The organism is Streptomyces colonosanans, assembly GCF_001866645.1.
In the GTDB taxonomy this organism is placed as follows: Bacteria; Actinomycetota; Actinomycetes; order Streptomycetales; family Streptomycetaceae; genus Streptomyces; species Streptomyces colonosanans.
In genome coordinates this window covers 172,006-223,090 of record NZ_MLYP01000006.1, presented here as the reverse complement: position 1 = coordinate 223,090, position 51,085 = coordinate 172,006, and the positions used below count along the sequence as shown (strand labels likewise).

At 70.5% G+C, this 51,085-nt stretch carries 55 protein-coding genes and 1 pseudogene (1 of these 56 cut by a window edge); 37 read left to right on the top strand and 19 right to left on the bottom strand.

Going from position 1 to position 51,085, the window contains the following annotated elements; genetic code table 11:
* The 5 genes from BIV24_RS02945 to BIV24_RS02925 all read left to right on the top strand — a co-directional run.
* Positions 1–853: TrmH family RNA methyltransferase (locus BIV24_RS02945; RefSeq protein WP_071364524.1), on the top strand; the 853-nt coding region annotated here is incomplete at its 5' end.
* Positions 854–976: 123 nt separating this feature from the next.
* Positions 977–2,140, top strand: a complete 1,164-nt coding sequence (locus BIV24_RS02940; RefSeq protein ID WP_071364523.1) for a sensor histidine kinase — start codon at positions 977–979, stop codon at positions 2,138–2,140.
* Between the two features lie 148 nt (positions 2,141–2,288).
* On the top strand, positions 2,289–3,413 hold the full coding sequence (pheS, locus tag BIV24_RS02935) for a phenylalanine--tRNA ligase subunit alpha (RefSeq protein WP_071364522.1): 1,125 nt from the start codon (positions 2,289–2,291) through the stop codon (positions 3,411–3,413).
* Positions 3,413–5,923 (top strand): phenylalanine--tRNA ligase subunit beta, encoded by a 2,511-nt coding sequence (pheT, locus tag BIV24_RS02930; protein WP_071364521.1) that lies wholly within the window; start codon positions 3,413–3,415, stop codon positions 5,921–5,923. The genes pheS and pheT overlap by 1 nt, the downstream gene beginning before the upstream one ends.
* A 366-nt stretch (positions 5,924–6,289) precedes the next feature.
* A complete protein-coding gene (locus tag BIV24_RS02925) occupies positions 6,290–7,630 on the top strand; it encodes an NsdA family TPR-like regulatory protein (RefSeq protein WP_071364520.1) in 1,341 nt (446 codons plus the stop codon).
* 13 nt (positions 7,631–7,643) lie between these two features.
* Here the strand turns inward: BIV24_RS02925 and BIV24_RS02920 are convergent, their stop codons facing one another.
* Positions 7,644–8,891 carry an RNA-guided endonuclease InsQ/TnpB family protein gene (locus BIV24_RS02920; protein WP_071364519.1) on the bottom strand — a complete coding sequence of 416 codons (1,248 nt, stop codon included), beginning with the start codon at positions 8,889–8,891 and terminating at the stop codon, positions 7,644–7,646.
* A gap of 19 nt (positions 8,892–8,910) precedes the next feature.
* On the opposite strand from BIV24_RS02920, the gene tnpA reads away from it, so the two are divergent.
* Both tnpA and BIV24_RS02910 read left to right on the top strand, forming a co-directional pair.
* A complete protein-coding gene (tnpA, locus tag BIV24_RS02915) occupies positions 8,911–9,366 on the top strand; it encodes an IS200/IS605 family transposase (protein ID WP_281247678.1) in 456 nt (151 codons plus the stop codon).
* Positions 9,367–9,615: 249 nt separating this feature from the next.
* On the top strand, positions 9,616–10,161 hold the full coding sequence (locus BIV24_RS02910) for an NUDIX domain-containing protein (RefSeq protein WP_071364517.1): 546 nt from the start codon (positions 9,616–9,618) through the stop codon (positions 10,159–10,161).
* Positions 10,162–10,213: 52 nt separating this feature from the next.
* Here the strand turns inward: BIV24_RS02910 and BIV24_RS31175 are convergent, their stop codons facing one another.
* Both BIV24_RS31175 and BIV24_RS02905 read right to left on the bottom strand, forming a co-directional pair.
* Complete coding sequence (locus tag BIV24_RS31175; RefSeq protein WP_079167961.1) at positions 10,214–10,471, bottom strand: hypothetical protein; 258 nt, start codon at positions 10,469–10,471, stop codon at positions 10,214–10,216.
* Positions 10,472–10,689: 218 nt separating this feature from the next.
* Positions 10,690–11,097, bottom strand: a complete 408-nt coding sequence (locus BIV24_RS02905; RefSeq protein WP_071364516.1) for a hypothetical protein — start codon at positions 11,095–11,097, stop codon at positions 10,690–10,692.
* Between BIV24_RS02905 and BIV24_RS35935 the strand changes: the two genes are divergently transcribed.
* Positions 11,096–11,224 carry a hypothetical protein gene (locus BIV24_RS35935; RefSeq protein WP_281247677.1) on the top strand — a complete coding sequence of 43 codons (129 nt, stop codon included), beginning with the start codon at positions 11,096–11,098 and terminating at the stop codon, positions 11,222–11,224. The genes BIV24_RS02905 and BIV24_RS35935 overlap by 2 nt on opposite strands.
* Positions 11,225–11,281: 57 nt before the next feature.
* The gene (locus tag BIV24_RS02900; RefSeq protein WP_071364515.1) at positions 11,282–11,812 is read left to right on the top strand and encodes a hypothetical protein; all 531 of its coding nucleotides are present in this window, start codon (positions 11,282–11,284) and stop codon (positions 11,810–11,812) included.
* On the opposite strand, the gene BIV24_RS02895 is transcribed toward BIV24_RS02900, so the two are convergent.
* Genes BIV24_RS02895 through BIV24_RS02885 form a run of 3 tightly spaced genes read right to left on the bottom strand, consistent with a single transcriptional unit; the run spans position 11,793 to position 13,209 of the window.
* Positions 11,793–12,221 carry a hypothetical protein gene (locus BIV24_RS02895; RefSeq protein ID WP_071364514.1) on the bottom strand — a complete coding sequence of 143 codons (429 nt, stop codon included), beginning with the start codon at positions 12,219–12,221 and terminating at the stop codon, positions 11,793–11,795. The two genes, BIV24_RS02900 and BIV24_RS02895, sit on opposite strands and share 20 nt — an antisense overlap.
* Positions 12,218–12,928 (bottom strand): vWA domain-containing protein, encoded by a 711-nt coding sequence (locus tag BIV24_RS02890; protein WP_071364539.1) that lies wholly within the window; start codon positions 12,926–12,928, stop codon positions 12,218–12,220. Before BIV24_RS02890 ends, BIV24_RS02895 begins: the two co-directional genes overlap by 4 nt.
* A gap of 14 nt (positions 12,929–12,942) precedes the next feature.
* Entirely contained in the window at positions 12,943–13,209 is a 267-nt protein-coding gene (locus tag BIV24_RS02885) for a hypothetical protein (protein WP_071364513.1), read from the bottom strand.
* Between BIV24_RS02885 and BIV24_RS02880 the strand changes: the two genes are divergently transcribed.
* Positions 13,192–14,115 (top strand): hypothetical protein, encoded by a 924-nt coding sequence (locus tag BIV24_RS02880; RefSeq protein ID WP_071364512.1) that lies wholly within the window; start codon positions 13,192–13,194, stop codon positions 14,113–14,115. The two genes, BIV24_RS02885 and BIV24_RS02880, sit on opposite strands and share 18 nt — an antisense overlap.
* Complete coding sequence (locus BIV24_RS02875; protein WP_071364511.1) at positions 14,112–14,714, top strand: flavoprotein; 603 nt, start codon at positions 14,112–14,114, stop codon at positions 14,712–14,714. The genes BIV24_RS02880 and BIV24_RS02875 overlap by 4 nt, the downstream gene beginning before the upstream one ends.
* A gap of 62 nt (positions 14,715–14,776) precedes the next feature.
* Here the strand turns inward: BIV24_RS02875 and BIV24_RS02870 are convergent, their stop codons facing one another.
* The gene (locus tag BIV24_RS02870) at positions 14,777–15,637 is read right to left on the bottom strand and encodes a 3-hydroxybutyryl-CoA dehydrogenase (RefSeq protein ID WP_071364510.1); all 861 of its coding nucleotides are present in this window, start codon (positions 15,635–15,637) and stop codon (positions 14,777–14,779) included.
* Positions 15,638–15,808: 171 nt separating this feature from the next.
* On the opposite strand from BIV24_RS02870, the gene BIV24_RS02865 reads away from it, so the two are divergent.
* Positions 15,809–17,128, top strand: coding sequence for a glycoside hydrolase family 10-like protein (locus tag BIV24_RS02865; RefSeq protein ID WP_079167960.1), 1,320 nt, complete (start codon positions 15,809–15,811; stop codon positions 17,126–17,128).
* Here BIV24_RS02865 and BIV24_RS02860 read toward each other — a convergent pair.
* Entirely contained in the window at positions 17,069–17,275 is a 207-nt protein-coding gene (locus tag BIV24_RS02860; RefSeq protein ID WP_071364509.1) for a DUF1918 domain-containing protein, read from the bottom strand. The two genes, BIV24_RS02865 and BIV24_RS02860, sit on opposite strands and share 60 nt — an antisense overlap.
* Positions 17,276–17,371: 96 nt before the next feature.
* Positions 17,372–18,364 carry a DMT family transporter gene (locus BIV24_RS02855; protein WP_071364508.1) on the bottom strand — a complete coding sequence of 331 codons (993 nt, stop codon included), beginning with the start codon at positions 18,362–18,364 and terminating at the stop codon, positions 17,372–17,374.
* Between BIV24_RS02855 and BIV24_RS02850 the strand changes: the two genes are divergently transcribed.
* The 11 genes and pseudogenes from BIV24_RS02850 to BIV24_RS35925 all read left to right on the top strand — a co-directional run bounded on the left by BIV24_RS02850 (position 18,363) and on the right by BIV24_RS35925 (position 26,992).
* The gene (locus tag BIV24_RS02850; RefSeq protein ID WP_071364507.1) at positions 18,363–19,805 is read left to right on the top strand and encodes an aminotransferase-like domain-containing protein; all 1,443 of its coding nucleotides are present in this window, start codon (positions 18,363–18,365) and stop codon (positions 19,803–19,805) included. The two genes, BIV24_RS02855 and BIV24_RS02850, sit on opposite strands and share 2 nt — an antisense overlap.
* A gap of 73 nt (positions 19,806–19,878) precedes the next feature.
* Positions 19,879–20,337: a GNAT family N-acetyltransferase gene (locus BIV24_RS02845; RefSeq protein WP_071364506.1), complete on the top strand. Its 459-nt coding sequence runs from the start codon at positions 19,879–19,881 to the stop codon at positions 20,335–20,337.
* A gap of 39 nt (positions 20,338–20,376) precedes the next feature.
* Positions 20,377–20,529: pseudogene (locus tag BIV24_RS31170) on the top strand (histidine phosphatase family protein); the annotation flags it as partial.
* A gap of 241 nt (positions 20,530–20,770) precedes the next feature.
* Positions 20,771–21,799, top strand: coding sequence for an N-acetyl-gamma-glutamyl-phosphate reductase (argC, locus tag BIV24_RS02840; protein ID WP_071364505.1), 1,029 nt, complete (start codon positions 20,771–20,773; stop codon positions 21,797–21,799).
* Entirely contained in the window at positions 21,796–21,924 is a 129-nt protein-coding gene (locus tag BIV24_RS35930; protein WP_281247675.1) for a hypothetical protein, read from the top strand. The genes argC and BIV24_RS35930 overlap by 4 nt, the downstream gene beginning before the upstream one ends.
* Complete coding sequence (gene argJ, locus BIV24_RS02835) at positions 21,921–23,096, top strand: bifunctional glutamate N-acetyltransferase/amino-acid acetyltransferase ArgJ (RefSeq protein ID WP_071364504.1); 1,176 nt, start codon at positions 21,921–21,923, stop codon at positions 23,094–23,096. The genes BIV24_RS35930 and argJ overlap by 4 nt, the downstream gene beginning before the upstream one ends.
* Complete coding sequence (gene argB, locus BIV24_RS02830; protein ID WP_071364503.1) at positions 23,093–24,052, top strand: acetylglutamate kinase; 960 nt, start codon at positions 23,093–23,095, stop codon at positions 24,050–24,052. Before argJ ends, argB begins: the two co-directional genes overlap by 4 nt.
* Entirely contained in the window at positions 24,049–25,248 is a 1,200-nt protein-coding gene (locus tag BIV24_RS02825) for an acetylornithine transaminase (protein ID WP_071364502.1), read from the top strand. The genes argB and BIV24_RS02825 overlap by 4 nt, the downstream gene beginning before the upstream one ends.
* A 7-nt stretch (positions 25,249–25,255) precedes the next feature.
* Positions 25,256–25,792, top strand: a complete 537-nt coding sequence (locus tag BIV24_RS02820) for an arginine repressor (RefSeq protein WP_071364501.1) — start codon at positions 25,256–25,258, stop codon at positions 25,790–25,792.
* Positions 25,793–25,910: 118 nt separating this feature from the next.
* A complete protein-coding gene (locus BIV24_RS02815) occupies positions 25,911–26,459 on the top strand; it encodes an RNA polymerase sigma factor (RefSeq protein ID WP_245766648.1) in 549 nt (182 codons plus the stop codon).
* A gap of 407 nt (positions 26,460–26,866) precedes the next feature.
* Positions 26,867–26,992 (top strand): hypothetical protein, encoded by a 126-nt coding sequence (locus tag BIV24_RS35925; protein ID WP_281247674.1) that lies wholly within the window; start codon positions 26,867–26,869, stop codon positions 26,990–26,992.
* A 172-nt stretch (positions 26,993–27,164) separates the two neighbouring features.
* On the opposite strand, the gene BIV24_RS02810 is transcribed toward BIV24_RS35925, so the two are convergent.
* From BIV24_RS02810 to BIV24_RS02790, 5 genes are all read right to left on the bottom strand, one after another.
* On the bottom strand, positions 27,165–28,004 hold the full coding sequence (locus tag BIV24_RS02810) for a serine/threonine-protein kinase (RefSeq protein WP_071364500.1): 840 nt from the start codon (positions 28,002–28,004) through the stop codon (positions 27,165–27,167).
* Positions 28,001–29,392 (bottom strand): ABC transporter ATP-binding protein, encoded by a 1,392-nt coding sequence (locus BIV24_RS02805; RefSeq protein WP_245766647.1) that lies wholly within the window; start codon positions 29,390–29,392, stop codon positions 28,001–28,003. Before BIV24_RS02805 ends, BIV24_RS02810 begins: the two co-directional genes overlap by 4 nt.
* Positions 29,393–30,111: 719 nt before the next feature.
* Positions 30,112–30,912: an FAD:protein FMN transferase gene (locus tag BIV24_RS02800; protein WP_177198609.1), complete on the bottom strand. Its 801-nt coding sequence runs from the start codon at positions 30,910–30,912 to the stop codon at positions 30,112–30,114.
* Position 30,913: 1 nt separating this feature from the next.
* Complete coding sequence (locus tag BIV24_RS02795; protein ID WP_071364499.1) at positions 30,914–31,417, bottom strand: FMN-binding protein; 504 nt, start codon at positions 31,415–31,417, stop codon at positions 30,914–30,916.
* A gap of 7 nt (positions 31,418–31,424) precedes the next feature.
* A complete protein-coding gene (locus tag BIV24_RS02790) occupies positions 31,425–32,774 on the bottom strand; it encodes a ferredoxin reductase family protein (RefSeq protein ID WP_071364498.1) in 1,350 nt (449 codons plus the stop codon).
* 158 nt (positions 32,775–32,932) lie between these two features.
* On the opposite strand from BIV24_RS02790, the gene BIV24_RS02785 reads away from it, so the two are divergent.
* Positions 32,933–33,673 carry a response regulator transcription factor gene (locus BIV24_RS02785; protein WP_071364497.1) on the top strand — a complete coding sequence of 247 codons (741 nt, stop codon included), beginning with the start codon at positions 32,933–32,935 and terminating at the stop codon, positions 33,671–33,673.
* Positions 33,670–35,172, top strand: a complete 1,503-nt coding sequence (locus BIV24_RS02780; protein ID WP_245766646.1) for a sensor histidine kinase — start codon at positions 33,670–33,672, stop codon at positions 35,170–35,172. Before BIV24_RS02785 ends, BIV24_RS02780 begins: the two co-directional genes overlap by 4 nt.
* Here BIV24_RS02780 and BIV24_RS02775 read toward each other — a convergent pair.
* Both BIV24_RS02775 and BIV24_RS02770 read right to left on the bottom strand, forming a co-directional pair.
* Positions 35,159–35,860: a L,D-transpeptidase family protein gene (locus tag BIV24_RS02775; protein ID WP_071364496.1), complete on the bottom strand. Its 702-nt coding sequence runs from the start codon at positions 35,858–35,860 to the stop codon at positions 35,159–35,161. The two genes, BIV24_RS02780 and BIV24_RS02775, sit on opposite strands and share 14 nt — an antisense overlap.
* 3 nt (positions 35,861–35,863) lie before the next feature.
* Positions 35,864–36,451: a pyridoxamine 5'-phosphate oxidase family protein gene (locus BIV24_RS02770; RefSeq protein ID WP_071364495.1), complete on the bottom strand. Its 588-nt coding sequence runs from the start codon at positions 36,449–36,451 to the stop codon at positions 35,864–35,866.
* 131 nt (positions 36,452–36,582) lie between these two features.
* On the opposite strand from BIV24_RS02770, the gene BIV24_RS02765 reads away from it, so the two are divergent.
* From BIV24_RS02765 to BIV24_RS02745, 5 genes are all read left to right on the top strand, one after another.
* Positions 36,583–37,785, top strand: coding sequence for an argininosuccinate synthase (locus tag BIV24_RS02765; RefSeq protein ID WP_071364494.1), 1,203 nt, complete (start codon positions 36,583–36,585; stop codon positions 37,783–37,785).
* Positions 37,786–37,903: 118 nt separating this feature from the next.
* Positions 37,904–39,337, top strand: coding sequence for an argininosuccinate lyase (gene argH / locus BIV24_RS02760; RefSeq protein WP_071364493.1), 1,434 nt, complete (start codon positions 37,904–37,906; stop codon positions 39,335–39,337).
* A 351-nt stretch (positions 39,338–39,688) separates the two neighbouring features.
* A complete protein-coding gene (locus tag BIV24_RS02755; RefSeq protein WP_071364492.1) occupies positions 39,689–40,696 on the top strand; it encodes an aldo/keto reductase in 1,008 nt (335 codons plus the stop codon).
* 102 nt (positions 40,697–40,798) lie between these two features.
* Complete coding sequence (locus BIV24_RS02750) at positions 40,799–41,350, top strand: TetR/AcrR family transcriptional regulator (protein WP_071364491.1); 552 nt, start codon at positions 40,799–40,801, stop codon at positions 41,348–41,350.
* A complete protein-coding gene (locus tag BIV24_RS02745) occupies positions 41,347–42,909 on the top strand; it encodes an MFS transporter (RefSeq protein WP_071364490.1) in 1,563 nt (520 codons plus the stop codon). The genes BIV24_RS02750 and BIV24_RS02745 overlap by 4 nt, the downstream gene beginning before the upstream one ends.
* Positions 42,910–43,208: 299 nt before the next feature.
* Here BIV24_RS02745 and BIV24_RS02740 read toward each other — a convergent pair whose 3' ends face one another.
* Complete coding sequence (locus BIV24_RS02740; protein ID WP_079167963.1) at positions 43,209–43,898, bottom strand: lysophospholipid acyltransferase family protein; 690 nt, start codon at positions 43,896–43,898, stop codon at positions 43,209–43,211.
* Between the two features lie 329 nt (positions 43,899–44,227).
* On the opposite strand from BIV24_RS02740, the gene BIV24_RS02735 reads away from it, so the two are divergent.
* From BIV24_RS02735 to BIV24_RS02725, 3 genes are all read left to right on the top strand, one after another.
* Positions 44,228–45,391 (top strand): glycerophosphodiester phosphodiesterase, encoded by a 1,164-nt coding sequence (locus tag BIV24_RS02735; protein WP_071364488.1) that lies wholly within the window; start codon positions 44,228–44,230, stop codon positions 45,389–45,391.
* An 89-nt stretch (positions 45,392–45,480) separates the two neighbouring features.
* Positions 45,481–45,987 carry an RNA polymerase sigma factor gene (locus BIV24_RS31165; protein ID WP_079167959.1) on the top strand — a complete coding sequence of 169 codons (507 nt, stop codon included), beginning with the start codon at positions 45,481–45,483 and terminating at the stop codon, positions 45,985–45,987.
* Positions 45,988–46,032: 45 nt separating this feature from the next.
* Complete coding sequence (locus BIV24_RS02725; protein WP_071364486.1) at positions 46,033–46,542, top strand: GNAT family N-acetyltransferase; 510 nt, start codon at positions 46,033–46,035, stop codon at positions 46,540–46,542.
* Positions 46,543–46,609: 67 nt separating this feature from the next.
* Here BIV24_RS02725 and BIV24_RS02720 read toward each other — a convergent pair whose 3' ends face one another.
* Together BIV24_RS02720 and BIV24_RS02715 are read right to left on the bottom strand one after the other, a co-directional pair.
* Positions 46,610–47,038 (bottom strand): hypothetical protein, encoded by a 429-nt coding sequence (locus BIV24_RS02720; protein ID WP_071364485.1) that lies wholly within the window; start codon positions 47,036–47,038, stop codon positions 46,610–46,612.
* 1 nt (position 47,039) lies between these two features.
* Complete coding sequence (locus BIV24_RS02715; RefSeq protein ID WP_071364484.1) at positions 47,040–47,399, bottom strand: hypothetical protein; 360 nt, start codon at positions 47,397–47,399, stop codon at positions 47,040–47,042.
* Positions 47,400–48,029: 630 nt separating this feature from the next.
* On the opposite strand from BIV24_RS02715, the gene BIV24_RS02710 reads away from it, so the two are divergent.
* From BIV24_RS02710 to BIV24_RS02695, 4 genes are all read left to right on the top strand, one after another.
* On the top strand, positions 48,030–49,064 hold the full coding sequence (locus tag BIV24_RS02710) for a methionine ABC transporter ATP-binding protein (RefSeq protein WP_071364483.1): 1,035 nt from the start codon (positions 48,030–48,032) through the stop codon (positions 49,062–49,064).
* On the top strand, positions 49,061–49,795 hold the full coding sequence (locus BIV24_RS02705) for a methionine ABC transporter permease (RefSeq protein WP_071364482.1): 735 nt from the start codon (positions 49,061–49,063) through the stop codon (positions 49,793–49,795). Before BIV24_RS02710 ends, BIV24_RS02705 begins: the two co-directional genes overlap by 4 nt.
* Positions 49,796–49,871: 76 nt before the next feature.
* Complete coding sequence (locus BIV24_RS02700) at positions 49,872–50,708, top strand: MetQ/NlpA family ABC transporter substrate-binding protein (protein WP_071364481.1); 837 nt, start codon at positions 49,872–49,874, stop codon at positions 50,706–50,708.
* A 145-nt stretch (positions 50,709–50,853) separates the two neighbouring features.
* Positions 50,854–51,085, top strand: partial view of a GNAT family N-acetyltransferase gene (locus BIV24_RS02695; RefSeq protein WP_071364480.1) — the 5' end (the start) only. It continues 407 nt past the right edge of the window; the window shows 232 of its 639 coding nt (coding positions 1–232); the start codon lies at positions 50,854–50,856; its stop codon lies off the right edge, out of view.

The window sequence follows — 51,085 nt, the reverse complement described above, 5'->3', positions numbered from 1 at the left end:
CGCCACCCCCGAGCTGATCTCCCCCCGCTCCCCCCGCGTCCTGGCCGCGCGGCGGCTGGCCAAGCGGAACTTCCGGGGGAAGGAGCGGCTGTTCCTCGCGGAGGGGCCGCAGGCCGTACGGGAGGCCGCCGGGCACCGGGCCGGCGGCACGGCCACCCTCGTCGAGCTGTTCGCCACCCCCGACGCCGCTGAGCGGTACGCCGACATCGTGGCCGAGGCACGAAGCGCGGGCGCCCGCCTCCACCTCGCGGCCGAGGAGGTGATCGCCGACATCTCCACGACCGTCACCCCGCAGGGCCTCGTCGGAATCTGCCGGTTCCTCGACACGCCCTTCGACGAGATCCTCGCGGCACGCCCCAAGCTCGTCGCCGTCCTCGCACACGTCCGCGACCCCGGGAACGCCGGGACCGTGCTGCGCTGTGCCGACGCCGCCGGGGCCGAAGCAGTCGTCCTCACCGACGCCTCGGTCGACCTCTACAACCCCAAGGCCGTCCGCGCCTCCGTCGGCTCCCTCTTCCACCTTCCCGTCGCCGTCGGCGTCCCTGTCGAGCGTGCCGTGGCCGGGCTCAAGGACGCCGGCGTCCGGATCCTGGCCGCCGACGGCGCGGGCGAGCACGACCTCGACGCCGAGCTCGACAAGGGCACCATGGGCGGGCCCACGGCCTGGGTGTTCGGCAACGAGGCCTGGGGTCTGCCGGAGGAGACGCGCGCGCTGGCCGACGCCGTCGTACGCGTGCCCATCCACGGGATGGCGGAGAGCCTGAACCTCGCGACCGCCGCCGCCGTATGCCTCTACGCGTCCGCCCGTGCACAGCGTGCCTCCGGTGGGTGCCGCTTCGTCACCCCCGGCTAGTAGGGTGGCGGGCTCGGGGGCCCTCCCACGCTCAGAGCTTTCCCCCACCTCTCGGCTCCGCTTCGGCGGGGGACCCTCATGAGCAGGGAGGCACCCACGCCGGACGAGAGGTGGGGTACGGGGATGAGGGTCGGCACGAGCAGGGCACCGGGAGCACGGGACGCGCGCCCCGCGCCCGCGTTCCGGCGCGGTGATCTCGCCGAACCCGGCATCGACCCGGACGAACTGCCCGACGGACTCGTGATCGCCGATGAGCACGGCCGGGTGATCTGCTTCAACGCCGAGGCCGAACGCATCACCGCCGTGCGCGCAGCCGACGCGCTCGGACAGTGGCTGGAGGAAGCCCTGCCGTTGGAGGATCTGGAGGGGCGGCGCTGGTGGCAGCTCACCGATCCGTACGGCGGGCTCACCATCCGTGTGCGGCAGCCCGAGCGCAATCTGCTGCTGCCCGGCGGGCGAGAGGTCCTCGTCTCGGCCCGATACCTCCGCACCTGGCCCACCGGGCCCATCCGCCGCGTCGTCGTCTGTCTTCGCGACACCGAGGCGCGGCGCCGCACCGAGCGCAGCCACGCCGAGCTGATCGCCACCGTGGCCCATGAGCTGCGCTCGCCCCTCACGTCCGTCAAGGGCTTCACGGCCACCCTGCTCGCCAAGTGGGAGCGCTTCACCGACGACCAGAAGCGGCTGATGCTGGAGACCGTCGACGCCGACGCCGACCGGGTCACACGGCTGATCGCCGAACTGCTGGACATCTCACGGATCGACTCCGGGCGGCTGGAGGTGCGCCGCCAGCCCGTCGACATCGGCGCGGCCGTCGGACGGCACATCCACGCGCACGTCACCGCGGGCCAGCCCGCCGACCGGTTCCTGCTGCGCATCGAACAGCCCCTGCCCTCGCTCTGGGCCGATCCCGACAAGATCGACCAGGTGCTCGGCAACCTCCTCGAAAATGCCGTGCGGCACGGCGGGGGAACCGTCACGATTGACGTCATGCCCTCGCCTTCCCCACGCGAAGGGGCGGACGGGGGGAACGAGGGGCACGAGGAGAACACCGCCACGTCGGTCACGGTGAGCGACGAGGGTCCCGGCATCCCGGAGGAATCCATGAACCGCGTCTTCACCCGCTTCTGGCGGGGCAGCAAACGCGGCGGCACGGGCCTCGGGCTCTATATCGTCAAGGGCATCGTCGAGGCCCACGGCGGCACCATCACGGTCGGACGCGCCCGCGGCGGCGGCGCCGAGTTCCGATTTACCCTGCCCGTGGGCACCCCGGCGCACCTGCAGTAAGAGCCGGTCGAGGACCCACGGGCGCGTTCCCTTAGCTCAGCCCCGTTAGACTCGGCCTTTGGCACCTTTGCGTCCCGAAGTCGGCGACGATATGTCATCGGACGAGTGACGGGGACCTTCAGCCAGCCAATCGGAAGCACGGGAAGAGATGTCGGCACCGAATAAGTCGTACGACCCTGTCGAGGTCGAGGCCTTGAAACCGGAAGAGATCGAGCGCATGCGGGACGAGGCGCTCGCCGCCTTCGCCGCCGCGGACTCTCTCGAAACCCTTCACGAGGCCAAGGTCGCGCACACCGGCCCGGCCTCGCCGCTGGCCCTCGCCAACCGCGAGATCGGCGCCCTGCCCCCGCACGCCAAGGCCGAGGCCGGCAAGCGCGTCGGCATGGCCCGCGGCGCCGTGAACAAGGCCCTCGCCGCCCGCCAGGCCGAGCTGGAGGCCGAGCGGGACGCCCGCGTGCTGGTCGAGGAGTCGGTGGATGTCACCCTGCCCTTCGACCGCGTGCCCGCCGGAGCCCGGCACCCGCTGACCACGTTCATGGAGCGGGTTGCGGACGTGTTCGTGTCCATGGGGTACGAGATCGCCGAGGGCCCCGAGGTCGAGGCGGAGTGGTTCAACTTCGACGCCCTGAACTTCACGCCCGACCACCCGGCCCGGCAGATGCAGGACACCTTCTTCGTCGAGGGCCCCAAGGGCGACCACGGCGAGTCCGGTGTGGTGCTGCGCACCCACACCTCGCCCGTGCAGGCCCGCTCCCTGCTCGACCGCGAGCCGCCCGTCTACGTCGTCTGCCCCGGCCGGGTGTACCGCACCGACGAGCTGGACGCCACGCACACCCCGGTCTTCCACCAGATCGAGCTGCTCGCCATCGACGAGGGCCTGACCATGGCGAACCTCAAGGGCACCTTGGACCACATGGTCCAGTCGCTCTTCGGCCCGGAGATGACGACCCGGCTGCGGCCGAACTACTTCCCCTTCACCGAGCCGTCCGCCGAGATGGACATGCTCTGCTACGTCTGCAAGGGCGAGTCCGTCGGCAACCCCGACCGGCCCTGCCGCACCTGCTCCAGCGAGGGCTGGATCGAGCTGGGCGGCTGCGGCATGGTCAACCCGCGGGTGCTGGTCGCCTGCGGTGTGGACCCGGAGAAGTACAGCGGATTCGCCTTCGGGTTCGGTATCGAGCGGATGCTGATGTTCCGCCACAACGTCGAAGACATGCGAGACATGGTCGAGGGTGACGTTCGGTTCACCCGGCCGTTCGGGATGGAGATCTGATGCGGGTCCCGCTTTCTTGGCTGCGGGAGTACGTCGACCTGCCGGCGACGGAGACCGGGCGCGACGTCCAGGCCAAGCTCATTTCGGTTGGTCTCGAGGTCGAGACGGTCGAGCAGCTCGGCGCCGACCTCAAGGGTCCGCTGGCCGTCGGCCAGGTGCTCACCATCGAGGAGCTGGACGGCTTCAAGAAGCCGATCCGCTTCTGCACGGTCGACGTCGGCCAGGCCAACGGCACGGGCGAGCCCCAGGAGATCGTCTGCGGCGCCCGTAACTTCTCCGTCGGCGACAAGGTCGTCGTGGTCCTGCCGGGCGCCGTGCTGCCCGGCGGCTTCGCGATCTCCGCCCGCAAGACGTACGGCAAGAAGTCGCACGGCATGATCTGCTCCAGCGACGAGCTGGGCATGGGCGACGACGGCAGCAAGGGCATCATCGTCCTGCCGCCGGAGTACGAGGTCGGCACCGACGCGATCGAGCTGCTGGAGCTGGTCGACGAGGTCCTCGACATCGCGGTCACCCCCGACCGCGGCTACTGCCTCTCGCTGCGCGGCATCGCCCGCGAGGCCGCCATCGCCTACGGCCTGCCGCTGCGCGACCCGGCGCTGCTCGACGTCCCGGCTCCGAACGCCTTCGGCTACCCGGTGAAGATCTCCGAACCGCTCGGCTGCGACCGCTTCACCGCCCGTACGGTCTCCGGCCTCGCCCCTGAGGCCCGCTCCCCGATCTGGCTGCAGCGCCGGCTGCAGAAGGCGGGCATGCGCCCGATCTCGCTCGCCGTCGACGTCACCAACTACGTGATGCTGGAGCTGGGCCAGCCCCTGCACGCGTACGACCGGTCCCGTATCCAGGGACCGATCGGCGTGCGCCGGGCCCAGCAGGGCGAGCAGCTCGGCACCCTCGACGGCGTCACGCGCAAGCTGGACGCCGAGGACCTCGTGATCACCGACGACCGCGGCCCCATCGGGCTGGCGGGCGTCATGGGCGGCGCCAACACGGAGATCGCGGACGACGACCACGAGGCCGGTGCCACCACCGACGTCGTGATCGAGGCCGCCCACTTCAACGCGGTCTCCATCGCGCGCACGGCCCGTCGCCACAAGCTGTCCTCCGAGGCGTCCCGCCGCTTCGAGCGCGGCGTCGACCCGCAGGCGGCCTCGGCCGCCGCCCAGCGCACCGTCGACCTGCTGGTGCTGCTCGCGGGTGGCACCGCCGACGCGGGCGTCACCGAGGTCATCGCGCCGTCCGCGCCGCGCACCATCACCATCCCGGCCGACCACCCGGACAAGGTGGCGGGCGTCGAGTACGGCCGCGAGACCGTCGTACGCAGGCTCCAGGAGGTCGGCTGCGACGTCTACGGGCAGGACGAACTGATCGTCACCGTCCCGTCCTGGCGGCCCGACCTGACCGACCCGAACGACCTGGCCGAGGAGGTCATCCGGCTGGAGGGCTACGAGAACCTGCCCTCCACGCTGCCGAAGCCCCCGGCCGGTCTCGGACTGACCGACCGGCAGCGGCTGCAGCGCCGCATCGGGCGTGCGCTGGCCGGCGCCGGCTATGTCGAGGCGCTGAACTACCCGTTCATCGGCGAGCAGATCTTCGACCAGCTCGGCCTGGCCGACGACGACCCGAACCGCAAGGTCGTCAAGCTGGTCAACCCGCTCTCCGACGAGGAGCCCGCTCTCCGTACGACGCTGCTGCCAGGCCTGCTCGGCGCGCTGCGCCGCAACGACGGCCGAGGCTCGCACGACCTCGCGCTCTTCGAGACCGGGCTGGTCTTCCAGCCGCGCGAGGAGCAGCGCACCGCCGCGCGTCTGCCCGTCGACCGCCGCCCGACCGACGAGGAGATCGCGTCCCTCACGGCGGCGCTCCCGGAGCAGCCGCGGCACGCCGCGGTCGTCCTCGCGGGCGCCCGCGAGCAGACCGGCTGGTGGGGCAAGGGCCGCCCGGCCGACTGGGCCGACGCCGTCGAGGCCGCTCGTACCGTCGCCCGTGAGGTGGGCGCCGAGCTCATCGTCCGCAAGGGCCAGTACGGTCCGTGGCACCCCGGCCGCTGCGCCGAGCTGGCCGTGGCGATCGACGGGACCGAGCAGGTCATCGGGTACGCGGGCGAGCTGCACCCCGGCGTCGTGAAGACCCTGGGCCTGCCCGCGCGCACCTGCGCGATGGAGCTGGACCTGGACGCGCTGGAGCAGGCGGGCACCGGCCTGGTCAAGGGCCCGCGGATCTCCACCTTCCCCGTCGCCACCCAGGACGTCGCGCTGGTCGTCGACAACACGGTGCCGCACGCGGACGTCGAGGCCGCGCTGCGCGAGGGCGCCGGCGAACTGCTGGAGTCCCTCCGGCTGTTCGACGTCTACGAGAGCGAGCAGCTCGGCGAGGGGAGGAAGTCGCTGGCGTACGCGCTGCGCTTCCGCGCTCCCGACCGCACGCTGACCGTCGACGAGGCCTCCGCGGCCCGCGATGCGGCAGTGGCGCTGGCCACTGAGCGCACGGGAGCCGAACTGCGGAGCTGACGCCGCTCCTTGACGTGTCGCGCAGAACCCCGCGCCCCTTGCCAGGGCCGCGGGGTTCTGCGCGACAGGCGCACCCGACGAACCACCTGTACCGACCCGGCGCCCCGGTGGAGCGCCGTCGCCGACACGCCGTCCGCCCCGCCACGGAGTGCCGGGCAGGCAGCCGGGCGGACGGCGCGGACGCGGGCCGCCGCACTGTACGAGGGGGAGCCGACGGCCCGGTCGGCCTCTTGCGAGGCCTCTCAGTCAACCGGCCCCGAACTCGCCGCGACAGCGCACGCACCACCCGGATTCGCGCATTCGGTTCACACCCCGTGTGAACCGGGACGCACTACGCTGTCCGCAACGAGCCACCGGGGGCCACCCATGCAACCCAACACACTGCTCGACGCGATTCTCGACGAGGCCGGGATCTCCCACGCGGGACTCGCCGCACACGTCAACCAGGCGGGGCGAGCGCGCGGACTCACGCTGAGATACGAACACACCGCCGTGGCACGGTGGTTGAAGGGTCAGCGCCCGCGCGGCCAGGTGCCCGACGTGATCTGCGAGGTGCTCGCCGCCCGGCTGCACCGCCCGGTGACCCTCGACGACATCGGTCTCGGCGTCCCCGGTGAACCGGCCAGCTTGCACGGCTCGAGTCTGTCCGGCTTCGTCGAACGGGCAACCGCCCTGTGGCGCTCCGACGAACAGCAACGCCCGCATGTCCTGGGCGCCCCGGCCGTCACCGGCACGCCCGCCGTCATGCCGGTGTGGGAGTGGGAGAACCCGCCCGAGGACGTGGACGTCTCCCGTGGTGGCCGGCACCGCGTCACCCCAGCCGACATAGAGATGCTGCGCGCCGCCCGAGCCCACTACGAGCAGATGTACCGCAAGGCAGGCGGCATCGCGACCCGCAGCCGTATCGTCGGCTTCCTCAACTCCGAGACGGCGCCCCTGCTGCGCGGCTGCTACACCGACGCCCTGGGCCGCCAACTGCACCGGGCCACCGGCGGACTGGTGGCGGTCGTCGGCATCTGCGCCTACGACTCGGACGCCCATGGCCTCGCCCAGCGCTACTTCCACCAGGCCCTGCGTCTGGCAAAGGCCAGCGGAGACCGGGGACTTGGCGCGTATGTGATCGCCCTGCTGGTCAACCAGTCGCTGTTCATGAAGGAGTACCGGCAGGCCGTCGCGTTCGCCGAAGCCGCGCTGCGCACCGCGGGCAGGCACACCACCCCGGCGCTCGCCTCCGATCTGTACGCGATGCAGGCGAAGGCGTACGCGCACCTCGGTGATGCCACGAGCGCACTGTCCTGCATCCGGCAGGCCGAGACGGCCGCCGAGCGTATCCGGCGCGGCCACGAACCGGACGAGACCGGCTACGTCCAGCCCGGACTCGTCAACGTCCAGGTCGCGGAGGCGCTGCTCAGCCTCGGGGACCTGGTGGCCGCGGGGGAACACGCCGCGGCCGCCGTCGACACGCCCGCGCACGATCGCGGCCGGGTGCACCGGCTCGCCATACTCAGCCAGATCGAACTGCGCCAGGGCAACGCCGACAAGGCGGCGGCCACCGCGGTCGAGATGACGGAGCGGGCGCGGGGGGTGGAGTCCATGCGGCTGCGCGACAGACTTCGGGCGGTGCGCGAACACCTCGTGCGCAGCGGCTGTGCCGGCACGGCGGAGGCGGCCGAACTCATCGACGGGGCACTGCGCGTACCGCTTTGACGTGCTCCCTGGCCTAGAGTCCGGGGATTCCGGCCTGGGTCGGCTGACCCGTCCGGGGGCTTCCTGCTTCACTGCGCTGTGCCGGGACTTTCGTCCTGGTCTTACCGGCGCTCCACGAGGCGTTTAGCGTCTCCGCCCGTCCGGCGGCGACGATACGGCGTCCTTCGAACAGGACGTTGCGTGCTGCGTTGTGGTCGCGGTCGTGCACGGTGCCGCACTCGCCGCACGTCCACTCCCGGACGTGCAGGGGCTTGGGGCCGTCCCTGAATCCGCAGGCCGAGCAGACCTGAGAGGACGGGAAGGCACGGTTCACCTTGGCGAAGGTGCGGCCGTGCTTGACGGCCTTGTACTCCAGCATGCCGACGAACGCGGACCATCCCGCGTCGTGCACGGACTTGGCGAGCCGGGTGCGGCCGAGGCCGGACACCGCGAGGTCTTCCACGTACACCGCATGGTTGTCGCGAATGATCTGTGTGGATACCTTGTGGTGCCAGTCCCGGCGCCGGCCCGCCACCTTGGCGTGCTGGCGTGCGACCTTGATGCGGGCCTTGGCCCGGTTCTTCGACCCTTTGGCCTTGCGGGACAGCTCCCGCTGAAGGCGCTTGAGTTTCTTCTCGGCCCGGCGCAGGAAGCGGGGGCTGTCGATTTTCCGGCCGTCGGACAGGACGGCGAAGGCGGACAGGCCGAGGTCGAGACCGGCGTCGGCCTCTCGCTCGGGGAGGATGTCCGGGTCGGTGTCCACGACGAAGCTGAGGAAGTACCGGCCGCAGCTGTCCTTGGTGACGGTCAGGGACGTGGGCGCGGCCGGAAGCCGGCGGGACCACTTGACCTTGAGGTTGCCGACCTTGGCCACGTACACCGTGCCGTTGTCCTTCAGGGAGAAGGCGTTGGTGTTGAGGCGGATCGACTGCCGGGTGTCCTTCTTCGATTTGTAGCGGGGAGGGCCGACCTTGCGGCCCTGCCGTTTGCCCGTGAGCGAGTCGAAGAAGTTCTTGTAGGCGGTGTCCAGGTCCCGCAGAGACTGTTGCAGGACGACCGCTGACACGTCGGCGAGCCAGGCCCGTTCCTCGGTGTGCTTGGCCTGAGTGATGCGAAGCCGGGACAACTCCGCCGACTTCACATACGGCAACCCCGCAGCGTGTGCTTCCTTGCGGTCGCGCAGGCAGTCGTTCCACACCACGCGGGCGCACCCGAACGCGCGCGCCAGCGCACTGCGCTGGGTGGCGTCCGGGTAGGCCCGGTAGTTGTAGCGGAGCTGCACACTCAAGAACCTACTGCGATTGGCCTCATGGGGTGACATAAACGACTATAGGCGTGACAGGCGTATCGTTTCGGCGATGCACGTGCACTTGGTCTTCGTGACAAAGTGCCCGCGCGGGGTGTTCAACGACGAGATGCTGACACGCTGCGAAGAGATCATGCGCAAGGTGTGCGAGGACTTCGAAGCGGAACTGAAGGAGTTCAACGGCGAACGCGATCACGTCCACCTCCTGATCAACTACCCGCCCAAGGCCGCCGTCTCAAAGCTGGTCAACAGCCTCAAGAGCGTCTCCGCCCGCCCGGATACGGCTGGGGGCACCTCCCGGCCGAAGGCTGGGGGAGAGTTCACCGCCCGCATCAACCACGCCATCATGCACGGCCACCTGCAGTTGCCCTCGTACTTCTCCGCATCCTGCGGCGGAGCACCGTTGTCCATCATCCGCACATACGTCGAGCAACAACAACGTCCGCTGTGACCCGCGGATCAGAGCAATCCAGAGATGCGTTCATCCCCGGCGTGAACACCGGGGCCTTCTGCAAGAGACCTGGTAACCACCGCCTCACCCACTACCAAAGAGCCGCGCGCCTCCATCGGTGCGCGATGACTGCGCCCGTGCCTGCGCCGATTGCGCGCCGCCGTGAGCCTTCTGAGTCGACGCTCCCGCTGCCTGAGTGGGCGGTCCTGCTGCGATATTGCCACTCACTCAGCGGAAGGTGGCATTACCGTGCAGTGGACGAAACACAGCGAACAGACTGTGTACGAAAATCGCTGGTTCAGCGTCAATCTCGCAGATGTCGCGTTGCCGGACGGCCGGCATCTCGACCACTTCCTCATACGGCTGCGGCCCGTCGCGGTGGCCACGGTCGTGAACGAGGCCAACGAGGTGCTGCTGTTGTGGCGGCACCGCTTCATCACCGACAGCTGGGGGTGGGAACTGGCGGCGGGCGTCGTCGAGGACGGCGAGGACATCGCCGCCGCGGCGGCCCGTGAACTGGAGGAGGAGACCGGCTGGCGGCCGGGGCCCCTACGGCATCTCATGAGTGTCGAGCCGTCCAACGGGCTCACCGACGCCCGGCACCACGTCTACTGGGCCGACGAGGGCGAGTACATCGGGCATCCCGTGGACGACTTCGAGTCGGATCGCCGGGAATGGGTCTCCCTCAAGCTCGTCCCCGACCTGGTCGCCCGCGGAGAGGTCCCGGCCGCCAACATGGCAGCCGCGCTGCTGCTGTTGCACCACCTCAGGATCGGGCAGGACATCCATCCCTGATCCCTGCCCTGGGGCCTGTGTGAAGTTCGGGTTCCGCACAGGCCCTGGGACGCTAGTGCCCCAGGGCCTGCCATATGGTCACGGCGAGCGCGCCCACGGACGTGAGGGCCGCGACCGCGGGCAGCGGCCAGCGGGTGTGTTCCAGGGCGACGATCCGCACACTCAGATCGTCCAGATCCTTGGCTGTTTCTTCGGCACGATGACTGAGCAGAGCCAGTCCTCCCTCGACATGGGCGTTCCCCACATCGAGGCGGCGGCGTAACTCTGCGAGTTCCCCATGGATGACAGGATGCTCGGGGTGGGCGGGCACGAGTCCGTTCCTTTCCGTAGTCGTCATATCCCTTGCGGGCGCATGGAGAGTCAACTCGCCTGGTTGGCGCGTGGGGAGAGTGCGCAAGGGGCATATGCGAGTCCGGCGCGCACACGGTGTGTGAATGAAGCGAGCCCGGCACCGGAGACGGTGCCGGGCTCGCAGTGACCCGAAAGTGACAGTCCGTAACCAGATGTAGGCGCAGGAGCACAAGGTGATCACCTGGGGGAGGGCTCCGGTGTCAGTTCTTCCTTGCCGATTCGTACGTCCGACTTGTAGATCCACACGGCGCTGTCGTGGATGTCGTAGCGGTAGGGAGGGTTACTCGCCTCATAACCGTCGCTGGTCCGCTCGGCAGGCATCGCGATGCCCGGCTCGCGTTGATCGCTGAACTCGCCGAAGTAGTACAGCTTGCCTCCACCGGTGCGGCACAGTGTGATCTGATTGTTCCTTGTGCGGAAGGCCTCGACCAGCTCCGCACCGTCACCCGATGGCAGCTTGTCGGCGATGCGCGTTGGGCAGGGTGCGGCAGTGCTCGGGCTCGTGTCCGAGCCGTCCGGCGTGCTGGAGCCGGAGTCAAGCGCACTGATGCAGCTCCGGCCGGCCATGAGGAGCACGATGCCCATGACGAGGGTGCCCAAGCAGCTCACGCAGCCGTTGCTCTTCTTCTTCGCCGGAGCCGGTGGCGGTGACCAGCGCGGTCCGGGAGCCGGGGGCGGCGGAGGGACTGGGCGCGGGGCGGTCGGGGTGTAGCCGGTTGCGGCGGTGGGCGGCGGGTGGAAGAGACTCTCGGGGCGAGGGCTGGAGGCCATGCGCGTGGAGCCCGTGGAGCTGGCGGGCGACGGCCGTTTCGGGGCGGTCTTCTTGCCCGACGAGCCCGACGAGCCCGATGAGGGAGTGGTCTTCTTCGGGGTCGGTCTCTTGGGCCCCGGCTTCGCCGAGCCGCCCGAAGCGGGCTTTGCCGATTTGGCCGGCGGCTTCTTCGCCGCTGGTCTGGCCGCGGGCTTTGTCGCCGCCTTCCAGCCGGTGCCGCAGACAAAGCAGGATGCATCCGATTCAAGGTTGTTCGTGTCGCATTTGGTGCAGCGCCAGTCCGCGGCCGGCCTGGCCGGTGACGGTCGTTTGGCCGCCGGTCGCGGAGCGCTCTTGCGGGGCCGGGGCGCGGCAGGAGCGGAGGCGGGGGCACGCCGGGTGCTGCCGCAGATCGTGCAGGCCTTCTCCGCGGGCTTGTTGAAGGTGTCGCAGTCCGCGCAGCGCCAGTTTGCCGTTGCCGCCACCCCTGTAGTGCCTTTCTTTGTTACGCGGGCCGGGAGTCCCCGACTCAGTCGGCGTCGTTCTTGATCCGGTCCATGACTTCGTCGAAGAGCTCCTCGGAGGCGGTGCCCGTGGGCGCCAGGACCCAGCCGTCCGACCCCGTCGGGACCCGGACGAGTTCGGCTCTCTCGTCCTCGTCGGCCTGCTGGTCCAGCACGCCGTGCTCGCGCCGCAGCCACTGGATCAGCTGCTCGGCGCCCTGGACCTGGGCGGCCGGGACGCTGACCCGTACCACGATCAGGTCGGTCGCATCGGGCGGTGCGCTCTTGAACCGGAACACCAACTGGCACGATTCGTCACCCGACTTGGGGCGCAGGGAGGCCTCGACGCAGCGTTCGGCCTTGACGTGCAAGTCCGCAGCGCCGGGCCAGCGCAGCCCCAGGATCCCCTCGTTGCAGGAGAGCTGGAATCCGGGCCACTCCAGTGGCAGGATCACAGGCTGTTCGCGATCGTCTCGATGATCTCGTCCATCTCGAACTCCTCGAGGCCCTCGCCCGCCTTGGACTCGAAGTGCAAGGTGAGGTCCCACTCCTCGGAGATCGGGTCCTTCCACGGCTCCTGGTCCGGCGCGAACAGCACGAGCCGCTTGGCCGACTGCTCCATGACAGCGGTCTGGCTGCGGGCGTACCCCCACTGTTCGAAGAGGTCGTCGATGTTGCGCGGGATGTTCGTCGGGTACGTCTGCTCGGAGGCGCCCACGGTGCCGAGCGGGTGGGCAGGGGCGTCCGTGAACATCACGATGACGTGGCGCCTGCGGTCCAGCCCCGTCTCCCAGGGGGAGTTGATGGCGAGGGCGAGCGCTTCGAGGCCCGACTCCGGGATGTCACCGCCGCCGCCCGCGTCAATGCCGCGAACGAACCGTTCGAAGTCCTTGGCCTGGTCGGGCAGGCGCAGGAAGCCGGTCTGCTCGATCGCCGTTGCCGGATCGTCACCGAAGTCCCGGAACGCGATGGTCTTCAGGCGCAGTTGGCTGATCGCCTTGCCCTTCTTCGCCATCACGTCGTTGAGCCGGTCGTGGAACTGCAGCGCGCTCGACTTCACGTTGTCGAGGACGGGGAACATGCTGCCAGTCGCATCGATGCAGAGCACGATGTCGACGGCGTACTGCAGATTTCCCTGGTACTGGTCGTTGACGGGGTTCATGTACGACTCCTGGTTCACGGTGCGTTGCGGTCCCGGCCGCGGTCGCCCAGGTTGATGCGTACGCGGGAGGACCGGGGAGCGGGCCGGGTGGCCGGGTTCGGTGCGATGTCCGGGGGCGCGAGCGTTGGTGCGGGCTCGGTCGACGCGGGGGCGGGGCTGCCCGTGTGCGGCTTGAAGTTGGCGCGGACCCGGCTGGTGCGCGGGCGCGGCGCCGAACTCTCCTCGGCGGGCGACTTCTTCGGTGCCGCAGTGCCGGGACGGCGGTGCTGGAGTGCGCACACCTTCGGGTCCGACAGGGCTTTGAGATACGTCGCCAGGCGTTCCAGGCCTGCCACTACGCCACGCTCGCCCGCGAGCTGCCCGCCCTGATCATCGGCGTCGGGCAGACAGCACACAGCGCCCCCATCGGCGCACAGTCCGAAGCCCAGGCAGTACTGTCCCGCGTCTACCAACTGGTGACGTCGTACCTGCACAAGTACGGGGAGGCGACCGCGATCCAGGCCGCCCTCGCCGCAGACCGCGCGCTCGTCGCCGCGGAGCGGTCCGGCGATCCGGTCCAGATCGGGGCCGCTGCCCGGAGGGTGACGAAGAGCCTGGTGTACCAGCAGCGGCCGGAGACGGCCGTGGAGTTCGCCATCACCGCTGTGCGCCGACTCGAAGACGGACTCGTCGAGCAGGGGACGCTCGGGCTGTCCACCCTCGGCATGCTGTATTTGGCGGCTGCCTTCGCCGCGTCATCGCAGGAACGCACCACTGCGCGGGTGCGGGCGGCCACGGACTTCGTGGACGAGGCCGCAGATGTCGCCAAGCGGCAGGGACGAGATCTCAACGAGGACTGGACGATGTTCGGCCCGACCAACGTCGGGCTGCACCGGGTGAACATGCTGATCCGCTTTGAGGACGGCTGGTCGGCGCTCGAAGCCGCCGACGAGTTGAGTCAGCAAGCGCTCGCCGGGATGACCCGGGAGCGGCAGGCTGGTCACCACGTCGCGATGGCACGCGCTTCGCTCCTGACACGGCGCAAGGACAACGCGGCGAAAGAACTCCTGGAGGCTGACAAGCTGGCGCCCGAAGAGGTACGGGACAGACCTGACACAGTGAACCTGGTCAAGGACGTCGTCGGAGTAACGGCCAGTCCCGGGGGCGAGTTGCGTGCGCTGGCTGAACGTTGTGGACTCCGCGCATGACGACTCCAGTGCTGTACCTGATTGCTTGCGCTGCAGGGCCCACCCAGTACATCGACGACGGCGTGCGCGCCGCTCAAGCCGACGGGTGGGACGTCTGCCTGATCCTCACCCCGTCTGCGGCGAACTGGTGGGAGCCGCGCATGCAGGAGCTCGTCGAGTTGACCGGGTATCCGGTGCGGTCGCGTTACAAGCTGCCTTGGGAGAAGGACGTCTTGCCGAGGGCGGATGCGATGCTGGTAGCGCCGATGTCGTGCACCACGCTGAACAAGTGGGGCGCAGGCATCTCGGACACCGTGGCGATCGGCATTCCGTCGGAGGCGGTGCACATGGGCGTGCCCGTCGTGACGATGCCGTACTTCAACCAGGCGCAGGGCGCGCAGCCAGCGGTGGCGCGGTCGATCGCTGCGTTGCGCGAGCAGGGCGTCCTTGTGCTCGACGGACCGGACGGCTACGCATCGCACCCTCCGAAGCAGGGGAATCCGAAGGCGTTCCCTTGGGGAAAGGCGCTTGCTGGCATGCGTGGCCTGGCCAGCGCCTCACCGCAGGACTCCCTGAGAGTCTCAACGATCACAGAGGGCCGCCCCCCGGATCACGGATAGCGGCCCTCAACGCCGTGCTGGTGGTGCCCGTCGGCTCCGTCAGCGGACGGCGTCTACGCAGGTCACTGATAGGTGTAGAACCCCGACCCCGACTTCCGGCCGAGCCGGCCCGCCTCCACCATGCGCTGCAGCAGCGGGGGAGCGGCGTACAGGGGCTCCTTGTACTCCTCGTACATCGACTCGGCGATCGAGACGATGGTGTCCAGGCCGATCAGGTCGGCGAGCTTCAGCGGGCCCATCGGGTGGGCGCACCCCAGCTCCATGCCGTTGTCGATGTCCTCGCGGCCCGCGATGCCCGACTCGAACATGCGGACGGCGGACAGCAGATAGGGCACGAGCAGGGCGTTGACCACGAAGCCCGAGCGGTCCTGGGCGCGGATCGCGTGCTTGCCGAGCGCCTTCTCGGCGAACAGCTGGGCCCGGCTGAGGGTGCCCTCGGAGGTGGTGAGCGCCGGGATCAGCTCGACGAGCTTCTGCACGGGGGCCGGGTTGAAGAAGTGGATACCGACCACATGGTCCGGCCGCGAGGTGGCGACCGCGAGCTTCACCAGCGGGATGGAGGAGGTGTTGGAGGCGAGGATGGCGTCCGGCCGAGTCACCACCTGGTCGAGGACCTGGAAGATCTCCGTCTTGACCTGCTCGTTCTCCACGACGGCCTCGATCACCAGGTCGCGGTCCGCGAACTCGCCGAGGTCGGTGGTGAAGCGCAGGCGCTCCTGCGTCGCCTGGCGCTCCTCCTCGGAGATCTTGCCGCGCTCGGCCGCCTTGGACAGCGAGTTGAACAGGCGGGTCCGGCCGATCTCCAGGGCTTCGCCGGTGGTCTCGGCGACCTTCACATCCAGTCCGGCGCGGGCGCACACCTCCGCGATGCCCGCTCCCATCTGGCCGCAGCCCACCACTCCGACGCGCTCGATGTCGGTCACATCGTCCCTTTCGCTGATCTACGGCTGTGGCAGGACCTCCGTGGTACGGCGCCTGCTCCGATCGTGCACGTTACCCCCAATTACCGATGATCGATCGTCCGGGTTCAGTGCATGCTGGGGACGCGGAAACGATCCGTGACGACATGGATCCACAGCGTAGGGAGCGTGCGGATGGGGCGGCTGTCGCGTCGGGCCTTCGCGGTGGCCGGGCTGTCGGTGCTCGCGACAGGGGCGGCGGCCCGCGGCGGCCCCCGCTCGACCGCCGAGATGCGGGGCATGTGGCTGGCGACCGTGGTGAACCGCGACTGGCCCTCCCGCTCCAGACTGCCGGCGTCCGTGCAGCGCACCGAGTTGCGCGCCCACCTCGACATGGCCGTACGGCGCGGGCTGAACACCGTGTTCCTCCAGGTCCGCCCCACGGCCGATGCGCTGTGGCCCTCGCCGTACGAGCCGTGGTCCCAGTACCTCACCGGCACCCAGGGAAAGGACCCCGGCTGGGACCCGCTCGGAACGGCCGTCGCGGAGGCGCACGCTCGGGGGCTCGAGCTGCACGCCTGGTTCAATCCGTTTCGGGTCGCCCTCCACGCCGACCCGAAACGGCTCGCCGCCTCGCACCCCGCCCGCGATCACCCCGACTGGCTCGTGGCCTATGGCGGCAAGCTCTACTACAACCCCGGGCTGCCGCAGGTACGGGCCTTCGTCGAGGACGCGATCCTCGACGCCGTACGCCGTTACCCGGTCGATGGCGTTCATTTCGACGACTACTTCTACCCGTATCCGGTCGCGGGCGAGACCTTCGATGACGCCGCGGCGTACGCGGCCCACGGCGGCACTTTCCCGAACCGGGCCGCATGGCGCCGGAACAACATCGACCTCCTGGTCCGGGAGACCGCGGTCCGCATCCGGGAGCTGAGGCCCGAGGCCCGGTTCGGGATCAGCCCCTTCGGGGTGTGGCGCGACGCCGCGACGGACTTTCGCGGCTCGGACACCCGGACCGGGGTGCAGGCCTACGACGACCTGTACGCGGACACCAGGAAGTGGGTGAGGTCCGGCTGGCTGGACTACATCTGCCCGCAGATCTACTGGAACATCGGCTTCGGCGCGGCCGACTACGCGAAGCTCGTCCCCTGGTGGGCCGGGGTCACCCGGGGCACCGGAGTGCAGTTGTACGTGGGTGAGGCGCTGTACAAGGCGGGTGACCCGGCCCAGCCCGCCGCCTGGAAGGACCCGGCGGAGCTGTCCCGGCACCTCACCCTCGCCAGACGTCATCCGCAGGTGCACGGGCACGTCTTCTTCGCCGCCAAGGAGGTGGCGACGGATCCTGTCGGTGCGATGGCACGGGTGGTCGCCGACCACTACAGGCGGTCGGCGAAACCCCCGCGCCGAGTCCGGTGGCCGTGTCCGCTGCCCGGTCGTCTACTTTCCGATCGGCTACTTTCCGATCGGCCGGGAGACGTCCTTGTGGCGGATCTCGGTGTCGGGTCCCGGTGAGCACACCGCCTCGTGCCCGTCCTGGAAGCGGACGCGGTAGGGGGGAGTGCCCTCCGCACCCATCACCTCGACGATCTCGGCGACCTTGTCGTGCTGCCCGACGACCCTGCCGTGCTGCACCAGCTTGTCGCCCACAGTTGCGCGCATCTGATGGGCCTCCTCGTCACGTGCGGGAGTATCGGTCCGTGGCCGCAGGCCTGCGGCCGGGGCGCCGGTCGACCCGGCCCGTGCGCCCTGCCCCGGTCAGCTCCGCGCCCGCTGTGTGACTGCGATGCAGACCAGGACGGCAGAGGCTGTGAGTGGTACGGCCGGGGTGAGGTGCTCGCCGAGGAGCAGTACCGACCACACCAGTGTGAGCAGCGGCTGGGCCAGCTGCAACTGGCTGGCCTTCGGGATCCCGATCGTCGCCATGCCCCGGTACCAGACGACCAGCCCGAGGAACTGCGATCCGGCCGCCACCCACAGCAGTCCGGCCACACCGTGCATCGTGGGGTGGACCGGCTCGTACGACAGCGCCACGAGCGCCCCGGGCACGGTGAGCGGCAGGCACAACACCAAAGCCCAGCCGATGACCTGCCAGCCGGGCATGATCCGGGCCAGCCGGCCGCCCTCGGTGTAACCGGCCGCGCACACCAGCAGTGCGCCGAAGAGGTAGGTGTCCGCGCCGGTCAGCGCGCCGCCGCTCTGCTGCACGGTGAACGCGATGACGGCGGCGGCGCCGGTGACGGCGGCGCCCCAGAACGTGCGGGAGGGGCGGGCGCCCATGCGCAGGGCCGAGAAGAAGGCCGTGGTGAGCGGGAGCAGTCCGACGACCACGGCGGCATGCGCGGTGGTCGAGGTCTGCAGGGCGAGCGTGGTCAACAGGGGGAAGCCGAGCACGACCCCCGCTGCGACGACCGCGAGTCCCGCCCAGTGGCCTCGTGCGGGCACAGGCACCCGCAGCGCGAGCAGACACCCGCCCGCGATGACCGCGGCCAGTGTGCTGCGCGCCGCCACGAGCGACCAGGGCCCGAAGCTTTCGAGTCCCCAGGCTGTGGCGGGAAACGTGAGAGAGAAGGCGACGACCCCGAGGGTGGCCTGGAGGGTGCCGGCCCGGCTCGGACCTCCGGCCGCGCCCGTGCGATTCGGCGCCGCGCCTCGGCCGGTACCGGCTTCCGGGGGCGCGGCCGTGATCACGGCCCCGGCCGTGGTGACCGCTATCGAGGTGTCTGCAGTAGCGCTATCCTGTGCTCTCATGCAAGAGCGTAGCAGTGTCGCAGATCTGGCGCAGCGGTTGCGATTGGAGCTGAAGCGCTACTCTCCCGGTGAGAAGCTGCCGTCCAGTCGTGTGCTGGTCGAGCGGTTCCGGGTGAGCCCGGTGACCGTGTCACGGGCGCTGGCGCAGCTGGCCGCGGAGGGGCTCGTGGTCACCCGACCCGGGGCCGGGGCGTTCCGCGCCGAGCCGCGTGCGGTGGCCCAGGCCGTGGGGGACACCGCCTGGCAGGAGGTCGCGCTCAGCGCGGAGGCCTCCGCCGAGGTCGTGCCGCGCACTGTCGACTCCTCCGGTGTGCTGGCCTCCCTGGCCGCTCCGCCCGCCGGGGTCGTCGAGTTGAATGGGGGCTATCTGCACCCGTCGCTGCAGCCCGAGCGCGCGATGGGTGCCGCGCTGTCGCGTGCCGGGCGCCGCCCCGGTGTCTGGGCGAGGCCGCCCGTCGAGGGGGCCGCCGAGCTTCGCGCGTGGTTCGCGCGAGGCATCGGCGGCGCGATCACCGCGGCCGACGTGCTGATCACGGCCGGCGGCCAGTCCGCGCTGACCACCGCGCTGCGGGCCCTGGCGCCACCGGGTGCCCCGGTCCTGGTCGAGTCGCCCACCTACCCCGGCATGCTGGCGATCGCCCGCGCGGCAGGCCTCAGGCCCGTGCCCGTGCCGGTCGACGTGGACGGGGTGAAACCCTCCCTGCTCGCCGACGCGTTCCGGGCGACCGGTGCGCGCGTCGTCGTCTGCCAGCCACTGTTCCAGAACCCGACTGGCGCCGTTCTCGCGCCCGAGCGTCGGCGCGAGGTGCTGCGTATCGCGCGCGAGGCCGGGGCGTTCGTGATCGAGGACGACTTCGCGCGGCGCCTGGTGCACGAGGAGGCCGGGCCGCTGCCGCCGCCGCTCGCCGCCGAGGATCCCGACGGCGTCGTCGTGCACGTCTGCTCGCTCACCAAGGCGACCTCGCCCAGTTTCCGGATCGGTGCCCTGGCCGCCCGCGGTCCTGTCCTGGAGCGGCTGCGCGCCATCCAGATCGTCGACACCTTCTTCGTGCCCCGCCCCCTGCAGGAGGCTGCGCTCGAACTCGTCGGCTCGCCCGCCTGGCCCCGTCATCTGCGTGCCGTCTCCGCCGAGTTGGGGCACCGCCGCGACACGATGACCGCAGCTCTGCGCCTGCACCTGCCCGAACTCGCCCTGCCGCACGTCCCGTACGGCGGCTACCACCTCTGGGTGCGCCTGCCCGACGGCGGCGACGAGTCCGCCCTCGTCGCGGGCGCCCTGCGGGCGGGCGTGGCAGTCGCCCCCGGCCGGCCCTATTTCAGTGCCGAACCCCCCGCCGCCCATCTGCGCCTGAGCTTTGCGGGCGTCGCGGGGGCGGGAGAGATCCTGGAGGGTGTACGCCGCCTGCGCACCGCATTCGACGAGATGCCGCGCCCCCGTTAGGCCGGCGGTACCGGCCCACGGACGGATTCCCGAACGGCTCGACAGCACGGTTTCGGCCTGGGAGCCTCCTGCCATGACTGACACGTCCCGCTTCCCCGAGGGCTATGAGTTCTCCACCGACATGGCCCGCATCGATGTCGACCGCACCCATCACTGGCTCGCGACCGACGCGTACTGGGCGATGGACCGTCCCCGCGACAAACACGAGCGCGCGGTGGCGAACTCCCTCAACTTCGGGGTGTACGAGACGGCTTCGGGCGACCAGGTGGCGTACGCGCGCGTGGTGACCGACCAGGAGCTGTTCGCCTGGCTCTGCGACGTCTACGTCGACCGGTCGGTGCGCGGCAAGGGGATCGGCACCGCGCTGGTCGGCGCGGTCCGCGACCACCTCGCCCCGCTCGGGCTGCGGCGCATCCTGCTGGCCACGAGCGACGCGCACGGCGTGTACGCCAAGTTCGGCTTCGAGCCGCTCGATGCCCCGGACGACTGGATGGTGCTGCGGTTCGACCGGCAGGGAGGGGCCGGTGCGTAAACCCGCCGACACTTTCGGTAAATCCTGAGCGGCGCCTCGTCGGTGGTAAGGGCGGCGCTGGTGTACGCGCTGAGGGCGCGGCCGTCGACGTACTGGAACATCGACGTCCGCCCCCTGTCCACGGTCACGCTCGCCGGGCGGCCCGGACGCTGGAACCTCCGTCTGGAGACCGCGTCACCGCAGCGCGCCTGACGGCCGGTGCCCGCGCTCGCAGTCGGCGCTCAGAACGTCCCGTGCGGGTCCGGCGACCCGCCACACCGTGCGCCTGGCAGGACCCGGTGCAACCGAGTACGGGCGGCGCGGGCGCATGCGGCGCGCACAAGGGGTGGTGCAGCCGTAGGCCGTCTTCCCGCAGCACCAGTGCGCATAATGATCTCCTACATTGCATAAACGTGCAGAGAATCGTATAGTCATGCCATCGGAGGAGGATTCCATGGCGGTACATGCGGCGGTGGCCGGAGCGAGCGGGTACGCGGGCGGGGAACTGCTGCGTCTGTTGCTCGGGCATCCCGAGGTCGAGATCGGCACCCTGACGGGCAACTCCAATGCGGGGCGGCTGCTCGGCGCGTTGCAGCCGCATCTGCTGCCCCTCGCCGACCGTGTGCTGGAGGAGACCTCCGCGAAGGCCCTCGCCGGGCACGACGTCGTCTTCCTGGCCCTGCCCCACGGGCAGTCCGCCGCCGTCGCCGAGCAGCTCGGCCCCGATGTGCTCGTGATCGACATGGGTGCCGACTTCCGGCTGAAGGACCCGGCCGACTGGGAGCGGTTCTACGGTTCCCCGCACGCCGGGACCTGGCCCTACGGCCTGCCCGAGCTGCCAGGTGCCCGTGGAGCGCTGGAGGGGGCCAAGCGCATCGCGGTGCCCGGCTGCTACCCGACCGCGGCCTCGCTCGCACTCTTCCCGGCGTACGCCGCGGGCCTGGCCGAGAACGAGGCCGTGATCGTCGCCGCCTCCGGCACCTCCGGGGCGGGCAAGGCGCCCAAGCCCCATCTGCTCGGCTCCGAGGTCATGGGCTCCATGTCCCCGTACGGCGTCGGCGGCGGCCACCGCCACACCCCCGAGATGATCCAGAACCTCAGCGCGGCCGCCCGCGAGAGCGTCACCGTCTCCTTCACCCCCACCCTCGCGCCGATGGCCCGCGGCATCCTCGCCACATGCAGCGCGAAGGCGAAGCCCGGTGCCACCGCCGAGTCGGTCCGCGTCGCCTACGAGAAGGCCTTCGCCGACGAGCCCTTCGTCCACCTTCTCCCCGAGGGGCAGTGGCCCGCCACCGCGTCCGTCCACGGATCCAACGCCGTTCAGGTGCAGGTCGCCTACGACGCCGCCGCGCACCGCGTCATCGCGATCAGCGCCATCGACAATCTGACCAAGGGCACCGCGGGCGGTGCCGTCCAGAGCATGAACATCGCCCTCGGACTCGACGAGACCACCGGGCTGTCAACGATCGGAGTCGCTCCGTGACAGACGCGCGTGCAGCCACCGGACCGCAGACCGCCGGGGGCGCCTCCCAGGCCGCCACGGCACCAGAAGAGAAGGCCGCGCCTCTGCACTGCACGGGCGGAGAAGCAATCAAGGAGATGCAGTGAGTGTCACGGCAGCGAAGGGGTTCACGGCGGCCGGCATCGCCGCCGGAATCAAGCAGAGCGGCAACCCGGACCTGGCCCTGGTGGTCAACAACGGGCCCCGCCGAGCCGCCGCGGGCGTCTTCACCTCCAACCGCGTGAAGGCCGCGCCGGTGCTGTGGTCCGAGCAGGTTCTCAAGGGCGGCCAGGTCTCCGCCGTCGTCCTCAACTCCGGTGGCGCGAACGCCTGTACCGGACCCAAGGGCTTCCAGGACACCCACGCCACCGCCGAGAAGGCCGCGGACGTCCTGGGGCTGGGCGCGGGCGAGGTCGCCGTCTGCTCCACCGGCCTCATCGGCGAGCTTCTCCCGATGGACAAGCTGCTCCCGGGGATCGAGACCGCGGCCGCCGCCCTGAGCGAGCACGGCGGCGAGAAGGCCGCCATCGCCATCAAGACCACCGACACCGTCCACAAGACGTCCGTCGTCACCTGCGGGTCCCCCGGGACGGAGTCTGGGGGAGGCTGGACCCTCGGCGGCATGGCCAAGGGAGCAGGCATGCTCGCGCCGGGCCTCGCCACCATGCTCGTCGTGCTCACCACCGACGCCGACGTCGACAGCGGGACGCTGGACGCGGCCCTGCGCTCCGCCACCAGGGTCACCTTCGACCGCGTCGACTCCGACGGCTGCATGTCCACCAACGACACCGTGCTGCTCCTGTCCTCGGGAGCCGCAGGCATCACCCCCGGACACGAGGAGTTCACCGAGGCCGTACGGACCGTGTGCGCCGACCTGGCCCGGCAGCTCATCGGTGACGCCGAGGGCGCCAGCAAGGACATCAAGGTCGAGGTGATCAACGCGGCGACCGAGGTGGACGCCGTCGAGGTGGGCCGCTGCATCGCCCGCAACAACCTCCTCAAGTGCGCCATACACGGCGAGGACCCCAACTGGGGCCGCGTCCTGTCAGCCATCGGCACCACGCAGGCCGCCTTCGAGCCCGACCAGCTCGACGTCGCCATCAACGGCGTCTGGGTCTGCAAGAACGGCGGTGTGGGTGACGACCGCGCACTTGTCGACATGCGCTACCGCGAGGTGCACATCGTCGCCGACCTCGCCGCCGGCTCCGCGACCGCCACCATCTGGACCAACGACCTCACCGCCGACTACGTCCACGAGAACAGCGCGTATTCCTCATGAGCGACCCGATCACCAAGTCCAGCACCACGCGGAAGCACACCGCCCTGCCCAAGGCCCGGATTCTCGTCGAGGCGCTGCCCTGGCTGACCCGCCACCACGGGAAGACGGTCGTCATCAAGTTCGGCGGAAACGCCATGGTGAACGAGGAGCTGAAGGCCGCCTTCGCGCAGGACGTCGTCTTCCTGCGGCACGCGGGCCTCAGGCCGGTCGTCGTGCACGGCGGCGGCCCCCAGATCAGCGCCGCCCTCGACAAGCACGGCATCGCCAGCGAGTTCAAGGCGGGCCTGCGGGTCACCACCGAGGACGCCATGGACGTCGTCCGCATGGTGCTCGCCGGGCAGGTGCAGCGCGAGCTGGTCGGGCTGCTCAACCAGCACGGTCCGCTCGCCGTCGGTATCACCGGCGAGGACGCGCACACCATCACCGCCACCAAGCACTGGCCCGAGATCGACGGCGAGCGCGTCGACATCGGGCGGGTGGGCGAGATCACCGTGATCGACACGGGTGCGCTCGAGGCGCTGCTCGCCGACGGCCGTATCCCGGTCGTGTCATCTATCGCCCGGAGCCAGGACGACGGACATGTCTACAACGTCAATGCTGATACGGCGGCTGCGGCACTCGCTGCGGCGCTGGGGGCCGAAACCCTCATGGTCCTCACGGACGTCGAGGGCCTCTACGAGGACTGGCCCGACTCCGACGAGGTGATCAGCCGCCTCACCGCTTCCCAGCTGGAGGAGCTGCTTCCGGAGCTGTCTGCCGGCATGGTGCCGAAGATGGAGGGCTGCCTGCACGCCGTGCGCAACGGCGTCAGCACCGCCCGTGTCATCGACGGCCGGGTCCAGCACTCGATCCTGCTGGAGATCTTCACCGACGAAGGCATCGGCACCATGGTCGTGCCCGACGCGGTCGAGCACGGGAACGGCGAATCCGAAGGGAACAAGGGGGGCGCGCAATGACCGCCAACGAGGAGCTCACCCAGCGGTGGCAGGGCGCGCTCATGAACAACTACGGCACCCCGCGACTGCCCCTCGTCCGCGGTGAGGGCGCGCGGCTGTGGGACGCCGACGGCAAGGAGTACATCGACTTCGTCGCAGGCATCGCGGTCAACGCGCTCGGCCACGCCCACCCCGCGGTCGTCGAGGCCGTCAGCAGGCAGATCGCCTCCCTCGGCCATGTCTCCAACCTGTTCATCGCCGAACCGCCCGTCGCGCTCGCCGAACGGCTGCTCCAGCTCTTCGGCCGGGACGGCAAGGTCTACTTCTGCAACTCCGGGGCCGAGGCCAACGAGGGCGCCTTCAAGATCGGCCGGCTCACGGGGCGGACCCATATGGTCGCCGCCCAGGGCGGCTTCCACGGCCGCACCATGGGTGCCCTCGCGCTCACCGGCCAGCCCGGCAAGCAGGAGCCGTTCCTGCCGCTGCCCGGCGAGGTCACGCACGTCCCCTACGGCGACGCCCAGGCCCTGGCCGCCGCGGTCACCGAGGAGACCGCCCTCGTCGTCATCGAGCCGATCCAGGGCGAGAACGGCGTCGTCGTCCCGCCTGCCGGTTACCTCAAGGCGGCCCGTGCGATCACCGCCGCCACCGGGGCGCTGCTCGTCCTCGACGAGGTACAGACCGGAATCGGCCGTACCGGGCACTGGTTCGAGTACCAGGCCCACGAGGGCGTTCTGCCCGACATCGTCAGCCTTGCCAAGGGCCTCGGCGGCGGACTGCCGCTCGGCGCGACCGTCGCCTTCGGCAGGGCCGCCGAGCTCCTGGGGCCCGGCCAGCACGGCACGACCTTCGGCGGCAACCCGATCGCCTGCGCCGCCGGGCTCGCCGTCCTCCACACCATCGAGGCCGAGGGCCTGCTGGAGAATGTCAAACGGCAGAGCGGAAAGCTGCGGGACGGAATCGAGTCGCTGGGCCACCCGTTGGTCGACTATGTCAGAGGCTCGGGCCTCCTCCTGGGTATCGTGCTCACCGAGCCGCTCGCGCAGCAGGCGCAGCAGGCGGCCGAGGACGCCGGCTTCCTGGTGAACGCGCCCGCCCCGAACGTCGTACGGCTGATGCCGCCGCTGAACCTCGGTGACGAGGACGCGGACGCGTTCGTGCGGGCCCTGCCCGGCATTCTTGACGCAGTGAACGGGGACGGACGATCCGGAGAATGAGACGACGATGAGTCAGGCGCAGGACCACGAGAACACGGGGCCCGCCGTGCCGCAGACCCGCACCGCACGCCACCGCCGGATCGTGGACATCCTCAACCGGCAACCGGTGCGCTCCCAGAGCCAGTTGGCGAAAATCCTCGCCGACGACGGACTGAGCGTCACCCAGGCGACGCTCTCCCGGGACCTGGACGAGCTGAACGCGGTGAAGATCCGCAATACCGACGGCGACCTCATCTATGCGGTCCCGAGCGAGGGCGGCTTCCGCACCCCGCGCGCACCGCTGGGCGAGTCGGCCAAGGAGGAGCGGATGCGGCGCCTGTCCCAGGAGCTGCTGATCTCCGCTGAGGCCTCCGCCAACCTTGTGGTCCTGCGCACCCCGCCGGGTGCGGCGCAGTTCCTGGCCTCGGCCATCGACCAGGCGGAACTGCACGACATCCTCGGCACCATCGCGGGCGACGACACGCTTCTGCTGATCAGCCGCGATCCGAGCGGTGGCCAGGCGCTGGCGGACCACCTGCTGCGGCTGGCGCAGAACGGGCACTGACCGGGGTGCGGAGCCCGGCCCGGCGGCGGACAATGGGTATGTGATCTTCCGGGAGGGGCGGGCAATCACCTGGCGGCCGTCGGCGGTACACAGAGGTCCGTCGGTTTTCCGGTTCCCGGTGGCGCGCCTTCCGGACGAGGCTCTGCTGTCGGGGTTGGCCGCCGGCGACTCGGAGCTGGCCGTCGTCTTCGTACGGAGGTTCCAGCACCGGGTCTTCGGTGTCGCCATGGCCGTCACAAGGGAGCAGCAACTCGCCGAGGACGTCGCCCAGTCGACGTTCGAGCGTGCGTGGCGGCACGCGCAGATGTACGACTCGCGTCGCGGCTCGGTCAGCACCTGGCTGACGACCATCGCGCACAACCTCGCCATCGACGCCGTCCGGGCACGCCGAACGGAGCCGATGGCACCTGAGGACCTGGACGCCGTCATCGGCGTCGTCACCGAGACCCCCGAGCGGTGGGCGCTGGCCGACGAGGCCTCCGCCCAGCTCCGGGCCGCCGTGGCCCGGCTGCCCCGGGAACAGGCCCGGGCCCTGATGATGGCGGGCATCTACGGGATGACGGCCCAGCAGGTCGCCGACGAGGAGCGGATCCCGCTGGGCACCGCGAAGACAAGGATCAGGGCGGCGATGGCGAAACTGCGCACCACCCTGGCGGCTCCGGAGTGAGGCGACCATGTCCAGGGGCCCGGACTGCGCCAAACTGCGGGAAGTCGGCGCCGAGCTGGCACTGGGGGTGCTGCCCGGCCGGGAGCGGGCCGAGGCGGTCGCCCATCTGGACCGGTGCGCCGACTGCAGGGAGTTCGTCGAACAGCTCTGCCTCGTGGGTGACCGGCTGATCGGCCTGCTGCCGGACAGCGAGCCGCCACTCGGGTTCGCGAGCCGGGTGGCGCGCAGTCTGGCCCGGCAGGCGGCGGCACCGGAGGAGTGGGCGAGAGCCGCGCGCCGCGCCCGGGGATGGCTCGCGGTGGCCGTGACCGTCGCCGCGGGCGTCGCGGGGTTCGTCGGCTGGACGATCGGTACCCGCCGTCCAGGAGCTCACCGCCTCACCCCCGCGCGCCGTCGAGTCCGAGCCCATGAAGGCCGGGGACATCGCCTCGGGCGCTCTCCGTGGGCAGACCACCGGCGAGGTCTACGCCCGTCCCGGCAGCCCCGGCCGGATCTTCGCGGTCGTCGGCCTCACCGGCCACGGCACCTCGTGAACCGGCAGGGTCACCTGCCTTCTCAGGTACTCGGACAGCACGATCGTCCGCGTCTGCGACCTCCCCGTCCGAAACGGCCACCGGGATGCCGTGACCCCGGTCGGCTACGGCTCATGCGCGGACCGCCATGTGCCGACCCGGGAGGCATGGGTCCCGCCGCGACCGGGCAGCGTCACTCGGGCAGCGCCGCCTTGAGGGCGGCGGCCAGCCCGCCGACCGTGGGCCGGGACGACGGATCGGCCCGCAGGCAGCTGTCGACGGCGGCGGCGAGAGCGAGCGGCAGGCGCCGCCGGGACGCGACCGGCGGGGCGGCCTCCTCGAGCTGCCAATACCGGTCATCGGTGTCGTGGCCGTCTGCCGCGGCCGTCCTTGCCCTGCAGGCGACCGGCTTCTCCCCGCAGGCCGCTTCGAACAGCGTGATGCCGATGCCCCACACGTCGGCGGTGGCCGTGAGCGGCCCGCCCCGGGCCTGCTCCGGGGCGAGGTAGCAGCACGTGCCCAGCCCCGCGGGCGCGGGCCCCGGAGGCCGGGCCACACTCAGGTCCAGTACCTTGACGTGGCCGCGGTCCACCACCACGTTGGCGGGCTTGAGATCCAGATGGAGCAGGCCCCGACCGTGGAGGTAGTGGACCGCCGAACACATCTGCACCCCGAGCAGCGCCACATCGGCGGCGGCCGGCCGCCGCCGCAACCGGTGCACGAGGTGGGACAGGGTCTCACCGGTCAGCGTCTCCAGGACGACAAGCGGCTCGGGCGACTTGAACGCCTCGTAGCCACGGACCAGGTGTGGATGGGCGAAGTCCCGCAGCCACCGCCCCTCGCGCAGCAGCCGCTCATCCAGCCGCTTCTCTCCGCGGTGGTCCGCCCGCACCACCTTGATCACGCACCGGCAGTCGCGTTCTTCGCTCCAGGCGTCGTAGACGTCGAGCCAACCGGTGCGCGTCAGGTGCTCGAGGACCACGTAGCCCTGCACCGGTTCCGTGCCCGGAGCCCAGGGGGTGGGGGCGCTCATGACAGCACCGCGCCCGCGCCGAGCCGGTGCAGCCGGGCGTACGCGCCGTTGCGGCCCAGCAGGTCGTCGTGGGCGCCGTGCTCGACGACCCGTCCGTGGTCGAGCACCACGATGCGGGTGGCGTCCCGGACGGTCAGGAGGTTGTGGGAGATGACGACGGTGGTCCGCCCGGCCATGAGCCGGCGCAGCGGGTCCATGATCCGTCGGCCCGACCCGACGTCGAGCCCGGTGGTCGGTTCGTCCAGCAGCAGCACGGGCGCGTCCCGGATCATCGCCCGGGCGATCGCCAGGCGCTGGCACTGTCCGCCGGACAGCGTCCGGCCGCGCTGACCGACCAGCGTGTCATAGCCCTCGGGGAGCCGCTCGATGAACTCGTGCGCGTCCGCCGCGCGTGCCGCCGCGACGACATCGGCGTCCGTCGCGTCCGGCCGGCCGTAGGCGATGTTCTCCCGCACGGTGCCGTGGAAGACAAGGGTCTCCTGGAGCACCACCGCGACGTTCTCCCGTACTTCGGACAGGCTCAGGTCCCGCAGGTCGGCGCCGTCGAGCAGAACCGCGCCCCGGTCGGGGTCGTAGAAGCGCAACTGGAGCTTGGCGACCGTCGACTTGCCGGCCCCGCTCGCCCCGACCAACGCCAGCGTCTCGCCCGAGGCCACGTGGAAGGACACGTCAGACAGCGCCCACGAGGCGGCATCGGGATAGCGGAACCAGATGCCGTCGAACTCCACGTCGCCCCGCGCGCGGCCGATCCGCCGCGCGCCCGGAACCTCGACGACCTGTGGCCGCTGGTCCAGCAACTCGATGATCCGCTCCGCCGAGGCGGAGGCCGCGTAGAAGGTGTTGCCGAGCCGGGCCAGGCCGCGGACCGGGCTGTAGAGCTTGCCGATCAGCGCGAGGAAGACCAGCAGTCCACCGAGGGTGAGCTGTCCCTGGGCCAGCTTCCAGGTGCCAAGGCCCATCACCGCGAGGCCGCCGGTCACCTCGATGACCTCGACGACGGGCGAGTAGACGGCCCGGATCCGCGCCGAGGCCATCGCCGCCCGGAACTTGCCGACGTTCTCCCGCTCGAACCGGTGCTCCTCCCACCCCTGCCGGTTGTACGCCTGCACCAGCGCGACGTTGCCAAGGGCCTCCTCGGCGACCGCGCTGATCGAGCCGCTGCGGCGCCTGCGCTCCCGTGACGCCGCCTTGATCAGCCGCGAGAAGTGCCGGGCGGCGGCCCAGAACAGCGGCACGATGGCGAGGGCGAGCAGAGTCAGGTCCCACCGAAGGTAGACCAGCATGCCGAGGTAGACCCCCAGACAGACCACGTAGTAGAGGGCGTTCGCCACCCCGGAGAGCAGGAACGTCTCGACCGCGTCGACGTCGCCCGTGATGCGGGACAGCACGTCCCCGAGCCGCCGGCGTTCGAAGAAGCCGAGCGACAGCCCTGGACGTGCCGGAACACATCGGCGCGAAGAGAGAGCAGGAAGCGTTCGCCGACCCAGGTGGACGTCACGTCGTCGGCGAACCGCAGCACCCCGGACAAGACGATGAGCCCGAGGTAGACCGGTGCGATCCAGAGCAACGGCCGCAGAGCACGGGGGACGAGCACAGCGTCCACGACGGTTTTGAAGAGCCAGATCTCCGAGGCCTGCACGGCCGGGCCGACCAGGCTGAAGAGGAGAACGGGGACCAGCCATCGCCGGCCGCCGCGCGTGTAGGGCCAGAACCGCCGGAACACCTCACACGGCGCCATCGCGGGCGCGGCCGCCACGACTGCGTCGGACGCCTCCACCGACAGCAGACGCCGCAGGACATGCATCATGGGATGCGCACCTCAGGGTCCGAGGAGCGGACCGGGGAATCCAGTCGCCGGCCCGCTCAGCACTCGTTCGGTCAGTGGCTGCTGTGTCCGCTGCGGTGATCCGAACCGCTGCGGTGATCCGAACCGCTGCGGTGATCCGAACCGCTGCCGTGCCTCGACGAGCGGAGGCCGTCAGACCTTGCGGGCATGAGTTTGCTGAAGATGGCCATCGTTCCTCCTGAACCTCGTTGGGGAACTCTTCCCTCACTAGGTACGTCTCAGGGTCGGATTCGGATGGCTCGCGACGGAAAAATACCGTTCTCAGCCCCACCGTGCCGCCAGCCCCCCGGTGCAGCGCACCTCGTCGCCCGCAGTGATCAACAGGCCTTCGACCTCCGGCAGGGACTCCAGCCAGGCCAGACCTTCCCGCGAGCCCATCGCGAACGCGGCCGTCGCCCAGGCATCCGCCCAGGTCAGCCGGGGACCCACCACGGTCACGGCCACCAGGTCGGTGACCGCCGGCCTGCCGGTACGCGGGTCCACGATGTGTGCGCCGCGCTCCGCGGTCCCGGACGTGGCCACGGCCAGCTCGTCGCTGCCCGCCGCGGACACCACCGCCGCCAGTCCGCCGGAGCGCAGCGGATCCGACACCCCGACCCGCCAGGGGCGGTGCGGTTCGGGCATGCCGTACATCTGCACGTCTCCGCCGCCGTTGACGCTCACCCCGCGCGCCCCGGCCGCCGCCAGGTGCCGGGCCGCCCGTTCGACCGCCCAGCCCTTCACGATCCCGGTCGGGTCGATCCGCCCCTCGTACCGTGTGCTGAACCAGCCGCCGCTGAGCCGCTCCGCCACCGCGCCCAGAGCGAGCACCTCGGCGACCTCCGGGTCGCAGTCCCCGACGGCCAGCTCGTCGCGGGACAGGCGCGAGATCTGGCTGTGCTCCCGGTAGGTGCTGAACACCTCGTCCACCCGGTGGAGCGCGGCGATCGCCTCCTCCAGCGCGCTCCGCACGGTCTCCGGCTCGCCGCCGCGCACGTCGAAGGAGAAGACGGTGCCCATCACCTCCTCGGTGTGCCGCAGCACGGACGGTGCCTGCGCGGGATCGTTCACCTGGTCGGCCAACTCAGCCACCCGCCCTGTCCAGGGCCGACTGCAGGGACCGCTGGTAGCCGGCACTGGTGTAGCTCGCGCCGGAGACCGCATCGATGCTCGCGCTCTGGGCGGCCAGCGCCTCCCGGGTCAGCTGCGGGACGGCATAGCGGTTGATCTCCTGGTCCCTCGCGTTGTCCTGGGGATAGGCGACGGCCGTGACGTCGGTGAGCTTGCCGTTCTTCACCGTGATCCGGACCTGGACGGCGCCGTAGCGGGTCGGGACCGAGTCGCCGGTGACGGTCTTCGTACCGGTCATGGCCGAACCGCCCGAACCGCCCGAACCGCCCGAACCACTGGAACCGCCCGATCCGCTCGAGGCGCCCGTACTGCTGGACGGACCGGGAGGAGGCGCGGCCAGGGCGAGGCCGGGGCTGGTGTGCGGCTTCATCGACAGCAGCAGCACCATCCCGGAGACGGTGGCGGCGCTCGCCAGCACGATCCGGCGCAGCGGGCTCTTCCTCTTCAACGGGTGCATGGCGGCCTCACAGGTCGAACGACTCGTGGTGGATACGGCGGTCGGGGACCCCGGCCTCGCGCAGTGTCCCGTACATCTCCTCCGCGAATCCGGGCGGGCCGCACAGATAGACGTCGTGGTCGGCGAGGCCGGGCACGGCCGAGCGCAGTCCTCCGGGTGTGATGTGCGGGCGCGAGCCGTCCGCGCCGTTGAGGGCGTACAGCACCCGGGCGCCGCGCCCGCCCGCTATGGCCTCCAGTTCGGCACCCAGCGCCAGGTCCTGGGCCGAGCGCGCCCGGTACAGCAGCGTCACCTGGCCCGGCAGCGTCTCGAACAGGGCGCGCAGCGGGGTGATCCCGACGCCGCCCGCGATCAGCAGGACCCGGCCGCTGGTGCGCCGGTCCGCGGTGAGCGACCCGTAGGGTCCCTCGGCCCACACCCAGGTGTCCGGCCGCAGCCGGGCCACGGATGTGCTGTGATCACCGAGGGCCTTCACGGTGATGCGCAGCCGGGTACGCCGGGGCGGCGCCGACAGCGAGTACGGCGTGGACGTCCAGCGCAGGCCGTCCGTGAGGAACCGCCAGCGGAAGAACTGCCCCGGCTCGGCGCCCAGCTTCTCCAGGCGCCGCCCGCGCATCACGACGGACCACACGCCCGGCGCCTCCTGGTGCACCGACTCCACCCGCAGCCGGTGGCGCAGATTGAGCCGCACCGGGGTCAGGATCCGGAACCACACCACCAGGGCCGCGACGCCGAGGTACAGCGCGTACCAGGCGGCCTGGGCGACCGTGCTCCCGGTGAACTCCGCGCCGAGCGCGAGCTGGTGGCCGAAGACGAGGAAGAGCGCGGCGTAGGTGAGGAGGTGCACGTAGTACCAGAACTCATGGGCGACCCTGCGGCGCATGGCCCGCGCCGAGGTGACGCCCACGGCGAACAGGACGATCGTGCCGAGGGCGGCCTTGAGCATCTCCGGGTAGTGCAGGACCACGGTGACCAGCTCGTGCCCGAACGAGGCCCGGTCCTGGGCGGCGTACCCGCCGAGGATCAGGACGATGTGCGCGAGCAGCAGGCAGACCGTGTACCGCCCGGCCATCGCGTGCCAGCGGGCCACCCGGTCCGAGCCGATGCGCCGCTCGAAGAGCGGTACGCGGGCCATCAGCCCGACCAGCACGGCGCAGGCGTACCCGCACAGCAGTCCGGCGATCCGTCCCGCCCCGGTCAGCCAGCCGGCCGTGCCCACGACCGAGCCGGTGTCCTGCCACCACAGCGCCACCACGGCGGCGGCCCCGGCCCACACGAGGACCAGCAGCGGGCCTGCGGGCGAACGTCGGACGAGCGGCGGCAGGGGCGGCGCCTGTTGCTGGTACACCGTGGCCATGTCCTTCCCTTACGTCCGGTACGCAACTGTGCAGGCGAAACCTCTGAACCGGCTCTGAAACCCGGACCGGCCCCGCGTCCGACCGGCTCCGGCTCATAGGGAATTCAGAGGGCCCGGCACCGCGGCCGCTTGCGGAAGGGTGGATCCTGGTAGGCGCGATGAACACACCCCGCTTCGGCCGCCCCGCTCTCGCCCGCCCCGACGGTACGCCTGTACATGTCCTGGTCGTCGACGATGATCCGGACCTTGCCGAGGTGCTGTCCGGGGCGCTGCGCTACGAGGGCTGGGACGTGCGCACGGCCGGCGACGGCGCCACGGCCGTAGCCGAGGCCCGCGCGCTGATGCCCGACGCCGTCGTCCTGGACGTGATGCTCCCGGACACCGACGGCTTCGCCGTGCTGACGTCCCTGCGCTCCGTGAAGCCGGACGTCTGTGTGCTCTTCCTCACCGCGCGGGACGCCGTCGAGGACCGCATCGCGGGGATCACCGCGGGCGGTGACGACTATGTGACCAAGCCGTTCAGCCTGGAGGAGGTCGTCGCCCGGCTGCGCGGGCTGCTGCGCCGCGCCGGCATGGCCCGGCAGCTGGAGGACGGACCCCGGCTGACCGTGGGGGACCTTGCCATGGACGAGGAGGCCCGCGAGGTGACCCGCGCCGGTGACCTGATCGAGCTGTCGCCCACCGAGTTCGAGCTGCTGCGGTTCCTGATGCGCAACCCCCGGCGCGTGCTCAGCAAGGCACAGATCCTCGACCGGGTGTGGTCCTACGACTTCGGCGGTCAGGCCCATGTCGTCGAGCTGTACATCTCCTACCTGCGAAAGAAGGTGGACGCGGGCCGCGAGCCGATGATCCACACGGTGCGCGGGGCCGGGTATGTGCTCAAGCCGGTGGCCCGGTGAGGGCGCGGCTGCGGCCCGGTACGCGGTGGAGGCGACGCCTGCCCCGGCCGCGCACCCTGCGCGCCCGGCTCACCGCCGGGCTCGTCGTGCTGCTCGCGCTCAGCTGCGCCGCGGTCGGGGGCGCCGCCGTGTTCGAGCTGAACGGCTTCCTCACCGGCCGGCTGGACCAGCAGTTGCGCGATGTGGGCCAGCGGTTCCCGGCGAGCCTGGAACACCGCGTGAAAGCGCCGGACCACGACGGCGACGAGCACGGCGACACACGCAGGCAGTCCGCCGGCACCTTCGGCGCCCGGCTGGTCGCAGGCGCGGTCACCAACGCCGCCGTGGTGCGCTCCGGCAGCGACACCACCAGTCTCGACGCCCCGCTGAGCGCGGCGGACGCACGTACCCTCGCGGCGGTCGCCGTGGACGCCAGGGGCCACAGCGTCCGTCTGTCGTCCCTCGGTGAATACCGGCTGATGGCGGCCGACGGTCCGCACGACGACGTACTGATCACCGGACTGCCGCTGGAACCTGTGGAGTCCGCGGTGCACCAGCTGGAAATCGTCGCCGCCGTCGTGTTCGGCGCGGCCCTCGCGGCCACCGGTGTCGCGGGCGCCGTCTGGGTGCGCTGGTCCCTGCGGCCGCTGAGCCGGGTCGCCGCGACCGCCACCCGGGTCAGCGAGCTTCCGCTGGCCAGCGGCGAGGTCACGCTGCCGCCGCGCGCTCCGGGGGCCGACCCGCGCAGCGAGGTGGGTCAGGTGGCCGCCGCCTTCAATCGCATGCTCGGCCATGTCGAGAACGCGCTGACCAAGCGGCACGCGAGCGAGGAGCGGCTGCGCCGTTTCGCCGCCGACGCCAGCCATGAGCTGCGCACGCCGGTCGCCTCGGTCCGCGGCCACGCCGAACTGGCGCTGCTGCATCCGGGCCCCGTCCCGCCGGAGGTGAACCGTGCCCTGGAGCGGGTCGCCGCCGAGTCTGCACGCATGGGCGAGATGGTCGACGATCTGCTGCTCCTGGCCCGGCTGGACGCGGGCCGCCCCCTGGAACGGAGCCCCGTCGACCTCACCCGGCTGGTCCTCGACGCGGTCACCGACGCACGGGCCGCGGGCCCGGGCCACCGCTGGACGATGGAGTTGCCCGAGGAGCCGGTGAAGGTGACCGGAGACGGCCATCGACTCCACCAGATGCTGGCCAATCTGCTGGCCAACGCGCGTCTGCACACGCCGGCGGGCACGAAGGTGACCACCTCGCTGGAGACGGGGGGCACGTCGGTCGTCCTCGCGGTCCATGACGACGGTCCGGGAGTCCCCAAGGAACTGCAGGCCGGCGTCTTCGAACGCTTCACCCGGGCCGACCACCGCCGCCGCCCGGAACACCAGGGCGGGGGCGCCGGACTCGGTCTGTCCATCGTGGTGGCGGTGGCGGAGGCGCACGAGGGGAGCGTGGGGCTCGAGAGCCGTCCGGGGGCGACGACCTTCACGGTGCGCCTGCCCGCCGCCCGGATCAGTAGCGAGTGAGGGCGGTACTCCCGCCCGCTGTTCCGATCGCGATGTGCGGCCTTCGCGTCGGATCGGCCCACGCCAGGATCCGCCGCATCGCGTCATCGGGCACCGACACACATCCCGCCGTCGCGCCCGTGCCGTTGACGTGCAGGAAGATGCCCGCGCCACGGCCTCGCACCGGCTTTGCGTAGTTGAATGCGACGACCAGGGCGTACCGGTACTGCGTGCCGTAACCGATGAGGTGTTCCGACTCGGAGGCGCGGCAGTCGGCCGGGAGCGGATCTGCCCAGCGGTTGTAGGAGCGCGATGCGCTGTCCTGGCACCACCAGGAGTCCCGGTGCACCCGGCGGTAGGTCATGGTCGTACCCGTGGGCGCGGCCCTGATGCCGAACGCGTACGGCAGGCCGAACAGGCCCGTCGGGGTCGTGTTCGCACCCTGCTCCCGAGAAGCGCCCTCGACGAGGCCGTTCGCGCCGAAGCGGGCCGGCGCGGAACCGGTTCTCGACCAGTGCCCCTTACGCCGGTCCCACCAGGTGACCGTCCCGGACGTGGCCTCCGGGCCGGGTGCCTCCGCGGTGATCAGCTGGGTGCCGCCACCGGTGTGCGCCATCCGCTCGGGCAGCGGGGGCCGACCGGCGGCGACGGGCGCGGCGCCGAGCAGAGTGAGGGTGGCCAAGGCGAGGGTGACGGCACCGGGGCGCATGCCTCAGACCGTAGACGGCGGCAACGGCAATGGCAGTCCGGGCAGGCCGTCCAGGCTCGTTTCGACGTGCTCTTTCCTCCGGAAGTACTCATTGAGGGAGGCGTCGTCCTCGCGCGCGAACCGCCTGCCGTGCAGATCGCGGTCCTCTTCGTACGACATGAAGGGCACCGCGTAGCCGCAGGTGTCCCGGATGTGCTCGGCGGTCACGACGATGATCGCGCGCAGCCCGTGCGGGGCCGGGTCGATGTCGGGGAAACGGGTGAGCAGTTCCTTGAAGCGGGGGTCGTCGCGGAAGACCGGCTCGCCACGGCCGTGCACGCGGACGATGTTCGGCGGGCCCTGGAAGGCGCACCACATCAGGGTGATCCGGCCGTTCTCCCGCAGGTGCGCGATCGTCTCGGCGTTGCTTCCGGCGAAGTCCAGGTAGGCCACGGTGAGGTCGTCGATGACCGCGAAGGAGCCCTTGAGCCCCTTCGGGGAGAGGTTGATCGTGCCGTCTTCGGACAGGGGAGCGGTCGCGGTGAAGAAGAGGGGCTGGGCTTCGATGAACGTACGCAGCCTGCTGTCCAGGCGCTCGTAGGTCTTTCCCATGGCCAACGATTATCGACCAGAGTCTTTCGGTTGTCTAAGGAAATGTGCGACACGCACACTTCAGATTGACGAATCATGCAGAGCGCTGCATACTCATGCATATCAGCGAATGCACTGTGAGGGAGAAACCCGTGACCGAGCGCGTCGTACTCGCCTATTCAGGCGGTCTGGACACCTCCGTCGCCATCGGCTGGATCGCCGAGGAGACGGGCGCCGAGGTCATTGCCGTTGCGGTCGACGTCGGCCAGGGCGGCGAGGACCTGGACGTCATCCGTAAGCGCGCCCTCGCCTGCGGCGCCGTCGAAGCCGAGGTCGCCGACGCCAAGGACGAGTTCGCCGACGAGTACTGCCTCCCGGCGATCAAGGCCAACGCCCTCTACATGGACCGCTACCCGCTGGTCTCCGCCCTTTCCCGGCCGATCATCGTCAAGCACCTGGTCGCCGCCGCCGAGAAGCACGGCGCCACCACCGTCGCCCACGGCTGCACCGGCAAGGGCAACGACCAGGTCCGCTTCGAAGCCGGCATCGTCGCCCTCGCCCCCGACCTCAAGTGCATCGCCCCGGTCCGCGACTACGCGATGACCCGGGACAAGGCGATCGCGTTCTGCGAGGCGAAGAACCTCCCGATCGCGACCACCAAGAAGTCCCCCTACTCCATCGACCAGAACGTCTTCGGCCGCGCCGTCGAGACCGGCTTCCTCGAGGACATCTGGAACGCGCCGATCGAGGACATCTACGAGTACACCTCCAACCCGGCCGAGCCTCGCGAGGCCGACGAGGTGATCATCACCTTCAAGGAAGGCGTCCCGGTCGTCATCGACGGCAAGCCCGTCACCGTCCTGCAGGCCATCCAGCAGCTCAACGAGCGCGCCGGCGCCCAGGGCATCGGCCGGATCGACATGGTCGAGGACCGTCTCGTGGGCATCAAGTCCCGCGAGGTCTACGAGGCTCCCGGCGCGATCGCCCTGATCACCGCCCACCAGGAGCTGGAGAACGTCACCGTCGAGCGCGAACTCGCCCGCTACAAGCGGCAGGTCGAGCAGCGCTGGGGCGAACTGGTCTACGACGGCCAGTGGTTCTCCCCGCTCAAGCGCGCCCTCGACGGCTTCATCAACGAGGCCGACCAGCATGTCTCCGGCGACGTCCGGATGACCCTGCACGGCGGCCGCGCGGTGGTCACCGGCCGGCGGTCCGACCAGTCGCTGTACGACTTCAACCTCGCGACCTACGACACCGGCGACACATTCGACCAGTCCGCGGCCAAGGGCTTCATCGACATCTACAGCCTGTCGTCGAAGATCGCGGCACGGCGTGATCTGGCAGGCGGAGCCTGACGCAGACCTGGCGTGACTCCGTACAGGTCACCTCGCACGCATCAGCCTGACAGCCGCCTCCTCACCTGCAAGGGTGGGGAGGCGGTCGCACAGAGACATCTTCCGAGGAGCAACTCAAGTGAGCAGCAATAGCGGTGACGTACGGCTCTGGGGCGGCCGATTCGCCGACGGTCCCGCCGAGGCCCTGGCCAAGCTGTCCGCGTCCGTCCACTTCGACTGGCGGCTCGCGCCCTACGACATCGCCGGGTCCCGCGCCCACGCGCGCGTGCTGCACAAGGCGGGGCTTCTCACGGACGACGAGCTGACGCGCATGCTGGCCGGCCTCGACCTGCTCGAAGCGGACGTGGCCTCGGGCGAGTTCACCGGCACCATCGCCGACGAGGACGTCCATACCGCCCTGGAGCGCGGTCTCCTGGAGCGCCTCGGACCCGACCTCGGCGGCAAGCTGCGCGCCGGCCGCTCCCGCAATGACCAGGTCGCGACCCTCTTCCGCATGTACCTGCGCGACCACGCCCGGATCGTCGGCGGCCTGATCGCCGAACTCCAGGACGCGCTGATCGGACTCGCCGAGGCCCATCCGGACGTGGCGATGCCCGGCCGCACGCACCTCCAGCACGCCCAGCCGGTGCTCTTCGCGCACCATGTCCTCGCTCATGTCCAGGCCCTGTCCCGGGACGCCGAGCGACTGCGCCAGTGGGACGAACGCACCGCCGTGTCCCCGTACGGCTCGGGCGCGCTCGCCGGAAGCAGCCTCGGCCTCGACCCGGAGGCGGTCGCCGAGGACCTCGGCTTCGAGCACGGCAGCTCGGCCAACTCCATCGACGGCACGGCCTCGCGCGACTTCGTCGCCGAGTTCGCCTTCATCACCGCGATGATCGGCGTCAACCTCTCCCGGATCGCCGAGGAGGTCATCATCTGGAACACGAAGGAGTTCTCCTTCGTGACCCTCCACGACGCCTTCTCGACCGGCTCGTCGATCATGCCGCAGAAGAAGAACCCGGACATCGCGGAGTTGGCCCGCGGCAAGAGCGGCCGTCTGATCGGCAATCTGACGGGTCTCCTCGCCACCCTCAAGGCCCTTCCGCTGGCGTACAACCGCGACCTCCAGGAGGACAAGGAGCCGGTCTTCGACTCCATCGACCAGCTGGAGATCCTGCTCCCCGCCTTCACCGGCATGATGGCCACGCTCACCGTGCACCGCGAGCGCATGGAGGAACTGGCCCCGGCCGGCTTCTCCCTCGCCACCGACATCGCCGAGTGGCTGGTCAAGCAGGGCGTGCCGTTCCGTGTCGCGCACGAGGTCGCCGGCGAGTGCGTGAAGGCCGCCGAGGCCGAGGGCAAGGAGCTGGACGAGCTCACGGACGAGCAGTTCGCGAAGATCTCCGCGCATCTGACGCCCGAGGTGCGGTCGGTCCTCAACGTCCCCGGCGCCCTCGCCTCCCGCAACGGCCGCGGCGGTACGGCACCCGAGGCGGTCGCCGTGCAACTCGCCGAGGTCAAGGCGGACGTGGCGGCCCAGCACGCATGGGCCACCGCGAAGCAGAAGAATTGACGTCCTCTCCTGCCCGAGGGCAGGAGATTGCGGTCCGCACCGCTACGCGGTGCCACCTCGGGTTCCTGCTTCACCGGCCCTTGCTGCTCTCCGGGGAGATCGGTCTTACAGGGGCCTGCACAGGCGTCACTTTCCGCCCGTCCGGCGGTAGATCCGACAACTCCGTCATCGGATGACGCAGTCGTAGCCATGCCGCTGTGGCCCTCCGGGCCGCAAGGGACGGGATGCCCTTCACCTCCACCCCGAAGGGTGGAGCACTGGGCAAGTGTTCGGTAGCAGGCCGTGTTTGCGAAGGGCAGCGCGGGTTACGTTGGTCACCAGCCCCAAGGAGCCGACCGAACGGAGCCCGCGATGCCCTTCGCCCTCCCCCAAGCTCTCGACTTCGCTCGAGGGGGGAGCCCCACGGCCTCGGCGACGACCCCCGCCTGCCACATCGGCCTCGGCCTGGCCGCCGTCGGCCGCCCCGGCTACATCAACCTCGGCCGCGAGCGGGACCTCCCGCCCGTCCGCAGCGTCGAAGCCCTGCGCGAGCGCACCCATGAACTCCTCGACGCCGCCTACGCCCAGGGTGTGCGCTACGTCGACGTGGCCCGCTCGTACGGACGCGCCGAGGAGTTCCTCGCCGACTGGCTCGGCGCCCACCCCGACATCGACGACGTCGTCGTGGGCAGCAAGTGGGGCTACACCTACACCGCCGGCTGGCGCACCGACGCCGAGCAGCACGAGGTCAAGGACCACGGCGTGGCCACGTACGAGCGGCAGCGCGCCGAGACGGCGGCCCTGCTCGGCGACCGCCTCGACCTCTACCAGATCCACTCCCTCACCTCGGACAGCCCGGCCCTCACCGACAAGAAGCTGCACGCCGAACTCGCCGAGGCCGCGGCGCAGGGCGTCACGATCGGCTTCTCCACCAGCGGCCCGGCCCAGGCCGACGCGATCCGCGCCGCGCTCGCGGTGACGGTCGGCGGCGAGCCCCTGTTCCGTACCGTGCAGTCCACGTACAACGTGCTGGAGACCTCGGCCGCCCCCGCGCTCGCCGAGGCCCACGTCGCCGGGCTCACCGTGATCGTCAAGGAGGGCATGGCGAACGGGCGGCTCGCGGACCCCTACGCGCCGGAGCCCCTGAAGGCGGTGGCTGCGGAGACATCCCTCGGCTGCGACGCGGTCGCCCTCGCCTTCGTCCTGCGGCAGCCCTGGGCCTCAGTCGTCCTCTCCGGCGCTGCCACCACCGATCAGCTCGCCTCGAACCTGCACGCCACCGTCGTCGATCTCACCGAGGACCGGCTCGCCCGTCTCGACGCGCTCACCGAGGACCCGCACGGGTACTGGGAGCGGCGCGGGCGGCTTCCCTGGCACTGAGGCGGCGCGGAAACCCGGCCTTCCGGACCTGAGCGGACCCGACCACGGGACACGCATGTATCTGATGAGACATTAATGTCTCACTTGGGTTATGGTTGTCTCATGGCTGTCGACCGTGAACACATGCTGCGCAGCGCAGCCGCACTGCTCACCCGGAAATCCACCGCCACCATGGACGAGGTCGCCAAGGGGGCCGGGATCAGCCGGGCGACCCTGCACCGCCATTTCGCCGGACGCGAGGCGCTCGTGAGGGCGCTGGAGGAGCTCGGTATCGCCGAGTGCGAGGCGGCCCTGGATGCCGCCCGGCTGGACGAGGGACCCGCGAGCGATGCCGTACGCAGGTTCCTGCGCGAGATCCAGCCCTCCGCGGGGCTGCTCGCGTTCCTCTACGGCGAGAACCACCTGTGGGAAGGCGAACAGCAGAACGAGGGCTGGATCCGGCTCGACAACCGGATCGGCGCGGTGTTCCTGCGCGGCCAGCGAAGCGGCGAGTTCCGCATCGACCTCACCCCGGTCTGGCTCACCGAGGCGCTCTACGGACTGATCGCCTCGGGTGCCTGGGCCACGCTGGACGGCCGTGTGGCCGCCAGAGACTTCCCCACCATGATCGCCGAGCTGCTGCTCGGCGGCGCACTACGGAGAGAGGAACCATGACCAGCACCGTGCAGCACGGGGGCGCCCCCTGCTCGAGCGATGCCGAGAGCTCGGGGGGCGTCGCCTCGCCGGGCGAGAAGCGTCCGGGCCGGTGGCTCGCGCTCTCCGTCCTCGTGCTTGCCGTGCTGCTGGTGGCCGTGGACGCGACCGTCCTCGGCCTCGCGACCCCGTACATCAGCGAGGACCTGAAGCCGTCGGGCACCCAGCTGCTGTGGATCGGTGACATCTACTCGTTCGTCATCGCCGGTCTGCTCGTCTCCATGGGCAGCCTCGGCGATCGCATCGGCCGCAAGCGGATCCTGCTCGTCGGCGCCACTGCCTTCGGCGCGGTGTCCGTCCTCAACGCCTACGCGTCGACGGCGGAGACGATGATCCTGGCGCGGGCGCTGCTCGGTGTCGCGGGCGCGACTTTGATGCCCGCCACGCTCGCCCTGATCCGCAACCTCTTCCAGGACCCGCGCGAGCGCAGCCTCGCCATCGGCATCTGGGGCGCCGCCGCTTCGGGCGGTATGGCTGTCGGCCCGATCGTCGGCGGCTTCCTGCTCGAACACTTCTGGTGGGGCTCGGTCTTCCTGATCAACCTGCCGGTGATGGCGGTCCTCGTGCTCGTCGGCATCAGGACGCTGCCGGAGTCCCGCAACCCGAACCCCGGTCCTTGGGACCTGATCAGCGTCGTGCTCTCGCTCGTGGGCATGGTCGGCATCGTGTACGCCGTCAAGGAGGCGGCCGCGCACGGGTTCTCCTGGCCGGCCACGGCCGTCGGTGTCCTCGGTGCCGCTGCGCTCTGGGGCTTCGTGCGCCGTCAACTGACGGTTCCGGTGCCGCTGCTGGACGTGCGGCTTTTCAGCAGCCGCGGCTTCTCCGGTGCCGTGCTCGCGGACCTGCTGACCGTCCTCGGCATGTCCGGGCTGGTCTTCTTCCTCTCGCAGTACCTGCAGCTCGTCCAGGGCAGGTCACCGTTCGAGGCGGGTCTGGCCGAACTGCCCGCCGCCGTCGGCGCGGTGGCGGCGGGCCTGGTCGCGGGCGCGGTGGCCCGGCGCTTCTCGGTACGGGCCGTGGTCTCCGGTGGGCTTGCGGCGGTGGGCCTGGCGCTCGCCGCCCTCACCCTGCTCGACCGGTCCACCGGCTACCCGTTCATCGGCGCCGCCCTGCTGGTCCTGGGCGTCGGCGCGGGCTTCTCGTTCACCGTGACCGCCGACGTGATCCTCTCCAACGTGCCCAAGGAACAGGCGGGTGCCGCCTCCGCGGTCTCCGAGACCGCCTATGAACTCGGCGCCGCCCTCGGTATCGCACTGCTCGGTTCGATCATGACCGGCGTCTACCGCGACTTCACGGGTCCGGCCGGCACCCCGGCCGGGGCACACGAATCACTGGGCGGCGCGGTCGAGGCTGCGGCGGGCATGCCCGAGGCCGCCGGCCAGGCGCTGTTGTCGTCGGCCCGCGAGGCCTTCGTCGACGGCCTGACACTGGCGACCGGCGCGGGCGCGGCGGTCCTGCTGGCCGCCGCGGTGGCGGCGTGGTTCCTGCTGCGCGAGCAGAGGCTGGCGAGCGCCCCGTGAGGGGGGCGGGGCTGCGGCGTCGTGCGGCTCGGCCGTGAGGGCAGTCGCTCTCCCGGCCGGCCCGCACCGGGCACCCGGCGAGGGGGCCGGAGGTGCTAGTGCCGCAACAGGCAACGTTTGCCCCGTCGCGACGCCCGGCACGCTCCCCCAAGCTCTTCGAGCAGGGGGACCCCCAGAGCACGCTTCCCCACTCTCGGCTTCTCCCCCACTCTCGGCTCCGCTCGAGCGGGGGGACCCCCAGAGCGGGAGGTGCCCCCACGACGCCGCTCCTTAACGGGCAAACGTTGCCTGCCGCGGCACTAGGCGGCCTTGGCCTTGGTCGCGTACATGTCCACGTACTCCTGTCCCGACAACTGCATGACCTCCGTCATCACGGAGTCGGTCACCGCACGCAGCACGTACCGGTCGCGATCCATGCCCTCGTACCGGGAGAACTCCATCGCCTCACCGAAGCGGACCGTGACCCGGCCCGGGCGCGGGATGCCGCGACCGCCCGGCTGCAGCTTGTCCGTGCCGATCATCGCGAACGGGACGACCGGGGCGCCGGTCATCAGGGTGAGGCGGGCGATGCCCGTGCGTCCGCGGTACAGGCGGCCGTCGGGGGAGCGGGTGCCCTCCGGATAGATACCGAAGACCTTGCCCTCCTCCAGGATCCGGCGGCCGGTCATCAGCGCGGCCACACCGCCGTTCGCGCCGTCCCGGTCCACCGGGATCATGCCGACGCCCGTGAAGAACCAGGCCATCAGACGGCCCTTGAAGCCCTTGCCGGTGACGTACTCGTCCTTGCCGATGAAGAACACCTGCCGCCGGGTCACCACCGGCAGCACGATCGAGTCGATGAACGTCAGGTGGTTGCCGGCCAGGATGACCGGACCATCGGCCGGGATGTGCTCCGCACCCTCCACCTGTGGGCGGAACATCAGGCGCATGATCGGTCCGAGCACTGCCTTGATGAGCGCGAAGCGGGACAACGGGCCCTCCGGTGTCAAGGGATGCGGTATGAGTCTGTGCAGCTGAGGACGATACTCGCGGTTCCCGGCACGTCGCACATCGGGTTCACGGAGCGGACACGTGTCATGGACGAGTGTTTACCCGCCGCGGTGCTGTTCGCCGCGCGTTCGTCATCCGCCGGGCGGGCGCGGCGGACACCGCCTACGCCCGGATGACGGTCCGTCACCCCTGTTTGTGCCGTATGTCGTTGTCCGCCTCCTGGAGGACGGCCCGAGTCCGCCGGGCGTTCCGTTGTACGTCTTCCGGCCGTCACCCGTACGCACCTACCATCGACCCGCTTCGAACCAAGCGTGGAGGAAGGAACCTGATGGGGACGCAGGAGTCGTACGGGCAGGGGAGAGGCGCGGGCCGTCGCGCGGTGCTCGGAGCCGCGGTGTTCGGCGCGGGCGGAGCGGTGCTCGGACTGTCCGGTACCGCGCGGGCGGACGCGCGGCAGGCGGGCGGCGAACTGAAGGGCCTGCCCGTGCCGACGATCGTCGGGCACCGCGGGGCCAGCGGCTACCGGCCGGAGCACACCTTCGGCTCCTACAACCTGGCCCTCGACATGGGCGCCGACATCGTGGAGGCCGGTGACCTGGTGCCCACCAAGGACGGTCACCTCGTGTGCCGGCACGAGCCGGAGATCGGCGGGACCACCGATGTCGCCGACCACCCCGAGTTCGCCGACCGCAAGACCACCAAGGTCCTGGACGGCGTCTCCACGACAGGCTGGTTCACCGAGGACTTCACCCTCGCCGAGCTGAAGACCCTGCGCGCGATCGAGCGCATACCGGCCACCCGCCCGCACAACACCCTCTACAACGGCCGCTGGGAGATCCCCACCTTCGAAGAGGTGCTCCAGTGGCAGGACGAGCAGACCCGCAAGCGCGGCAAGCAGGTGTGGATCTACCCCGAGACCAAACACCCCACCTACTTCCGCAAGCTGGGCCTCGGCCTGGAGGAGCGGCTCGCCAAGATCCTGCGCAGGCACAACAAGGACAAGAAGAACTCGCCGGTCATCATCCAGTCCTTCGAGCCGAGCAGTATCCAGCGCCTGAACACGCTCGTCGGCAACCCACTCGTCGTACTGCTGTCGAACGCCGGCAGCCGCCCCTGGGACTTCGTGGAGGCGGGCGACCCGCGCACGGTCGCCGACCTCGTCACGCCCGCGGGCCTCAAGGAGATCGCGTCGTACGCCCAGGGCATCGGCCCGACCCTCGACCTGGTCATCCCGAAGGACGCGAAGGGCAACCTCACCACGCCGACCTCGCTCGTCGCCGACGCGCACGCCGCGGGCCTGATCCTGCACCCGTACACCATGCGCAACGAGAACACCTTCCTGCCCGCGAACTTCAGGAAGGGCACGGACCCGGCGGCGTACGGGGACGCCTTCGGCGCCTTCAAGGCGTACTTCGCGACCGGCATCGACGGTGTCTTCACCGACAACGCCGACACCGGCCTGCTCGCCCGTGAGGACTTCCTGCGCCGCTGAGACGTCAATGCGTGGTGCCAGGACCCCCGTTGGGGTGACACCCGGCCGCCCCGGCAACCCGCCGCCGGGGCGGCCGCGTCACGCCGCATATGACCCACGAGCTGCTCACGACCCTGCGACCGCTGCTCGCCGCCGAGGCCTCGGCGGAGGCCGCAGCGTCGGGGATGGAGCCGAGCGACCTGGAGCAGGCGGTGTGGCTACGGCTCCTGGAACGGCTGGAGACGGACCGGCCGCTCGTCGATCCGCAGGGATGGCTGCGACGGGCCGTCCGCTCCGAGGCGCGCCGCGGCCGCCGCATTGCTCGCCTTGAACTGCCGTACGGCTCCGAGCCCGTCGACGACAGGGATGCCGATCCGGAGCGGCAGGCGCTCGCCGCGGCTTGCCGCCGCGCCCTGTATGCGGCGGTGCACCGCCTTCCGGGCCGCTGCCCCGGCCTCATAGCGGCGCTGCTTGATCCGCAGGACCTGACGTACCGGGAAATCGCAGGCGAGTTGGGTATCTCACAGGGCAGTCTTGGGCCGAAACGTTCCAAATGCCTGGGATGTCTTCGTCGATTGCTGGCGGCGGAGGTTGCGGCCCGGGAACCGCGGGGATAGGAGTGAGGAACGACCGGCGATCAGGTGAGCGGGAGGCATGCACACATGGGCATGAGCGTGACCATCTCTGTGGCGACCGAGCGGGACGCCGAGCAGATCTTCAGGCTGCAGTACCTGTGCTTCCAGAGCGAGGCCGCGCTGTACGGCAACTACCGTATCGCCCCGCTCGTCCAGACCCTGGAGTCGGTCCGTGCGGAGGTCGCCTCGGACTGCGTGTTCGTGGCCCGGCTCGGCGACGAGGTGGTCGGCTCGGTGCGCGGCAGCGTGACCGAGGACGGCGCGGCGTCCATCGGCAAACTCTGCGTGCACCCGCGGCTGCAGGGGCACGGCATCGGCGCCCGGCTGCTGCGCACCGCGGAGGCGGCGCTGGTGGAGGAGCGCGGTGCAACCAAGTTCCGCCTCAGTGCGGGCCACCGCAGCGAGGGCACCCTCCGCCTGTACCGCCGCGTCGGCTACGAGACGGTGGGCACGACCCAGGGTGAGGACGGCGTCCCGATGATCGTCCTGGAGAAGCAGGCCGCGGCGGGAACGTACGCGGCGACGGCGACGGCGTAAGAAGACGGCGCGGTCCCCGCAAGACGCGCGGGGAACCGTGCGACCGGCCGCGATGGGCCGGTGGTCCTCAGGCGCTCTGTTGCTTCGCGCGGGGCGTCCGGAGCCAGTACATGGCCGACAGCGGCAGCAGTACGGGAATGAAGATGTACCCCATGCCGTAGTCGGACCACACGGTCGCATCGGGAAACGCGGACGGCTCGACCAAGGTCCACGTGCCCACGATCAGCACGCCGACCAGCTCGGCGGCGCAGCAGATCCGCGCCGCCCGGCGGGCCGTTTCCCCGCCGCGGACCAGGGAGTAGGTGATGAAGCCGTAGACGACGCCGGCCACCGCCGAGAGGGAGTACGCCAGCGGGGCCTTGTCGAACTGCGTCGAGATCTGTACGACCGAGCGCGACACCGCCCCGACCACCATCACGCCGTACAGCCAGACGAGCAGCATGCCGGGCCCGCTGATGAGCCGTGTCCTCGTCGGCTTCTCCTGCGTCGCCGTCATCTCAGCCTCCCCAGATGTCATAGAGCCGTACCTGCAGCACGGCGAGGACCACACCGCCGGCCGCGACCGTGATCGAACCCCAGCGCGTGCGTTCCGTCAGCGACATGAAACCCGCCGCCGGAACGCACGCGAACGCTCCGAGCAGATACGCCACGAAGATCGTCGTGCCCTGAGCCGGCTTCTCGCCGCGCGCCAGCTGGACGATGCCGACGACCAGCTGGACCACGGCCAGCAGCGTCACCACGGCCATGCCGATGAAGTGCCAGTCCTTCGTGGGCTGATCACGGTAGGCCGCCCAGCCGCACCAGGCGGCGAGGAGCAGCGCGGCGACACCGGTCACCAGTGTCAGGGCATCAAGCATGCCGCGACCCTATTACGGGCCAAAAGGCCCGATGCGCGCGCCCCCGGCGTGCTGGCGGGTGCCCGGCCGAGGCCCGGTCGGCAGCCGGCCGTGCCGCCGTTATGGCCGCCGTGGCGTTGGCCACAACCCACCGTTCCACGAGGTGGACGCGGACCTGGTGGTGAAGGACCTCTCGGCCTTGTCATCCCTGGTCAACGGGGGTGCCGTGAGGGGCTTGGGGCACGCCTGAAAGCTGTCCACGGCCGTCCATCATTCGGACAGCGGTCGCGGCCCCCGGCTGTGCGTCTGCTTTACTTGCGCCCATGACCACGACGAGCAGCCGCGCCCTTGCGACCGAGGCGACCATGACGCCCGGTGCTCGTTGTATGCGTCCTGCGCGTCGAATGTGCGCCTTCTAGAGGGCCCCTGCACCATCTGAGCCTCGCGCCCCGAAGCGAGAGCCTGCTCGTCTCCGCACCCCGCGTCCGGATCACCCGGCGCACGCGGCCGAGCCCCTCCCTTGCGCGCACGTTTCTCTCCCCGCCTCCGGCACCCGTGCGAGAACCGTGCTGCGTTCTGGCTGTACCCGACCATGAACGCCGTGCCCGGCGCCCGCGATGCGCCGCGCACTCGACAGTGACGGAAACCCACGTGATCACCACATCGGGCCTCACCAAGGTCTACCGCTCGCGGGGCCGCGAGGTCACCGCCCTCGACGGTGTTGATTTGCACGTCCGCGAAGGCGAGGTGTACGGCGTCATCGGCCAGTCCGGCGCCGGCAAGTCCTCGCTCATCCGCTGCGTCAACCTGCTGGAGCGTCCCACCTCCGGAACGGTCACCGTCGCCGGACAGGACCTCACCGCCCTCGCCGGCCGCGGGCCGCGCGCCGGCAAGGAGCTGCGGCGGGCGCGCAGCCGGATCGGCATGGTCTTCCAGCACTTCAACCTGCTGTCCTCACGCACGGTGCAGGACAACATCGAGCTCCCCCTGGAGATCCTCGGAAAGTCTGGGAAGGAACGTTCCCGCAGGGCGCTCGAACTGCTCGACCTGGTCGGCCTCGCCGACAAGGCGGGGGCCTACCCCGCCCAGCTCTCCGGCGGTCAGAAGCAGCGTGTCGGCATCGCCCGCGCCCTGGCCGGGGACCCCAAGGTGCTGCTCTCCGACGAGGCCACCAGCGCCCTGGACCCGGAGACCACCCGCTCCATCCTCCAGCTGTTGCGCGACCTGAACCGCGAGCTCGGCCTGACCGTCCTGCTCATCACGCACGAGATGGACGTCGTGAAGTCGATCTGCGACTCGGCGGCGCTCATGGAAATGGGCCGCATTGTCGAGTCCGGCACGGTCGGCGAGTTGCTCGCCACGCCGGGCTCGGAACTGGCCGCCGCGCTCTTCCCGGTCGACGGCGATGCCTCCGGCCCGGACCGGACCGTCGTCGACGTCACCTTCCACGGCGAGGCCGCCACCCAGCCCGTCATCTCGCAGCTGGCCCGCACCTACAACATCGACATATCGATCCTCGGCGCCGCCCTCGACACCGTCGGCGGCCTCCAGGTCGGCCGGATGCGCATCGAACTGCCCGGCCACTACGAGGACAACGTCGTACCCATCGGCTTCCTGCGCGAGCAGGGCCTCCAGGTCGACGTCGTCAGCCCCGAGACCGCGCTGGTGAAGGAAGGTGCCAAGTGACCTGGTCCGAGATGCAGCCCCTGCTGTCCCAGGCCTGTTGGGACACCCTCTACATGGTCGGCTGGTCCACGCTCATCGCCGTCGTCGCCGGACTCCCGCTCGGCATCCTGCTGGTCCTCACCGACCGGGGCGGCCTGCTGCAGAACGTCGTCGCCAACAAGGTGCTCGGGCAGGTGGTGAACATCGCCCGCTCGATGCCGTTCATCATCCTGATGGTCGCCCTGATGGGCTTCACCCGCTGGATCACAGGCACCACGATCGGCCGCGAGGCCGCCATCGTGCCGCTCGCCGTCGGCGCTATCCCGTTCTTCGCCCGCCTGGTCGAGACGTCCGTCCGTGAAGTGGACGGCGGGCTCGTCGAAGCCGTGCAGGCGATGGGCGGCAACACCTGGACGGTCGTGCGCAAGGTCCTCGTCCCCGAGTCCCTGCCCTCGCTGATCTCCAGCACCACCACCACGGTCGTCACCCTCATCGGCTACTCCGCGATGGCCGGCACGGTCGGCGCCGGCGGTCTGGGCGACATCGCCATCCGCTACGGCTACCAGCGCTTCGAGACCCAGCTGATGTGGATCACCGTGGCGATCCTCGCCGTGGTCATCTCCGTCATCCAGTTCGCCGGCGACCTCGCCGCCCGCTCCCTGCACCGGCGCGGCGGCCGTTCCGGTCAGGCGCCGACGCTGCGGCTGCTGAAGGCCAGGCAGCCGGCGGCCGACGTGAGCAACGCCGCCTGAAGCCCCGGCACTTCAGGCCCCCGGACTCCCCCGTTCATGAAGCGGGGGCGCACCACCCCAAGGAAAGGCACTTTTCGTGCGTAACACCGCCAAGATCACCGTCACCGTCCTGACCGCCGGAGCTCTCACCTTCGGGCTCTCCGCCTGCGGCTCGGGTTCCGACTCCGGCAAGGCCGACGCGAACGCCCCCCTGACGGTCGCCGCCACCCCCAACCCCCAGGGCGAGATCCTCACCTATGTGAAGGACCACCTGGCACAGAAGGCCGGCCTCAAGCTGGAGGTCAAGGAGTTCACCGACTACGTGACTCCGAACACGGCCGTGCAGCAGGGCCAGGTCGACGCCAACTACTTCCAGCACAAGCCGTACCTCGACGACTTCAACAAGAAGAACGGCACGGACATCGTGCCGGTGCCCGGCGGGGCCGTGCACCTGGAGCCGCTCGGTGTCTACTCCAAGAGCGTCAAGAAGCTCGCGGACCTCAAGAAGGGCGCCACGGTCGCCGTCCCGAACGACACCACCAACGAGGCCCGCGCCCTGAAGCTGCTGGAGGCGAACGGCCTCATCAAACTGAAGGCGGGCGTCGGCTACGAGGCGACCCCCAAGGACGTCACCGACAACCCCAAGAACCTTTCGTTCAAGGAGCTCGAGGCGCCCCAGCTGCCGCGCTCCCTCGGTGATGTCGACGCCGCGGTGATCAACAGCAACTTCGCACTGGAGGCCAAGCTCAACCCGGCCAAGGACGCGATAGCCGCCGAGTCCGCCAAGGACAACCCGTACGCGAACATCCTCGTCGTGAAGAAGGGCAACGAGAACGACCCGCGCGTCAAGAAGCTCACCAAGCTGCTGACGTCGCCCGAGGTGAAGAAGTTCATCGAGGACAAGTACGAGGGCGCGGTCGTCCCGGCGTTCTGATCGAAGCGCCCACCGGCCTGCCGCCGCGCACGGGGTCCTCCCGCACAGGGTGGGGGAGGACCCCGTGGTGCGGTCGGGTGCGTCGATGCTGCATGCTGGGCAGTTCAGCAGGCCCTGACGGTTTCCGAAGGTTACGGAGCGGCGCATGAAGAGCACCTTCCCCAACATCTCCATCAGCACGGAGCGGTTGGTGCTGCGTCCCCTGGACGAGGACGACGTCCCCGCTCTGGCCGAGATGATGAACGACGAACAGGTCGCCGCCTGGACCGACGTCCCCCAGCCCTTCACCGAGGAGGGTGCCCGCTCCTGGGTCACCGAGTACGCCCCGGCCGAGCGCACGTCGGGCCGCGGCCTCGATCTGGCCGTCACCGAGTTCC

Bases quoted from the DNA above. Each gene is read 5' to 3' on its own strand.
- BIV24_RS02940 (WP_071364523.1), top strand. From the start codon at position 977: ATGAGGGTCGGCACGAGCAGGGCACCGGGAGCACGGGACGCGCGCCCC.
- pheS (WP_071364522.1), top strand. From the start codon at position 2,289: ATGTCGGCACCGAATAAGTCGTACGACCCTGTCGAGGTCGAGGCCTTG.
- pheT (WP_071364521.1), top strand. From the start codon at position 3,413: ATGCGGGTCCCGCTTTCTTGGCTGCGGGAGTACGTCGACCTGCCGGCG.
- BIV24_RS02925 (WP_071364520.1), top strand. From the start codon at position 6,290: ATGCAACCCAACACACTGCTCGACGCGATTCTCGACGAGGCCGGGATC.
- BIV24_RS35935 (WP_281247677.1), top strand. From the start codon at position 11,096: ATGACGAGGGTGCCCAAGCAGCTCACGCAGCCGTTGCTCTTCTTCTTC.
- BIV24_RS02905 (WP_071364516.1), bottom strand. From the start codon at position 11,097: ATGGGCATCGTGCTCCTCATGGCCGGCCGGAGCTGCATCAGTGCGCTT.
- BIV24_RS02900 (WP_071364515.1), top strand. From the start codon at position 11,282: ATGCGCGTGGAGCCCGTGGAGCTGGCGGGCGACGGCCGTTTCGGGGCG.
- BIV24_RS02890 (WP_071364539.1), bottom strand. From the start codon at position 12,928: ATGAACCCCGTCAACGACCAGTACCAGGGAAATCTGCAGTACGCCGTC.
- BIV24_RS02875 (WP_071364511.1), top strand. From the start codon at position 14,112: ATGACGACTCCAGTGCTGTACCTGATTGCTTGCGCTGCAGGGCCCACC.
- BIV24_RS02865 (WP_079167960.1), top strand. From the start codon at position 15,809: ATGGGGCGGCTGTCGCGTCGGGCCTTCGCGGTGGCCGGGCTGTCGGTG.
- BIV24_RS02860 (WP_071364509.1), bottom strand. From the start codon at position 17,275: ATGCGCGCAACTGTGGGCGACAAGCTGGTGCAGCACGGCAGGGTCGTC.
- BIV24_RS02850 (WP_071364507.1), top strand. From the start codon at position 18,363: ATGCAAGAGCGTAGCAGTGTCGCAGATCTGGCGCAGCGGTTGCGATTG.
- BIV24_RS02855 (WP_071364508.1), bottom strand. From the start codon at position 18,364: ATGAGAGCACAGGATAGCGCTACTGCAGACACCTCGATAGCGGTCACC.
- BIV24_RS02845 (WP_071364506.1), top strand. From the start codon at position 19,879: ATGACTGACACGTCCCGCTTCCCCGAGGGCTATGAGTTCTCCACCGAC.
- argC (WP_071364505.1), top strand. From the start codon at position 20,771: ATGGCGGTACATGCGGCGGTGGCCGGAGCGAGCGGGTACGCGGGCGGG.
- argB (WP_071364503.1), top strand. From the start codon at position 23,093: ATGAGCGACCCGATCACCAAGTCCAGCACCACGCGGAAGCACACCGCC.
- BIV24_RS02825 (WP_071364502.1), top strand. From the start codon at position 24,049: ATGACCGCCAACGAGGAGCTCACCCAGCGGTGGCAGGGCGCGCTCATG.
- BIV24_RS02820 (WP_071364501.1), top strand. From the start codon at position 25,256: ATGAGTCAGGCGCAGGACCACGAGAACACGGGGCCCGCCGTGCCGCAG.
- BIV24_RS35925 (WP_281247674.1), top strand. From the start codon at position 26,867: ATGAAGGCCGGGGACATCGCCTCGGGCGCTCTCCGTGGGCAGACCACC.
- BIV24_RS02810 (WP_071364500.1), bottom strand. From the start codon at position 28,004: ATGAGCGCCCCCACCCCCTGGGCTCCGGGCACGGAACCGGTGCAGGGC.
- BIV24_RS02795 (WP_071364499.1), bottom strand. From the start codon at position 31,417: ATGCACCCGTTGAAGAGGAAGAGCCCGCTGCGCCGGATCGTGCTGGCG.
- BIV24_RS02790 (WP_071364498.1), bottom strand. From the start codon at position 32,774: ATGGCCACGGTGTACCAGCAACAGGCGCCGCCCCTGCCGCCGCTCGTC.
- BIV24_RS02785 (WP_071364497.1), top strand. From the start codon at position 32,933: ATGAACACACCCCGCTTCGGCCGCCCCGCTCTCGCCCGCCCCGACGGT.
- BIV24_RS02775 (WP_071364496.1), bottom strand. From the start codon at position 35,860: ATGCGCCCCGGTGCCGTCACCCTCGCCTTGGCCACCCTCACTCTGCTC.
- BIV24_RS02770 (WP_071364495.1), bottom strand. From the start codon at position 36,451: ATGGGAAAGACCTACGAGCGCCTGGACAGCAGGCTGCGTACGTTCATC.
- BIV24_RS02755 (WP_071364492.1), top strand. From the start codon at position 39,689: ATGCCCTTCGCCCTCCCCCAAGCTCTCGACTTCGCTCGAGGGGGGAGC.
- BIV24_RS02750 (WP_071364491.1), top strand. From the start codon at position 40,799: ATGGCTGTCGACCGTGAACACATGCTGCGCAGCGCAGCCGCACTGCTC.
- BIV24_RS02745 (WP_071364490.1), top strand. From the start codon at position 41,347: ATGACCAGCACCGTGCAGCACGGGGGCGCCCCCTGCTCGAGCGATGCC.
- BIV24_RS02735 (WP_071364488.1), top strand. From the start codon at position 44,228: ATGGGGACGCAGGAGTCGTACGGGCAGGGGAGAGGCGCGGGCCGTCGC.
- BIV24_RS31165 (WP_079167959.1), top strand. From the start codon at position 45,481: ATGACCCACGAGCTGCTCACGACCCTGCGACCGCTGCTCGCCGCCGAG.
- BIV24_RS02725 (WP_071364486.1), top strand. From the start codon at position 46,033: ATGGGCATGAGCGTGACCATCTCTGTGGCGACCGAGCGGGACGCCGAG.
- BIV24_RS02720 (WP_071364485.1), bottom strand. From the start codon at position 47,038: ATGACGGCGACGCAGGAGAAGCCGACGAGGACACGGCTCATCAGCGGG.
- BIV24_RS02715 (WP_071364484.1), bottom strand. From the start codon at position 47,399: ATGCTTGATGCCCTGACACTGGTGACCGGTGTCGCCGCGCTGCTCCTC.